Annotated in this window: 51 protein-coding genes and 4 pseudogenes (1 of these 55 only partly in view); 24 read left to right on the plus strand and 31 right to left on the minus strand. The window is 45.7% G+C overall.

The genetic code is table 11. The annotated features are described in order from the left end of the window. Positions 1-252 precede the first annotated feature (252 nt). Positions 253-646, minus strand: a pseudogene (locus XZ46_RS29280) (zinc ribbon domain-containing protein); the annotation flags it as partial. A 385-nt stretch (positions 647-1,031) separates the two neighbouring features. On the opposite strand from XZ46_RS29280, the pseudogene XZ46_RS38280 reads away from it, so the two are divergent. Next, positions 1,032-1,085 (plus strand): annotated as a pseudogene (locus XZ46_RS38280) (hypothetical protein); the annotation flags it as partial. Beyond that, on the plus strand, positions 1,084-2,685 hold the full coding sequence (locus tag XZ46_RS11715; protein WP_438829474.1) for an RNA-guided endonuclease InsQ/TnpB family protein: 1,602 nt from the start codon (positions 1,084-1,086) through the stop codon (positions 2,683-2,685). The pseudogene XZ46_RS38280 and the gene XZ46_RS11715, both read left to right, overlap by 2 nt. A gap of 35 nt (positions 2,686-2,720) precedes the next feature. Here the strand turns inward: XZ46_RS11715 and msrP are convergent. Beyond that, positions 2,721-3,697 (minus strand): annotated as a pseudogene (gene msrP / locus XZ46_RS11720) (protein-methionine-sulfoxide reductase catalytic subunit MsrP). A gap of 105 nt (positions 3,698-3,802) precedes the next feature. Between msrP and XZ46_RS37825 the strand changes: the two are divergent. The 4 genes from XZ46_RS37825 (at position 3,803) to XZ46_RS36600 (ending at position 5,881) form a co-directional block, all read left to right on the plus strand. Continuing rightward, positions 3,803-4,069 (plus strand): 4-Cys prefix domain-containing protein, encoded by a 267-nt coding sequence (locus tag XZ46_RS37825; protein ID WP_322786895.1) that lies wholly within the window; start codon positions 3,803-3,805, stop codon positions 4,067-4,069. A gap of 8 nt (positions 4,070-4,077) precedes the next feature. Beyond that, positions 4,078-4,449, plus strand: a complete 372-nt coding sequence (locus XZ46_RS36590; protein WP_228116537.1) for a protein kinase domain-containing protein — start codon at positions 4,078-4,080, stop codon at positions 4,447-4,449. Further along, positions 4,416-5,093, plus strand: coding sequence for a hypothetical protein (locus XZ46_RS36595; RefSeq protein ID WP_228116538.1), 678 nt, complete (start codon positions 4,416-4,418; stop codon positions 5,091-5,093). Before XZ46_RS36590 ends, XZ46_RS36595 begins: the two co-directional genes overlap by 34 nt. A gap of 65 nt (positions 5,094-5,158) precedes the next feature. Beyond that, complete coding sequence (locus XZ46_RS36600) at positions 5,159-5,881, plus strand: WD40 repeat domain-containing protein (RefSeq protein WP_230428082.1); 723 nt, start codon at positions 5,159-5,161, stop codon at positions 5,879-5,881. Between the two features lie 154 nt (positions 5,882-6,035). On the opposite strand, the gene XZ46_RS11730 is transcribed toward XZ46_RS36600, so the two are convergent. After that, positions 6,036-6,992, minus strand: a complete 957-nt coding sequence (locus XZ46_RS11730; protein ID WP_048895064.1) for a YheT family hydrolase — start codon at positions 6,990-6,992, stop codon at positions 6,036-6,038. Positions 6,993-7,315: 323 nt separating this feature from the next. On the opposite strand from XZ46_RS11730, the gene XZ46_RS36605 reads away from it, so the two are divergent. Next, positions 7,316-7,519: a hypothetical protein gene (locus XZ46_RS36605; protein ID WP_228116539.1), complete on the plus strand. Its 204-nt coding sequence runs from the start codon at positions 7,316-7,318 to the stop codon at positions 7,517-7,519. 426 nt (positions 7,520-7,945) lie between these two features. Here the strand turns inward: XZ46_RS36605 and XZ46_RS29290 are convergent, their stop codons facing one another. The 10 genes from XZ46_RS29290 to XZ46_RS11760 all read right to left on the minus strand — a co-directional run bounded on the left by XZ46_RS29290 (position 7,946) and on the right by XZ46_RS11760 (position 13,654). Then, the gene (locus XZ46_RS29290; RefSeq protein ID WP_006616470.1) at positions 7,946-8,062 is read right to left on the minus strand and encodes a photosystem II reaction center protein I; all 117 of its coding nucleotides are present in this window, start codon (positions 8,060-8,062) and stop codon (positions 7,946-7,948) included. A 38-nt stretch (positions 8,063-8,100) separates the two neighbouring features. After that, the gene (locus XZ46_RS37530; protein WP_257720192.1) at positions 8,101-8,223 is read right to left on the minus strand and encodes a hypothetical protein; all 123 of its coding nucleotides are present in this window, start codon (positions 8,221-8,223) and stop codon (positions 8,101-8,103) included. 235 nt (positions 8,224-8,458) lie between these two features. After that, positions 8,459-9,073: a hypothetical protein gene (locus XZ46_RS34215; RefSeq protein WP_157883440.1), complete on the minus strand. Its 615-nt coding sequence runs from the start codon at positions 9,071-9,073 to the stop codon at positions 8,459-8,461. A 276-nt stretch (positions 9,074-9,349) separates the two neighbouring features. Beyond that, positions 9,350-9,820 (minus strand): hypothetical protein, encoded by a 471-nt coding sequence (locus XZ46_RS34220; RefSeq protein ID WP_157883441.1) that lies wholly within the window; start codon positions 9,818-9,820, stop codon positions 9,350-9,352. Between the two features lie 81 nt (positions 9,821-9,901). Then, entirely contained in the window at positions 9,902-10,249 is a 348-nt protein-coding gene (locus tag XZ46_RS34225; RefSeq protein ID WP_157883442.1) for a hypothetical protein, read from the minus strand. A gap of 83 nt (positions 10,250-10,332) precedes the next feature. After that, positions 10,333-11,022, minus strand: a complete 690-nt coding sequence (locus XZ46_RS34230; RefSeq protein WP_157883443.1) for a hypothetical protein — start codon at positions 11,020-11,022, stop codon at positions 10,333-10,335. Positions 11,023-11,192: 170 nt separating this feature from the next. Further along, positions 11,193-12,149, minus strand: coding sequence for an NEL-type E3 ubiquitin ligase domain-containing protein (locus XZ46_RS34235; RefSeq protein ID WP_157883444.1), 957 nt, complete (start codon positions 12,147-12,149; stop codon positions 11,193-11,195). A gap of 82 nt (positions 12,150-12,231) precedes the next feature. Continuing rightward, positions 12,232-12,471: a hypothetical protein gene (locus XZ46_RS34240; protein ID WP_157883445.1), complete on the minus strand. Its 240-nt coding sequence runs from the start codon at positions 12,469-12,471 to the stop codon at positions 12,232-12,234. After that, the gene (locus XZ46_RS34245; protein ID WP_157883446.1) at positions 12,468-12,704 is read right to left on the minus strand and encodes a hypothetical protein; all 237 of its coding nucleotides are present in this window, start codon (positions 12,702-12,704) and stop codon (positions 12,468-12,470) included. Before XZ46_RS34245 ends, XZ46_RS34240 begins: the two co-directional genes overlap by 4 nt. Positions 12,705-12,757: 53 nt before the next feature. Then, positions 12,758-13,654: a hypothetical protein gene (locus tag XZ46_RS11760; RefSeq protein ID WP_008050668.1), complete on the minus strand. Its 897-nt coding sequence runs from the start codon at positions 13,652-13,654 to the stop codon at positions 12,758-12,760. Positions 13,655-13,795: 141 nt separating this feature from the next. On the opposite strand from XZ46_RS11760, the pseudogene XZ46_RS38285 reads away from it, so the two are divergent. Next, positions 13,796-17,065: pseudogene (locus tag XZ46_RS38285) on the plus strand (alpha-mannosidase). A gap of 92 nt (positions 17,066-17,157) precedes the next feature. Here XZ46_RS38285 and pgm read toward each other — a convergent pair. The 4 genes from pgm to XZ46_RS11785 form a co-directional block, all read right to left on the minus strand. Next, entirely contained in the window at positions 17,158-18,813 is a 1,656-nt protein-coding gene (gene pgm / locus XZ46_RS11770; RefSeq protein ID WP_006669141.1) for a phosphoglucomutase (alpha-D-glucose-1,6-bisphosphate-dependent), read from the minus strand. 429 nt (positions 18,814-19,242) lie between these two features. Continuing rightward, positions 19,243-21,444, minus strand: a complete 2,202-nt coding sequence (locus XZ46_RS11775) for an ATP-binding protein (protein WP_006625781.1) — start codon at positions 21,442-21,444, stop codon at positions 19,243-19,245. 119 nt (positions 21,445-21,563) lie between these two features. Next, positions 21,564-22,841 (minus strand): phosphoribosylamine--glycine ligase, encoded by a 1,278-nt coding sequence (gene purD / locus XZ46_RS11780; RefSeq protein ID WP_006625780.1) that lies wholly within the window; start codon positions 22,839-22,841, stop codon positions 21,564-21,566. An 86-nt stretch (positions 22,842-22,927) separates the two neighbouring features. Then, positions 22,928-23,605, minus strand: coding sequence for a peptidoglycan-binding domain-containing protein (locus XZ46_RS11785; RefSeq protein WP_008050676.1), 678 nt, complete (start codon positions 23,603-23,605; stop codon positions 22,928-22,930). A 220-nt stretch (positions 23,606-23,825) separates the two neighbouring features. Between XZ46_RS11785 and XZ46_RS11790 the strand changes: the two genes are divergently transcribed. The 5 genes from XZ46_RS11790 (at position 23,826) to XZ46_RS11810 (ending at position 29,690) form a co-directional block, all read left to right on the plus strand. Next, the gene (locus XZ46_RS11790; RefSeq protein ID WP_006625778.1) at positions 23,826-25,121 is read left to right on the plus strand and encodes an FGGY-family carbohydrate kinase; all 1,296 of its coding nucleotides are present in this window, start codon (positions 23,826-23,828) and stop codon (positions 25,119-25,121) included. An 899-nt stretch (positions 25,122-26,020) separates the two neighbouring features. Beyond that, entirely contained in the window at positions 26,021-27,103 is a 1,083-nt protein-coding gene (locus XZ46_RS11795; protein ID WP_006625776.1) for an ATP-dependent 6-phosphofructokinase, read from the plus strand. A gap of 27 nt (positions 27,104-27,130) precedes the next feature. After that, the gene (locus XZ46_RS11800; RefSeq protein ID WP_006625775.1) at positions 27,131-27,751 is read left to right on the plus strand and encodes a tetratricopeptide repeat protein; all 621 of its coding nucleotides are present in this window, start codon (positions 27,131-27,133) and stop codon (positions 27,749-27,751) included. Positions 27,752-27,775: 24 nt separating this feature from the next. Beyond that, entirely contained in the window at positions 27,776-28,156 is a 381-nt protein-coding gene (locus XZ46_RS11805) for a YccF domain-containing protein (protein WP_006625774.1), read from the plus strand. Positions 28,157-28,208: 52 nt separating this feature from the next. Next, on the plus strand, positions 28,209-29,690 hold the full coding sequence (locus tag XZ46_RS11810) for a DEAD/DEAH box helicase (RefSeq protein WP_008050679.1): 1,482 nt from the start codon (positions 28,209-28,211) through the stop codon (positions 29,688-29,690). A 511-nt stretch (positions 29,691-30,201) separates the two neighbouring features. Here XZ46_RS11810 and XZ46_RS11815 read toward each other — a convergent pair. The 10 genes from XZ46_RS11815 to XZ46_RS11860 all read right to left on the minus strand — a co-directional run bounded on the left by XZ46_RS11815 (position 30,202) and on the right by XZ46_RS11860 (position 41,602). Continuing rightward, positions 30,202-30,654 (minus strand): hypothetical protein, encoded by a 453-nt coding sequence (locus XZ46_RS11815; protein ID WP_174447140.1) that lies wholly within the window; start codon positions 30,652-30,654, stop codon positions 30,202-30,204. Positions 30,655-30,721: 67 nt separating this feature from the next. Next, on the minus strand, positions 30,722-31,885 hold the full coding sequence (locus XZ46_RS11820) for an anhydro-N-acetylmuramic acid kinase (RefSeq protein ID WP_008050682.1): 1,164 nt from the start codon (positions 31,883-31,885) through the stop codon (positions 30,722-30,724). 10 nt (positions 31,886-31,895) lie between these two features. Beyond that, positions 31,896-32,627, minus strand: coding sequence for a PP2C family protein-serine/threonine phosphatase (locus XZ46_RS11825; protein WP_006625769.1), 732 nt, complete (start codon positions 32,625-32,627; stop codon positions 31,896-31,898). 89 nt (positions 32,628-32,716) lie between these two features. Continuing rightward, positions 32,717-32,962, minus strand: a complete 246-nt coding sequence (locus tag XZ46_RS11830; protein WP_006625768.1) for a hypothetical protein — start codon at positions 32,960-32,962, stop codon at positions 32,717-32,719. A gap of 163 nt (positions 32,963-33,125) precedes the next feature. Next, the gene (locus XZ46_RS11835; RefSeq protein ID WP_006625767.1) at positions 33,126-34,892 is read right to left on the minus strand and encodes an ABC1 kinase family protein; all 1,767 of its coding nucleotides are present in this window, start codon (positions 34,890-34,892) and stop codon (positions 33,126-33,128) included. A gap of 82 nt (positions 34,893-34,974) precedes the next feature. Continuing rightward, positions 34,975-35,295 carry a DUF6825 family protein gene (locus XZ46_RS11840; protein ID WP_006617515.1) on the minus strand — a complete coding sequence of 107 codons (321 nt, stop codon included), beginning with the start codon at positions 35,293-35,295 and terminating at the stop codon, positions 34,975-34,977. A 685-nt stretch (positions 35,296-35,980) separates the two neighbouring features. Beyond that, the gene (locus XZ46_RS11845) at positions 35,981-37,096 is read right to left on the minus strand and encodes an acyltransferase family protein (RefSeq protein ID WP_006625765.1); all 1,116 of its coding nucleotides are present in this window, start codon (positions 37,094-37,096) and stop codon (positions 35,981-35,983) included. A gap of 225 nt (positions 37,097-37,321) precedes the next feature. Further along, positions 37,322-38,443 (minus strand): acyltransferase family protein, encoded by a 1,122-nt coding sequence (locus tag XZ46_RS11850; protein ID WP_006669147.1) that lies wholly within the window; start codon positions 38,441-38,443, stop codon positions 37,322-37,324. A gap of 251 nt (positions 38,444-38,694) precedes the next feature. After that, positions 38,695-40,479, minus strand: a complete 1,785-nt coding sequence (locus XZ46_RS11855; RefSeq protein ID WP_008050686.1) for a serine/threonine protein kinase — start codon at positions 40,477-40,479, stop codon at positions 38,695-38,697. Between the two features lie 172 nt (positions 40,480-40,651). Continuing rightward, a complete protein-coding gene (locus XZ46_RS11860; RefSeq protein ID WP_008050687.1) occupies positions 40,652-41,602 on the minus strand; it encodes a DMT family transporter in 951 nt (316 codons plus the stop codon). A gap of 56 nt (positions 41,603-41,658) precedes the next feature. Between XZ46_RS11860 and XZ46_RS11865 the strand changes: the two genes are divergently transcribed. Beyond that, complete coding sequence (locus XZ46_RS11865) at positions 41,659-42,447, plus strand: MOSC domain-containing protein (RefSeq protein WP_008050689.1); 789 nt, start codon at positions 41,659-41,661, stop codon at positions 42,445-42,447. A gap of 104 nt (positions 42,448-42,551) precedes the next feature. Here the strand turns inward: XZ46_RS11865 and XZ46_RS11870 are convergent, their stop codons facing one another. Beyond that, on the minus strand, positions 42,552-43,139 hold the full coding sequence (locus tag XZ46_RS11870) for a PAP/fibrillin family protein (RefSeq protein ID WP_008050691.1): 588 nt from the start codon (positions 43,137-43,139) through the stop codon (positions 42,552-42,554). 156 nt (positions 43,140-43,295) lie between these two features. On the opposite strand from XZ46_RS11870, the gene XZ46_RS11875 reads away from it, so the two are divergent. After that, the gene (locus XZ46_RS11875; RefSeq protein ID WP_008050693.1) at positions 43,296-45,668 is read left to right on the plus strand and encodes a serine/threonine-protein kinase; all 2,373 of its coding nucleotides are present in this window, start codon (positions 43,296-43,298) and stop codon (positions 45,666-45,668) included. Continuing rightward, a complete protein-coding gene (locus XZ46_RS36625; protein WP_071533606.1) occupies positions 45,646-45,828 on the plus strand; it encodes a hypothetical protein in 183 nt (60 codons plus the stop codon). The genes XZ46_RS11875 and XZ46_RS36625 overlap by 23 nt, the downstream gene beginning before the upstream one ends. Before the next feature lie 416 nt (positions 45,829-46,244). Here XZ46_RS36625 and XZ46_RS11880 read toward each other — a convergent pair whose 3' ends face one another. Then, on the minus strand, positions 46,245-46,769 hold the full coding sequence (locus tag XZ46_RS11880; RefSeq protein WP_006625757.1) for a peroxiredoxin: 525 nt from the start codon (positions 46,767-46,769) through the stop codon (positions 46,245-46,247). A gap of 177 nt (positions 46,770-46,946) precedes the next feature. On the opposite strand from XZ46_RS11880, the gene XZ46_RS11885 reads away from it, so the two are divergent. From XZ46_RS11885 to XZ46_RS11920, 8 genes are all read left to right on the plus strand, one after another. After that, complete coding sequence (locus tag XZ46_RS11885) at positions 46,947-47,399, plus strand: Fur family transcriptional regulator (protein WP_006625756.1); 453 nt, start codon at positions 46,947-46,949, stop codon at positions 47,397-47,399. Between the two features lie 285 nt (positions 47,400-47,684). Further along, complete coding sequence (accA, locus tag XZ46_RS11890; RefSeq protein ID WP_006625755.1) at positions 47,685-48,668, plus strand: acetyl-CoA carboxylase carboxyl transferase subunit alpha; 984 nt, start codon at positions 47,685-47,687, stop codon at positions 48,666-48,668. Between the two features lie 159 nt (positions 48,669-48,827). Continuing rightward, complete coding sequence (locus tag XZ46_RS11895) at positions 48,828-49,553, plus strand: SDR family oxidoreductase (RefSeq protein WP_006669154.1); 726 nt, start codon at positions 48,828-48,830, stop codon at positions 49,551-49,553. A gap of 60 nt (positions 49,554-49,613) precedes the next feature. Further along, positions 49,614-50,333 (plus strand): GTP cyclohydrolase I FolE, encoded by a 720-nt coding sequence (gene folE / locus XZ46_RS11900; RefSeq protein ID WP_006625752.1) that lies wholly within the window; start codon positions 49,614-49,616, stop codon positions 50,331-50,333. 155 nt (positions 50,334-50,488) lie between these two features. Beyond that, positions 50,489-51,007 (plus strand): hypothetical protein, encoded by a 519-nt coding sequence (locus XZ46_RS11905; RefSeq protein ID WP_157234391.1) that lies wholly within the window; start codon positions 50,489-50,491, stop codon positions 51,005-51,007. Between the two features lie 142 nt (positions 51,008-51,149). Then, positions 51,150-52,583, plus strand: coding sequence for a phosphoglucomutase/phosphomannomutase family protein (locus XZ46_RS11910; RefSeq protein WP_006625750.1), 1,434 nt, complete (start codon positions 51,150-51,152; stop codon positions 52,581-52,583). 283 nt (positions 52,584-52,866) lie between these two features. Next, entirely contained in the window at positions 52,867-54,591 is a 1,725-nt protein-coding gene (locus XZ46_RS11915; RefSeq protein WP_006625748.1) for a DMT family transporter, read from the plus strand. An 87-nt stretch (positions 54,592-54,678) separates the two neighbouring features. Next, positions 54,679-55,734 carry an AI-2E family transporter gene (locus XZ46_RS11920; RefSeq protein ID WP_006625747.1) on the plus strand — a complete coding sequence of 352 codons (1,056 nt, stop codon included), beginning with the start codon at positions 54,679-54,681 and terminating at the stop codon, positions 55,732-55,734. Between the two features lie 9 nt (positions 55,735-55,743). Here the strand turns inward: XZ46_RS11920 and XZ46_RS11925 are convergent, their stop codons facing one another. Then, a complete protein-coding gene (locus tag XZ46_RS11925) occupies positions 55,744-56,283 on the minus strand; it encodes a GAF domain-containing protein (protein WP_006625746.1) in 540 nt (179 codons plus the stop codon). A 909-nt stretch (positions 56,284-57,192) separates the two neighbouring features. After that, a protein-coding gene (locus XZ46_RS11930) for an NCS2 family permease (RefSeq protein ID WP_048895066.1) crosses the window boundary here: on the minus strand, positions 57,193-57,671 show its final stretch. 883 nt of this gene lie beyond the right edge of the window; 479 of the gene's 1,362 nt are visible here — the last part of the coding sequence; its start codon lies off the right edge, out of view; the stop codon is at positions 57,193-57,195.

A 57,671-nucleotide genomic window follows, 5' to 3' on the forward strand; every position in this document is an offset into this window, starting at 1 on the left:
AAGAATAGAGGTTGACAGGGACGGCGAGGAATGCTATGATAGATGTATAGTTAGATAATGGTAATATGTCTATCCCAGAACAAAAAGCATATATCTCAATTATCTAAAATATACCATGAAGCCCAGGCAAAAGTCAAGTCCCCTGCCTCGAATCGGGCGAATTTTTAACATTAATTAAAATTTGTTACAAAACTTAACATAAATGGGAAGATCATGATTTCCCAGGAGGTTGAGCAATTGACGCTGATACATTTACGCGACATTTATCCGGCTATTGCCTGACAATGCGACGATAGCACTATTACCCGTTAAGGCAACAGAGGCGGTATCCCGCAAAGCTTTTAGAAAGATTCCAAAAGCACCGTTCAAGTCCCGTGGTAGAGTGAACCCGCACTCAGGACATCGGAACACTTTTGAGCCACCTAGCTGGGAATGAACATGACCACAGTGAGTACAGGTTTTGCTGGTGTATTCTTCGGTCACATCTACAACTGTTCAGTTATTTCCGCGCTTGATGTCTCAGGGTTAGTTTGAATCGATAATGCGCCCATGTCAGCATGGCGCGGGCAGTCTTAGACCTGATTAGACGCTTCACCTTGGCAACCATATTGGAAGTCTCGAAGGGGGGCCCAAAAATCAGGCTGTGTTATGGGATGGTCAGGGATGCGACCCAATCAACCAAGGGGTTGAAGTCCTCACCGGGTAGTTATTTCGCCCATTTCAGCTCTATTTCATACCCGAAGGTCTCGCACCCATACTTGGTATTGTAGCGCATCGCCCTAATTGGTTCAACTAATCTGCGATTAAATTAAGCTCCTTGATTTTTATGATTTTCGCCAAGCGTGAACTAGAGATCGAGATGGGTCTGACGACTGGCTCGGACTATTGAGAACCGTTACCTGCTATCCTTAGCATGGCAGAATGGGAGCATGATTTAATCTCAAATTAGGTTAATATTTTAGGGCAATATGGTATAAGAAGCGAGAAGAGTTGAGGATAAACCTATTGCCAGATATGTCAAACCCAAGGAAGTGGCTCAAATCCTTGGAGTCCATGAAAGAACACTCCGCAGATGGGACGAAAATGGCTCAATCGAGACCATCAGAACCCCCGCTGGGCAACGACGGTACAACGTTGAGTCATATACTGCTGCCAAATCAGGCAGTGACAAACGCAAAGTCGTTATCTATGCCAGAGTTAGTAGCCGCGCCCAGCAGTCCGACCTCAACCGACAGGTGGCCGCACTGTCCAACCTCTACCCCGAAGCAGAAGTCGTCTCAGAAATCGGAGGCGGGCTCAACTTCAAGGGAAAGAAAATGCTGGCCTGACTGGGACATCATTTGTCAGGAGATGTCGGCATGGTTGTCGTTGCCCACAAAGACTGATTGGCAATATGGGGATTTGACTTGTTTCGATGGCTCTGTGAGCAAAACAGTTGCTCACTCATGGTTCTCAACGAGACAAGTCTCAGTCCAGAACCAGAAATGGTTGAGGACATCCTCGCCCTCCTCCACTGCTTTAGCTCCAGATTATACGGACGGAGTAAATACAAAACTCAGGTCAAAGAAGATCCGGATTTACCCCAGCCCCGAGCTAAATCAAGTCTGGCGTAAATGGCTGGCTGCTTGTAGGTATTGCTACAACCAAGCAATTGCATTATCTAGGAGTGGTAAACGACTAAGCAAGTTAAAGTTACGCAATAAAGTGATGCAGAGTGACTTACCCGAATGGGTCAAAGAAACACCCTGCCACATTCGGCAAAATGCCATCTTTGATGCCTATCAGGCTTTGAGCGCCAGTCCTGATGCCAGGTTTAGAAGTTGTCGTGACAGCTCTCAAGGGATTAAGTTCAATAATACTAATTTCTCTTCAGGGAGTTGGTATCCAAGACTAACGAAAGGATTAACTTTCATGGTTTCCGAACCCATCCCTAAAACTTGCGGGCAAGGGACTCAATTAGTCTTTGCCAAGGGGCGGTGGTTTGCGGTGTTTCCTGAACCAGTTGCCGTTACCCCAACTGACGCTACTGGCGTGATTGCATTAGACCCGGGCGTCCGAACTTTTATGACCGGGTTTGATGGTTCACGATTTCTGGAATTGGGCTCCGGGGATATTGGAGGCATTACTAGGCTATGTCAACATTTGGATGATTTGATGAGCCGAATCGCCAAGGAACCCTGTCGTTCAAGAAGGCGACGGATGAGGCAAGCGGCTCAACGAATGAGAACTAAAATCCGGAATTTAGTGGATGAAGCCCACAAACAAATTGCTCACTACTTGACTCACAACTACAGCCTAATTTTTTTGCCCACCTTCGAGACTTCCGATATGGTTGCCAAGGTGAAGCGTCTAATCAGGTCTAAGACTGCCCGCGCCATGCTGACATGGGCGCATTATCGATTCAAACTAACCCTGAGACATCAAGCCGAGATAACTGGAACCACAGTTGTAGATGTGACGGAAGAATACACCAGCAAAACCTGTACTCACTGTGGTCATGTGCATTCCCAGATAGGTGGCTCAAAAGTGTTCCGATGTCCGGAGTGTGGGTTCACTCTACCACGGGACTGGAACGGTGCTTTTGGAATCTTTCTAAAAGCTTTGCGGGATACCGCCTCTGTTACCTTAACGGGTAATAGTGCTATCGTCGCATTGTCAGGCAATAGCCGGATAAATGTCGCGTAAATGTATCAGTGTGGGTTAGCTGGCTGGTGAACTTTTCAGGTGTACAAATGGGCTACATATTCTCCATAGCCGTTATAAATTAATGTGGGTTGAGTGTCCCAGGAGAAACTCGGACCATTACCAACAATGCGTTCGGTAGCTTGAGACCAACGGGGATGAGGTTTGTTAGGGTTAACATTAGCCACAAAGCCATATTCGTTAGGGACTAAGGTATTCCAAAATGTGGGAGGTTGGTGGTCTAAAAATTCGATTTTGACAATAGATTTAGCGCCTTTAAAGCCGTATTTCCAAGGTAGAACCATGCGTAGCGTAAAGGTGCGCCATTTTGTTTGGGGAGAGTTTTACCATAAATTCCGGTGGCAAAAAATGCCAATTCATTAGCCATTTCCTGAATGGTTAATCCCTCGGTATATGGCCAGGGATAATTAGTAGCCCAGAAACCAGGACCTTTGGTGATTTTGGGGTCATAAAAGGAAGTGAAGCGGACAAATTTGGCGGCGCTGGTGGGTTCAACGTCGGCCATGAGTAGACGCATGGGAAAACCGACCCAGGGAACTACCATCGCCCAGGCTTCGACACAGCGAAATCGATAGATTCTTTCTTGGAGGGGGAATTTTTGGTGTAAATCATCGATATCGTAGGTGCGGGGATTTTTGACGAGTCCTGAGACTTCTACTCGCCAGTTATCGGTAGGGAGGTTTTGGGCGGCTTCCCAAATAGATTTAGACCCGCCAAATTCGTAGTAGTTGTTATAACGGGTAGCAAGGTCTTCGGGGGTAGTTGCTGATGAGAGATTGAGAAAGTTAGGATTTGGGGCTAGGTTGGGATAGGGGGTTTGGGTAGTCTGGAAGGTGGCAGAAGTGCGATCGCATCCCTGTAGGGGTAAAATAGAGGCGGCCAGTCCGGCTCCGACTACTTGTTTGATAAATTTACGGCGGTTGACAAAGGCTGATTCTGAGGTAATCAGTTTTTCGGGTAGTTGCCAGTCGGGAGATATGCGAATTAGCGACATATATATAGAGTGTTGCGTTTTATTACATGGTTTTTCTGCTAGTGTGGCTACCCAGGTGTGAAAAGCATATCATATAATTGGAATACACCGAAACAATGCCTGGTTATGAGTTACTGCATAAATCCCCAGTGTCAGCACCCGCAGAATTCTCCTGGTCAAAAGACTTGTAAGAGTTGTGGAGCTAGTTTGCGCCTGAAAGACCGCTACCGGATCGTGAGGATTTTAGGAGAAAGTGCTAACAGTCGGACTTTTTTGGCTGTCGATGAGGATAAGCCGTCTAAGCCTCAGTGTACGATTAAGCAATTTATGGGTTCGCCAGAAAATGTTGATTCTGGAACTGGTGAAATCGATTGCTATAAGCATATAATATAGAAGTGGATTTGAGGTTGCGTGCGCGGGAGTTGGAGAGAATTGGTCAGAATACTTTGATTCCAGAACTTTGGGCGAGTTTTGAAGAGGATGGATCTAAGTATTTTGTTCATGAGTATATTCGCGGACGCAATTTGGCTGATGAGTTGGCTAGTGATGGGGTATTTGGAGAAATCCAGATTTGGGATCTACTTACGTCTGTACTTCCGGTGCTAGAGGTTGTCCATGAAAATGGTATTGTTCATGGGGATATTAAGCCGGAGAATATTGTCCGTTCCCCTCAATATAATGGTTATGGGGGTAATCGAATCGTTTGTCTCTGGTGGATTTTGGGTCGGCTATTCCTCTGGTGGAAGTTGAACAATACCCTGGTGAACGGATGATGGGAGCGGCGGAATATGTGGCCCCAGAACAAACTCAAGGACATTTTGATGGGAGAAATGATCTGTACAGTTTGGGGGTGACTTGTCTGCACTTAATGACAGATGTTTCGCCTTTTGAGTTGTTTGATGTCAAATCAAATACTTGGGTGTGGCGAGACTACCTTAAACGCCCTGTTAGCCGTCGATTAGGCAGGATTTTAGATAGGTTGGTAGAGCGAAATCCGGCCCGTCGTTATCAGTCAGCATCGGAGGCGATCGCTTCTTTGAAAGGAGGACCGACGGCTGGGGCGTTGGCGGAAAGTTCTGACCAGCAGTGGATTATGACGGCTTGGGGTGGAATTGCGCTCACAATACTGTCTCTAATTTTGGCTTCGCGATTGCCGACTCCGGTTCCCGAAACCCCCAGAAGCCCAGAAATTCCGGTGAGAAGAATGCCGGAGGTTCGCCCTAACTATAACAGAAACAGACCTGATAATTATCGCCGCCGTTATCAGAACAGACAATCTTCTGGGGTGCGGACCTTGCGATCGGGTGATGGGCCGATTTGGTCGATCGCTATTACTCCCGATGGTCAATTGGTAGCTAGTGGTCAGACTGATGGCTCGATTAACTTGGTGGATATTGATACGGGGACTGTAGTGTAGTTAATACTTTATCTGGTCATAACCAACCGGTTGGTACAATAGCGATCGCTCCTGAAGGTCGATTTTTGGCTAGTGCTGGGGGTGATGGCACTATTCGGATTTGGGACTTGTGGAATAGTCGTCTGGTGCGGGTGTTACCTGGTCATCGGGGTTGGGTTCATGCTTTGGCTTTTAGTCCTGATGGTGCTAGTTTGGCTAGTGCGGGAGGTGATGGGTCGATTCGCTTGTGGAATGTTGACACCGGCTTTGAGGAAAGAACTTTACGGGGTTACGAGGAACAGATACAGGCGATCGCTTTTAGTGCTAATGGTCAAATGTTAATCAGTGGTAGCAGTAATGGTTTGCTGGAATTATGGGATCGGGAAACTGGTGAATTGCGGCGGAGTTTAGCGGCTCATCCTCAAGCTATCTGGTCTTTGGCTGTTAGTCCTGATGGTCAAACTCTGGCTACGGGAAGTTGGGATCGGACTGTCCGCCTCTGGGACTTAAATCGCCTGGAGTTGGAATATTTTACCAGTCTCCCCCTGCAAACTTTGACCGGTCATGATGAGAAAATTCAATCTCTGTCTTTTAGTCCTGATGGTCAAACTCTGGCTAGTGGGGATTTTGACGGTACTGTTAAGTTATGGCAAATCAGGCCAGGGGGCTTAACGGGGACGATTAAAGGTCATCAACACTGGGTGAATGTGGTTTTTAACCCGGTTCAGCCAACTTTAGTTAGTGGCAGTTTTGATAATAGTATTAAGGTGTGGCCAATGGGTTGGTCTCGCGTGGGTCGCCATCCCTAGGGGCTAGTTCTCCAGTCCATCCTCTATTCTACCAGAGTCTTGATAACCCCTCGCCAAGTCTGGTTTGACTGGCGGCGGCGAGAAGGCGACGCACCCTAAGATGATTGTGATTTGACGGTTACAATAATCACGCCGCCTGGCTATGGGTGCATAATCATCGCCGGCTTCCAAACCAGTTTAAAATGCGATTCCATGCCCACCAAGGGTCACGATCGCCCCATTGTTTTTGACAGGATTTACTGCTAATATGGCAGACGTGCCCTCCTGATGGGGTTAGCCATAGGTCAATGGCTTTATTCTGTCTCGCTAACGCTTTTAAATCGGGGATAATACTGGGGTCGAATAGAGGGTCATCTTCGGCATATAAAATTAGGGTGGGTTTGTATAATTGCGGTAAAATCTGCAAGCCACTGGTGGCGGTAAAATAGTCTTCTACTGTGGCAAATCCTAGTTTTTCAATTACTAATTCGTGGTCAAAACTACGAATTGAATTGACTCTGGCGATCGCTTCTGGATTGAAGATATTGGGGTGGTTTGGATTTAGTTGATGGGCGAGTATTTGCAGTTGGCGGGTAATGGCTTTTTCTAAATACTTCCCGACCGGATGATTTTCTAAATAGGCTAGGGATCTATTGGAGTCTAAACTAGGGCAAACTACAGCCGCACCAGCTATGTCTAAATTGCTGGAACTTTGGGCGGCTTTTAACCCCCACAAGGCTAATTGTCCCCCCAAGGAAAAACCTAATAAACTTATGGGGGCTGGACAGCCTAGGGCGAGTGACTGGTTAGCAATTTCTACAAAGTCTTGTCCTTCATATAAGCCGTCAGATTGCAGTGTGGGGGAGAGTTTACCCGTTTGACCGTGGGCGCGCCAGTCGAATAATACTACCGCATAACCATGGGCAAAGGCTTTGCGACCTAGTATTTTTAAAAACCACTGATTTTCTAAGTCTCCTACAATGCCATAAGTGCCAATTATTGTGCCTTGGGGGTTGGGGGGAATTGCATAAATACCAAAGATGGGGACACCCCCCGCCCCGGTGAATATTTTTTGTTGATAGGGGGGGGCGGGTTCGTGGGTGTGATTTTGCCAGGTTTTGCTAATTTGCATTGCAGGGCTGTATAAAGGGTCATTATTAACCCGTTTTTAAGGAAAAATGGGGGGCGATAACTGGGAGATGACGACATGATTTGATGGGATGATGATTCTTTATGGTAGGGCTTTTTGATGGATAATTAATTCTACTAAATTATCGATTAGGCGATCGGCTGTCATGGGTAGGGAATCTTGGCTTGGCAAAATCTCTTGGACTGGACTACCATATAATGAATCAGGGAGCCTACGAAGATTCGGGCTGTGGCTTCCGGGTCGGTAATAGTCAATTCTTGACAGGTTTTTAAATACTCTTTCAGGGTTTCTATGGCGGGCTTGACTTGACTAGGGTTGTTAAAAATACTTGGGCTAGGTCTGGGCGTTTTCCTGACTCGGAGACTATTAACCGGAGCAAGCTAAGATATTCGCGATCGCTTATATTTTCCATTAGTATTCCCTTGGCTAAGTCTCGTAAGACTAACTCTGGTTTCCCTGATAGGGGAGGCGACCTCTCGGAGTTTTTCCGGGGCTATCCTTTTGACTAGGGCGGTAAACAACCCATCTTTGTCGGAAAAATGACTATATATAGGGTTGGTTTGGACACCCCGGCTGCTTGGGCGACTCTATCCATCTGATATATGGGCTTATACCTTGATAGAATCTGCCTTTTAAATCATATATCGGAGTAGAGTAGGTGCGATCGCATAGTTATTAACTTCTCCCTAGCTAATTAAAAGGAGTTAATCATAGCGGATTTTAGCGAGTTATATTGGCAGTTTAGTTAGGGAAAGATGCCAATCTATAGGGTAATTATAGGCAGTTTTTTAGATAACAATTAACCACATATTATGGCTAGTAAAACTTATCCCAAATCGGTGATACTGGGGTAAATGGAGTTATGGGTTATACATGATAACTGATCACCCCATTTACCCCCCTAGATCAGGTTTTGGCTTGGGAATTCCGCCGGATTACTCTAAGTCCCGACGCTTGGGGTTTCGTGAGGGGTCATTGGATAAGAATCCAAAGATAAATAAGCCTACGAAGAAGAGGACAACGATGTTAACGATGATTTTCAGAGTTACCATTGTTTTATTACTCCCTGGGGAATCTGTTTTTGATTGGGTTATGCAATTTGCACTGTTTTCCCATCATATCTTAATTTGGGCTTTGGTTTAAGGATTTTATGGCTTTCTGGGGCGATCGCTTTCTGAACCAGTGTTGAATAAATAATCAAGCGTACAGCCATGTTTCCCCCACGGTTAAATCATAGCAGATGTGGCGGTGGATGTCAAGGGGATTCGGGGAGAGGTGGCGATCGCTTTCTGAACCGTTGAATAAATAATCAAGCGTATAGCCATGTTTCCCCCACGTTTAAATCATAGCAGATGTGGCGGTGGATGTCATGTCAAGGGGATTCGGGGAGAGGTGGCGATCAGAGTGTTGAATAAATAATCAAGTGTATAGCCATGTTTACCCCATGCTTAAATGATAGCAGATGTGGCGGTGGATGTCAAGGGGAGCTGGGGGAAGTTGGGAAGTTGGAGAGTTGACAGGACAGGTGGGAAGTCCGAGAGTTGGAGAGTTTCAAAGCTGGGAAGTCCGAGAGTTGACAGGTCTTCAAGTTGACGGGTGGGAGTTGGGGGAAGTCCGAGAGTTGACGGGTGGGAGTTGACAGGTCTGAGAGTTGACAGGTCCGAGAGTTGACAGGTGGGAGTTGACAGGTCTGAGGTGGGGTAAGTCCGAGAGTTGACAGGTCCGAGAGTTGACAGGTCTGAGAGTTGGAGAGTTTCAAAGTTGGAAAGCTGGGAAGTTGGGAAGCTGGGAAGTTGGGAAGTTGGGAAGTTGGGAAGTTGGGAAGTTGGGAAGTTGGGAAGTTGGGAAGTCCGAGAGTTGACAGGTCGGAGGTGGGAGTTGAGGGAAGTCCGAGAGTTGGGAAGTTGGGAAGTCCGAGAGTTGACAGGTCCGAGAGTTGACAGGTGGGAAGTCCGAGAGTTGACGAGTGAGAGTTGGGGGGAAGTCCGAGAGTTGGAGAGTTGACAAGTCCGAGGTGGGGGAAATTGGAAAGTCCGACAGTTGGAAAGTTGGGAAGTCCTCAAGTTGACAAGTCTTCAAGTTGACAGGTCGGAGTTGGGGGAAGTCGGAGAGTGGGGAAGTTGACAGGTCCTCAAGTTGGAGAGTTGAGTTGACAGGTCGGAGGTGGGAGTTGGGGGAAAGTCCGACAGTTGGAAAGTTGACAGGTGAGAGGTGGGGTAAGTCCTAGAGTTGACGGGTGGGAGTTGACAGGTCTTCAAGTTGACAGGTCGGAGGTGGGAGTTGAGGGAAGTCCGAGAGTTGGGAAGTTGGGAAGTCCGAGAGTTGACAGGTCCGAGAGTTTACAGGTGGGAAGTCCGAGAGTTGACGAGTGAGAGTTGGGGGAAGTCCGAGAGTTGGAGAGTTGACAAGTCCGAGGTGGGGGAAATTGGAAAGTCCGACAGTTGGAAAGTTGGGAAGTCCTCAAGTTGACAGGTCTTCAAGTTGACAGGTCGGAGTTGGGGGAAGTCGGAGAGTGGGGAAGTTGACAGGTCCTCAAGTTGGAGAGTTGACAGGTCGGAGGTGGGAGTTGGGGGAAAGTCCGAGAGTTGGGAAGTTGGAAAGTTGGGAAGTTGGAAAGTCCGAGAGTTGACAGGTCGGAGGTGGGAGTTGGGGGAAGTCCGAGAGTGGGGAAGTTGACAGGTCCTCAAGTTGGAGAGTTGACAGGTCGGAGGTGGGAGTTGGGGGAAAGTCCGACAGTTGGGAAGTTGACAGGTGAGAGGTGGGGTAAGTCCTAGAGTAGAGTTGACGGGTGGGAGTTGACAGGTCTTCAAGTTGACAGGTCGGAGGTGGGAGTTGAGGGAAGTCCGAGAGTTGGGAAGTTGGGAAGTCCGAGAGTTGACAGGTCCGAGAGTTTACAGGTGGGAAGTCCGAGAGTTGACGAGTGAGAGTTGGGGGAAGTCCGAGAGTTGGAGAGTTGACAAGTCCGAGGTGGGGGAAATTGGAAAGTCCGACAGTTGGAAAGTTGGGAAGTCCTCAAGTTGACAAGTCTTCAAGTTGACAGGTCGGAGTTGGGGGAAGTCGGAGAGTGGGGAAGTTGACAGGTCCTCAAGTTGGAGAGTTGACAGGTCGGAGGTGGGAGTTGGGGGAAAGTCCGAGAGTTGGGAAGTTGGAAAGTTGGGAAGTTGGAAAGTCCGAGAGTTGACAGGTCGGAGGTGGGAGTTGGGGGAAGTCCGAGAGTGGGGAAGTTGACAGGTCCTCAAGTTGGAGAGTTGACAGGTCGGAGGTGGGAGTTGGGGGAAAGTCCGACAGTTGGGAAGTTGACAGGTGAGAGGTGGGGTAAGTCCTAGAGTTGACGGGTGGGAGTTGACAGGTCTTCAAGTTGACAGGTCGGAGGTGGGAGTTGGGGGAAGTCCGAGAGTTGGGAAGTTGGGAAGTCCGAGAGTTGACAGGTCGGAGGTGGGAGTTGGGGGAAGTCCGAGAGTTGGAAAGTTTCCAAGCTGGGAAGTCCGAGAGTTGGAAAGTTGGGAAGTTGGGAAGTTGGGAAGTTGGGAAGTTGGGAAGTTGGAAAGTCCGAGAGTTGACAGGTCGGAGGTGGGAGTTGGGGGAAGTCCGAGAGTGGGGAAGTTGACAGGTCCTCAAGTTGGAGAGTTGACAGGTCGGAGGTCGGAGGTGGGAGTTGGGGGAAGTCCGAGAGTTGGAAAGTTGACAGGTGAGAGGTGGGGTAAGTCCTAGAGTTGACGGGTGGGAGTTGACAGGTCTTCAAGTTGACAGGTCGGAGGTGGGAGTTGAGGGAAGTCCGAGAGTTGGGAAGTTGGGAAGTCCGAGAGTTGACAGGTCCGAGAGTTGACAGGTGGGAAGTCCGAGAGTTGACGAGTGAGGGTTGGGGGAAGTCCTCAAGTTGGAGAGTTGACAAGTCCGAGGTGGGGGAAATTGGAAAGTCCGACAGTTGGAAAGTTGGGAAGTCCTCAAGTTGACAAGTCTTCAAGTTGACAGGTCGGAGTTGGGGGAAGTCGGAGAGTGGGGAAGTTGACAAGTCCTCAAGTTGGAGAGTTGACAGGTCGGAGGTGGGAGTTGGGGGAAAGTCCGACAGTTGGGAAGTTGGAAAGTTGGGAAGTTGGAAAGTCCGAGAGTTGACAGGTCGGAGGTGGGAGTTGGGGGAAGTCCGAGAGTTGGAAAGTTGACAGGTGAGAGGTGGGGTAAGTCCTAGAGTTGACGGGTGGGAGTTGACAGGTCTTCAAGTTGACAGGTCGGAGGTGGGAGTTGGGGGAAGTCCGAGAGTTGGAAAGTTTCCAAGCTGGGAAGTCCGAGAGTTGGAAAGTTGGGAAGTTGGAAAGTTGGGAAGTTGGGAAGTTGGGAAGTTGGGAAGTCCGAGAGTTGACAGGTCCGAGGTGGGAGGTGGGGTAAGTCCGAGAGTTGACAGGTCCGAGAGTTGACGGGTGAGAGTTGGGGGAAGTCCGAGAGTTGACGGGTGAGAGTTGGGGGAAGTCCGAGAGTTGACGGGTGAGAGTTGGGGGAAGTCCGAGAGGAGAGTTGACAGGTCCGAGGTGGGAGTTGGGGGAAGTCCGAGAGTTGGAGAGTTTCCAAGCTGGGAAGTTGGAAAGTTGGGAAGTTGGGAAGTTGGAAAGTTGGAAAGTTGGGAAGTTGGGAAGTTGGGAAGTTGGGAAGTCCGAGAGTTGACGAGTCCGAGGTGGGAGTTGGGGGAAGTCCGAGAGTTGGGAAGTTGGGAAGTCCGAGAGTTGACGGGTGGGAGTTGGGGGAAGTCCGAGAGTTGGAGAGTTGACAGGTCCGAGGTGGGGTAAGTCCGAGAGTTGACAAGTCCTCAAGTTGACAAGTCTTCAAGTTGACAGGTCGGAGGTGGGAGTTGAGGGAAGTCCGAGAGTTGGGAAGTTGGGAAGTCCGAGAGTTGACAGGTCCGAGAGTTGACAGGTGGGAAGTCCGAGAGTTGACGAGTGAGAGTTGGGGGAAGTCCGAGAGTTGACAGGTCCGAGGTGAGAGGTGGGGTAAGTCCGAGAGTTGACAGGTCGGAGGTCGGAGTTGGGGGAAAGTCCGACAGTTGGGAAGTTGGAAAGTTGGGAAGTTGGAAAGTCCGAGAGTTGACAGGTCGGAGGTGGGAGTTGGGGGAAGTCCGAGAGTGGGGAAGTTGACAGGACAGGTCCTCAAGTTGGAGAGTTGACAGGTCGGAGGTGGGAGTTGGGGGAAGTCCGAGAGTTGGAAAGTTGACAGGTGAGAGGTGGGGTAAGTCCTAGAGTTGACGGGTGGGAGTTGACAGGTCTGAGAGTTGACAGGTCGGAGGTGGGAGTTGAGGGAAGTCCGAGAGTTGGGAAGTTGGGAAGTCCGAGAGTTGACAGGTCCGAGAGTTGACAGGTGGGAAGTCCGAGAGTTGACGAGTGAGAGTTGGGGGAAGTCCGAGAGTTGACGGGTGAGAGTTGGGGGAAGTCCGAGAGTTGACAGGTCCGAGGTGGGAGTTGGGGGAAGTCCTCAAGTTGGAGAGTTGGAAAGCTGGGAAGTCCGAGAGTTGGAAAGTTGGAAAGTTGGGAAGTTGGGAAGTCCGAGAGTTGACAGGTCGGAGGTGGGAGTTGGGGGAAAGTCCGAGAGTTGGGAAGTTGGGAAGTCCGAGAGTTGACGGGTGAGAGTTGGGGGAAGTCCGAGAGTTGACAGGTCGAAGGTGGGAGTTGGGAGGTAATGTGTTGAATAAAGAATCAAGCGTATAGCCATGTCTGAACTATCGTTAATATAATAGCAGATGTGGAGGCAGGTGTCAAGGGTGATTAGGAGCGAGGTGGGGCTAATTTTTGGAGAATTGAAAGGTGTGGGGATGATTTTAACCAGTTAACTATTTTGATGATAATTTGTTCAGCGATCGCTATCACCCTATCCAACCATTCAATTAAAGATTGTAGGGGATGTTTAACATATCCGATCGCTTCTGCTGGTGTTTCTAACCATAATGGTTTATCTTCTACCTCTCGTTTTTGAGAATAGGCTATGCTACCGCCTTCTGTGAGGGGGGTGTTAGGGGAAGTCGCTAGTTGTAGTTGTGATCCTTGATGGTGGTTTAATTGTTCCAGTATTTGTGATTCTAACTTGGGAAAATTAGGGAGAGTTTGACTGGGGGGAAGTTGAGGAGTCCGAGTCTTGGGGGAAGTCGAGTTTAATCTAAATTGAGGTTGAGAATTGGTTAAAGGTAAAGGTGGCTTTGAGGTTTTCCAAGGATCTGGAAGTGGTACCGATACCCTTAGAGAGGGGTTGAGATTATCGGTGGGTTCTTTGAGTAAATAATTGAGGGTCGAAAATATCCATAGGTGGAAGTTATGGAAAAGCGTCGTGGCGACCGGTTTGATTTGAGGTTCAATTTCTGCGATCGTGTTGTCGATCGCTAAAAGTAGAGTAGGGTGAGATGATGGTTGTGGTTGGGGGTTCTCCTTCGCCGTGGTTTCTGCGGAGGATAATGATGGTGAGACTTTGGGGGTGGGAAGTGTAAAGTTGCTCAGAGGAGTATTTTGGAGAATTAGATAAATCGGATAAAGTAAAATTTGGGTGGTGGCGCTGGTCGCGTAGCGAATATTCCGCCAAGTGCGATCGCAAGCATCACTAAATTGCTGATAGTTGCTCAGGAGGAAGTTAAACAGGCGGCTTTTATAGGGACCGGAGTGGGCTGAGGACATATAGGCTCAAGTTATGCTAAGAGATGGTTTTGGTGGTTATTAATAGCTCGTGCCTCCCATTGTACAGCAACTTACAGGGAATAGGCAAGAGCCAATAGGATAAGTCATGATGTTTGTTAGTTGAGTGGTTGATGGCTGAACATGAGTTTATCTAGTTCTGATGATAGTCGTGTTGTGATTAATCAGGCGATCGCCAGATTGCGGGAGATGACCAGATCCGATCTTCAGAGACGGTGGCGGTTTCATGAGGGAGATATTTCCCCACAAATGAACCAGGGGTGGCGTGATTGGTCCTTCGTGGATTTGAATGATCGGGGTCATGTAGCTTGGTCTGAGGGGGGGAAAGTTTTGTGGTTAGCCCAGGAGGTTAATATTCCCGCTAATTTAGGGGGGTATAGGTTGGAGGGTTTATGCTTGAAATTGAGTTTGGTTTGGTGGGCACAGTTGGCTGAAGTTTATGTTAATGGTAGTTTGGTACAGTCGGGAGATTTATTTGATTGTAGGACAGCGATCGTTTTGTCCGAGTCCGTCTTACCTTCCACCAAGTTTAGGATCTTTTTAAGGTTGGTAAGTCCCCCTCATGATCGAGGTGCTTTGGTAGCCTCTACTCTAGTTGTGTCTACCAAGCCGGAAAAGTTGGAGATATTGATCCGGGTTTTATTGGCGACGAGTTGGCGGTTTACTCTAGTTATCTGCTGAAGGGAAATATTGATGAGTTGGAGTTGACAAGTCGCGCACAAGTTTTCCCCCTCCTCTCTCCCCAAAGGTGGCAGGAGTTAGGGGAAGCCGTTAGTAGGATAAATTGGGATATTGTAGGCGATCGCCATTTATTTATGTCCGAGTTATTCCGTCTGCGAGAGTGTTGGGATACCTGTGCGGATTTAAAGTTAGTTAAGTTTAGGTTTTTAGGTCATGCTCATTTAGACTTGGCTTGGCTATGGTCAGTCGCCGAAACTTGGTCGGTCGCCATTAAAACCTTTGAGTCCGTCCTCGCTTTACAGGATGATTTTCCTGAGTTGATTTTTACTCATTCTACCCCCGCGCTATATGCTTGGCTTGAGGAAAATAGACCCGATTTGTTTAAGTTAATCCAAAATCGGATTTCCCAGAAGCGTTGGGAGGTCGCCGCTGGTTTATGGGTTGAACCCGAATTAAATACCGTTTCTGGGGAGTCAATTGTTCGCCAAATTCTCTATGGTCAATATTATGTCGCTGATCAGTTTGGGGAAGTCTCCCGTATAGCTTGGCTACCCGATAGTTTTGGTTTTTCTTGGCAACTTCCCCAGTTGCTGACTCTGGGAAGGATTGATTTTTTTGCGACTCAAAAGTTGCGGTGGAATGATACAACAGTCTTTCCCTATGGTTGTTTTCGTTGGCGAGGTTTGAACGGTACCGAAATTGTCAGTTTGATGTCTGCACCAATTGGGGAAAATGTCGAACCCCTCAAGTTAGTAAACTATGGCATTGAGTGGGAGTCTCAAACTGGCTTAAATGAGTGTTTATGGTTGCCAGGAGTTGGCGATCATGGCGGCGGTCCGACGCGGGAAATGCTGGAGGTCATCCGTCGTTGGCGATCGTCTCCTCTGTTTCCTGATTTGCGTTTTATGTCCGCCGTCGATTATTTGGATGGGCTGGGTGATTTACCCAATCTTCCAGTGTGGAATGATGAGTTATATCTCGAGTTTCATCGAGGTTGCTATACTATACTACCCACGCTGACCAAAAGCGTTGGAATCGTTTGTGCGAAGGGTTGCTCTATCGGGCTGAGTTGTGGTCCGCTGTCGCTTCTATCGTGACCGGGTTTGAAGTTCCCCAGGCGACCTTAGAAGAGAAGAGGCATGGAAGGGGGTTTTGTTTAATCAGTTTCATGATATCCTCCCAGGGTCCGCTATTGCTGAGGTCTATGAGGATGCTAACCGGGGTTGGCAGGCAGCCGCGACAACCGCTGGAGATGCTGAAAATAGAGCATTAGATGCGATCGCTTCTTCCATTTCTCTCCCTTACCCCCCACAACCTCAAGCTATACCCATTGTCGTCTTTAACCCCCTCAATTGGACTCGTTCCGAAATTGTCCAAGTCCCATTACCCCCCCAGGGAAGTTGGGATGTTTGCGAAAGCACTGGAAATGCCTTAAATTCCCAACTGGTGCGGGTTTCAGGTCGGTCTGAATTGCTGTTTTTTGCAACTGATGTGCCGTCAGTCGGTTATCGCTGTTTCTGGTTAGTGCCTAAATCCCCTGAAACACCCATGAATCAAGGGTTTGAGCCGAAAAATGACCTTATATGCGCGCACCTTTTCCGACTTTACTACACTATATCAGGTTCCCGTTTAGATGTCAATACTAATCGTAAAAATTCCGAAAATTGGGAATTTGAGAATCAGTATTTACGGGTAAAAGTGTCGGGAGAAACAGGAGACTTAATCGAGATTTTTGATAAAGTCAATAGTCGGGAAGTCTTGACATATCCCGGACATCAATGGCGACTGTTTCGAGACCAGGGACAATATTGGGATGCTTGGAATATTGACCCCAATTATCATAAGTATCCCTTAGATAGTCCGCAACTAGAGTCAATTGAGTTTGTCGAAAAAGGTTATCTACGCGGGAGGTTGCGAGTTTTCAAGAGATTTAATAACTCTCGGTTTTGTCAAGATTATGTTTTATCGATAGGGTCGCCAATTTTACGGGTTGAGTGTCGAGTAGAGTGGCGAGAGAATCATGTGTTAATGAAGGGTTATTTTCCATTGTCTATAAATGCAGATTTACTGAGTTATGAAATCCCTTGTGGTGTAATGGAGAGAAAGACCGAACCCCAGACAAATTTTGACAAATCCAAATGGGAAGTTCCTGCTTTAAATTGGGGGAGTCTGAGTGATGGTAATTATGGTGTATCATTGCTAAATGATTGTAAGTATGGATATGATTTTAAGCCAGATGAAATTGGTTTAAGTTTGCTACGGGGTTCTTTATGGCCCGACCCGAAAGCTGATGTAGGTGTTCATGAGTTTAGTTATGGTATTTACCCCCATTTAGGTGATTGGCGACAGGGGGAAACTGTGCGACGAGGTTATGAGTTTAATCAGCCGCTACAGGTGAGGGTTTTAGAGTTATCTAATGTGGGGATAACTGGTGGTGAGTCCTGTCGGAGTTTTTTAGGTTTTAGTGCTAGTAATTTTGTGTTAATGGCTGTGAAGCGATCGCACTTAGACCACCAGACTTGGATTATACGAGGTTATGAGTGTCAAGGAAGTGGGGGAGTATTGGAATTCGAGAATAGTTTAGGAGTCCAGGTCAACTATGCCGTCAACTTATTGGAGGAAAGGGTTGGGGTTTTTGACCGAAAGATGCAACCTTGGCAGGTGTTAGGGTTAGCCATTTCTGGGAAGACTGGGAGTGACGAAGTAACTTGAGATAATCATCAGACTACCAGGACTTGAGAAGCCGGGTAGAATTGGGAAAAAAGTTTTTAAAAACCCAGCTTCTCAGGAAAATTGATTAATTATTAAAAGGTGTCACTCACAATTTTTTGTGCTTCCGAAATAATCTGATTCAAATGTTCTTCCCCCTTAAAACTTTCCGCATAGATTTTATAGACATCTTCTGTACCCGATGGACGTGCAGCAAACCAACCTTGTTCCGTCGTAACTTTTAAACCACCTATAGCCGCATTATTTCCCGGTGCATTAGTCATTTTAGCCACGATTGGATCACCCGCCAAAGTTGATACTTTCACATCTTCTGGAGATAACTTACTGAGGCGTGCTTTTTGTTCAGAATTAGCAGCAGAATCAATACGGGAATAGTAGGCGCGACCCAAACGTTCAGTCATGTCTTTATAGTGCATACCAGGGTCTTTACCAGTTTTAGCCGTAATTTCCGCCGCCAGTAAATCCATAATAATCCCATCTTTATCAGTAGTCCAAACTGTGCCATCCATTCGCAGGAAAGATGCGCCAGCGCTTTCTTCACCGCCAAAACCCAAAGAACCGTCTAGCAAGCCATCTACAAACCATTTAAAGCCTACAGGAACCTCACAAAGTTGGCGATTAATATCCTTAGCTACCCGGTCAATCAAACTACTGCTAACTAAAGTTTTCCCGATCGCACTTTCAGGACTCCAGCCTTGTCGATTAGTGAATAAATACCAAATAGCCACAGACAGGAAATGATTAGGGTTCATTAATCCCATGCTAGGGGTAACAATACCATGTCGGTCTGAGTCCGTATCATTCCCAAAAGCGATATCATAATCATCTTTGAGTTTAACCAAATTCGCCATAGCATAAGGAGAGGAACAGTCCATGCGAATTTTCCCATCCCAGTCTACAGTCATAAACCCAAAAGTCGGGTCAACTGTAGGATTGACTATAGTCAAATTTAACCCATAACGTTCTGCAATAGGTTCCCAATAACCAATATTAGAACCCCCCAATGGGTCAACACCTATTTTAATTCCTGATTCCCGAATTGCTGCCATATCAATAATATTTTCCAGGTCAGCAATATATGGGGTAATGAAGTCAAAACTGTGAGTAGTGCTGGCGTATAATGCCTGATTGTAAGGGCTGCGACTTACCGCGCGATTACCATCAGCCAGGATTTGATTAGCCCGTTGTTGAATCCATTTGGTGATTTCCGGACCTGCCGGACCGCCAGAGGGGGGATTGTATTTAAAGCCACCGTCCGAGGGGGGATTATGGGAGGGGGTGACGATAATACCGTCCGCTAAACCTTCTGTACGTTGGCGGTTGTAGGTGAGAATGGCATGGGAAACCGCCGGGGTGGGGGTAAATTTGCCATTTCCTTCCTCTGTGGCTATGTAGGTTTCTACTTGGTTGGCTGCTAAAACTTCTAGGGCGGTTTTTTGCGCCGGTTCAGATAAAGCGTGGGAGTCGTGACCCATATACAGGGGACCCGTAATGCCTTGGTGGCGGCGATATTCTACCGTCGCTTGAGTAACCGCTAGGATATGGTCTTCGTTAAAAGTGCCGTTAGCCGAACATCCCCGGTGTCCAGATGTACCGAAACTTACTTGCTGTTGAGGATTGTTGGGATCTGGACGCACTGAATAATATTGCTCAATAAGGCGATCGATATTTTCCAAGATATCACCTGGGGCGATTTTTCCGGCCAAGGGGCTAATGTTTTTGGCTACCATTATTATCTTGATGATTCTATACTCTGGGTAATGGTTGAGATTATACCAGTCAGTGTCCTGTGTATTTATCGTCGCAATTTGGGCTAATTTAAGTTAAGTTTTACTAATGTGTCGCTGCCAATAGTTTTAATTTTACCAAGTTTGTTAAGAATTAATACATTTTTATTGATAATTTATCTCAAAATATTGACGAGATTATAGGGGTTATGGTAGGCTAGAGTAAATCGCACCCAAGGTTTTGCTGTGTCTATTTGTAAAAATAGGGGCTATAACCCCTATTCTATCGCCCAAATAATTATTCTCTGAGCAATTTTAAAAAATCCCGATGCACCAATTTTAGGCTACGGAGAGGAAGCCCAAAATCGACATCTTGACAAAATCGACATTTTGTGCATATTGGATGATTGCGTAGACAGGGGGGATAATAGTTCATGATAGGAACTCCATAGCTGGTGCGACCACATCAGGAATCAAATTTTGTTGGTCTTCCTGGTAGACAGCCAAATCAAACCAGAAGGTAGTTCCCACTCCCAACTCACTAACCAAATGTACCTGAGAATTGTGCTTTTCAATAATATTCCTAACAATAGATAAACCCAAGCCCGTCCCTTCCAAGGTATGCACTCGATTTTCGACTCTAAAGAATCGAGTAAAAACAGCTTCTTGGTCTTCCGAAGCAATACCGCTTCCGGTATCAGAAACCTCGATGCGTACCACTCTCTGATATAGTTGTGAATTGTGGGAAATATGCCTATCTAAAGGTCGAGGTGGTGGTGGAGACATAATCCAACCTCCCCGTTCAATTTCGGCTGCTTCTCGACTCTCAGCCAGGGAGATATGATGGCTATCATCTAATAAATAGGCACGAATTATTACTCTTCCGCCAGCTTCGGTAAATTTGAGGGAATTTCCGACCAAGTTAGTGAGGACTTGTAACAACAAATCAAAGTGACCTCTAACGGCTGGTAGTAATGGTTCTACCTCTTTACTCAATTCAATTCCCTTATCTCGCGCATTGAGTTGATAAGTCCGTAGGGTTTGTTCAATAGGATGAGCAATATCAACAGGTTCCAGGTGATAAATACGACAGGACTCAAGGCGAGATAAATCTAAAACGTCATTAACTAGACGGGTAAGGCGGTCAGTTTCATGGTTAGCGGTTTCTAAAAATTCTCGACGTTCTTCTTCGCTTAAATCATCGCCATAGTCGTGGAGAGTTTCGATAAAGGATTTAATGTTAAATAAAGGTGTTCTCAACTCATGGGAAACGTTACTGATAAACTGGCTTTTAGCGTCATTTAGTTCGACTTCTCGGGTGATATCCTGAATAGTCATAGCAATGCCTTTTAAACTTTCCCGATAGTTTTCCTGATTTTTGACGGTGGCATCTTGATTGTAGAATGTACATTCATTAGCTTGGGGTCTTTGGGGGGAGGTGCAACTATTATCGTGGTCATAGATACAACTAGCGCAGAGGGGTTCTACACCGGGGGATTTATGTAGTAAAACTGTGGTGAGAAGAATGCGGAGAGTGCGATTATTTGGTTCAGTGAGAGAACAGCGAAATTCTCCTCCTTCTAGGTTTCCAGAGGCAATTTTTTGTAATGGTTGAGATAGTTCTTGTAATACTGGTGCGGGAAGATAGGTTAAAACGTTTTCAGAAATGACGCTTTGACGTTCCCACCCAAAGAGGCGACGCGCGGTCGGGTTGACGAGAATTAGATTAAGTTCAGCATCTATTAAAACTGCACCATCTGCAATAGTTGAAACCAGAGTTTCTAGCTTGGCTTTTTCGGCGGTCAACTCTTCGATATTTTGTTCGTCGTAGCTTTCCAGGCGTTCTGCCATTTCATTAAAACTCAATATGAGTTCTCCCAATTCACCGCCAAAGGGTAAATCAATGCGTTGTCTAAAGTTACCAGCAGCTATATTTTTGACTCCCATTAGTAGTTCTTTAATCGGCTGAGTAATGGTTAGGGCATTAAAAACCGCCCCTAAAATTACCATAACCCAGATAGAGACGAAAACTGCTAAGGTAACGTCACGAGTTAAGTTAGAGGAGACGACAACGGTGGGATTAGGATTAATACCGATCGCCAAAATTCCCAGATATTTGTCATCGTGCATTAGGGGAACAAATACATCTGTTATTTGACCCCCAGGGGTAAGATGCTGGCGCACCATAGGTAAAGCGGAATAATCCCTCGCTTCGACACTGGCGAGAAAATTTTCCGGCAGTTGCATCCGTCGTCGCAGGGTGAGGGAGTTCTGGACTGCGGAATCAGAAAAGGGGAGACCGAGGAAAATCTCGCCGTCGGGGTCAGCATAGAGCATATATCGCACACTAGAGGTGCTGGTGTAGAACTGACGGGAGAAACGGGCTACCTCTTCCCGATTATTTTCAGCAATCATGGGGGCGACATTAGCGGCTAAAAGTAAGCCCAAATCTCGACCATAGCGGGTATCATTAAGACGAGCGTCTTGCTGAATGGTATTAACGGCCCAAAAGGTTAAACCGCTCATCAATAGGGACACCACCAGGGTAGCTCCCGCCATGAGTCGGGTTTGTAGGGTAAACTCAGACCACCAATTTCTGAGAATTTCTGGAAGTTTGGTGAGAATTGCCAGCATCTTGTACGGTTCTGGGTTGGGGAACTGCTTATCAGTATCTAGCGTAGACGATCGCCAGATTCTCTACCACAGTTTAGCAAAAATTGGAGTTAAGTTTTGTTAAGGCTGTACATAATTGATTAATTTTGGCTTTGTCGGAGTCTAAAACCAATATCTCGGCGACAGTACATTCCGTCAAAGTTAATGCAGTCCACAGCCTGATAAGCATTGGTGATAGCAGTTTCTACAGTGTCACCGATAGCGGTTACACCCAAAACTCTGCCCCCGTCGGTGATTATTTGTCCATCGACCAGGCGAGTTCCGGCATGAAATACTTTAGCACCCAAGGCTGATGCTGCGTCAATACCAGTAATCAGCTTACCTTTTGGATAAGTTCCCGGATAACCACAGGAAGCCAAAACCACACATAGGGAAACTCCGGGTTTCCAACGAATAGGGGGAAGTTCTGCCAGACGGCGATCGCAACAAGCTGTTAAAATCTGGTCTAGGGGAGTATCTAACATGAGGAGTACAGCCTGAGTTTCCGGGTCTCCAAATCTACAGTTAAACTCCAGAACCATTAAATCACCGTCAGGGGTAATCATCAATCCCGCATAGATAATACCACAATAATCAATTCCCCGGTTTTGAAGTTCCTGTAAAGTAGGTTCAAGAACCTCCCGTTGTATTTTCACCATTAACGTATCAGAGACCAGGGGGGTAGGCGCATAAGCACCCATACCGCCAGTATTAGGTCCCGTGTCACCTTCTCCAATAGGTTTATGATCTTGAGCCGGAATTAGGGGGCGAATAGTTTTACCATCAGTAATAGCTAAAACCGAGACCTCTTGACCCTGTAGAAACTCCTCGATCACAATTTGGCAATTATCTTGACCAAATTCTCCCTGAGAAATGGAGGTAATAGCCGAATCAGCCATTTCCAGGCTAGTAGCAACAATAACCCCTTTTCCCGCCGCGAGTCCATCAGCTTTAATAACAATGGGAACTTGAGTAATATAGTCTTTAGCAGCTTGGGGGTCAGTAAATACAGCCCCCGTGGCGGTAGGGACTCCTGCTGCTAACATCAAATCTTTAGCCCAGGACTTACTCGCTTCTAATTTTGCGCCTTCACGTCCGGGTCCAAATACTTTAACATGATTTTTAGTAAGTTCATCTGCAATACCCAAAGCCAGGGGCACTTCTGGACCGACGACCACCAAATCAATAGCTTCATCTTTAGCCAAAGCAACAATAGCCGGGATATCCTCAACCGGGATATTTCGATTTTGACATTTGGTTAGGGTAGCAGTCCCGCCATTTCCGGGAGTACAGATAACCTGTTGGACTGTTTCTGACTGAGTGAGTGTCCAAGCTAAGGCGTGTTCTCTACCACCGTTTCCAACAACTAATATTTTCACAAGAACCTCGCACCTTCAACAAATAAAACCTACACCAAAACGATGTAGGCTTGTCGATAATAATTAAACCAAATTTTGAGGAAATCCTAAATTCCCAAAGCCGCCAAGGTAGCCGGACCCGCCACACCATCAACTCTCAAGCCGTAGTCACGCTGGAAGGCTTTAACTGCTTTGGTGGTAATTGGACCAAAATATCCGGTGGCGCGCGCGTGGAAATAACCGTAGTAAGCTAGTTTATGTTGCAAGTTAGTAACTCGGGAACAACTGTCACCGTGGGACAGGGATTTATGGTAGCCACGACCACGACGGGGGCGGTGACTGGCTGCATGATAGCCATAATGGCGTTTGGGAGGAGATTTAACATAGCAGGAGGTGTAGCAATGGAGTCCCAAAGCGGAAGCTGTGGCGGGACCAACAATGCCATCTGCTACCAACCCATAGTCACGCTGAAAGGCTTTAACGGAGTGCTTGGTAATTGAACCAAAATAGCCGGTAGACCGCGCGCGGAAGTAGCCATGATTAGCTAAGGCGTTCTGCAATTGTACCACATGGTTGCCAGAGGAACCATAGTAGATGGAGGCTTGGGCGGCGCTGGTGGAACCCAAAATTGACAAACCAATGGCTGCACCGATAATTGGCATTAAGCAGGTAGTAGAAACTTTACTCCAGTTAACACCCCGAAACAGAATCAAGTTGTCGCTGAGGTTGAACTGCTGGGGAGACTCATAGCTAGAGACTAGATGATTGTAGGCAATTGTATCCATTTCATCTCCTAATTCAGTATTTGAAAAAAAAGTTGACCAATGGTTGATCTAATTCGAGATGCTACCACGGGTTATTAATTTATAGCTGTTTGACCCGCAAAAGTCTAGGGTTAACTATGAAAATCAAGATTTTTTTGCAAAACTTAATATAATTGTGAAGACACAAATATATAATTGTACCACTTTGCGAGTTGCTTATTGTTAATCACTGACATTTATTATGAATCTATTTTTAGGTATAGATTTTGGTACTTCTGGGGCTCGTTCAGTAGTGATTGATACCCTGGGAGGGGTTCATGCAGAGGGGGTTTGTACCTGGAAGGAATCATTGGTGACTATGGAATCACCGAAACTCTGGAAAAATGGGTTATTTGAGTTACTCAATCAAATTCCTAAAGATTTATGTTCTCAGATTAGATCGATCGCCATTAATGGTACTTCTGCTACAGTGTTATTATGTGATGAGATGGGGAATCCGGTCACCGCACCGCTCGCTTATAATCACAGTTGTGATCAGGCTATTGTGGAGAGACTAAAAGCGATCGCACCCCCAGACAATCCGGTTTTGAGTAGTACCTCTAGCTTGGTCAAACTACTCTGGTGGCAAGAAAATCTTACCCCGCCGCCACCCGGAAAGTTATATTTTTTGCATCAAGCAGACTGGCTAGGATTTTTATTACATGATAAGTTGGGTATTAGTGACCATCATAATAGTCTCAAACTCGGCTATGATGTGGTGAATCTTTGCTATCAGTCGTGGTTGTTAGAGGCTATTAAATGGGGGGGTAAATTTACGCCGATTTTGCCAAAAGTCCTGACCCCAGGAACCTGTATTAGCCCTATTAATCGACAATTAAGCGATCGCTTTCGATTGCGCCCAGATTGTATAATTAGAGCCGGAACTACAGATAGCATCGCCGCTTTCATAGCCTCCGGTGCTAGTTCCCCTGGGGAGGCTGTCACTTCCCTAGGTTCAACCCTGGTGTTAAAGCTGTTAAGTCCTACCGCTATCAATGTTGCTAAATATGGCATTTACAGCCACAGGTTTGGTGATTTGTGGCTGACTGGCGGCGCTTCTAATACGGGGGGTGCCATATTGCGACACTTTTTTAGCGATCGCCAATTGGAAAGCCTCAGCCGCCAGATTAATCCTAACACTCCCACTCTCCTAGATTATTATCCCCTATTGCAACCGGGCGATCGCTTTCCTATCAATGACCCCAATTTGTTACCCCGTCTTGAACCTCGCCCCAGTAATGATGTAGAATTTCTCCATGGCTTACTAAATGCGATCGCCCGTATTGAGTCTCAAGGTTATCAACTTTTACAAAACCTAGGCGCAAGTCCTCTCCAGCGCGTCTATACTGCTGGCGGTGGGGCCAAAAATTCCACCTGGACTACTATTCGCCACCATCATCTCCGAGTCCCTGTACTCCCTTCTCCACACACCCAAGCCGCCTACGGAACAGCCTGTTTAGCTATGCGGGGGGAGTTGATTAAAAAATCAAGTTGTTAAGAAATGTTAAAAAAATCGACCTTTTTTTGGGGGTGGGTTGACTTTCGGGGAGGTTGACGCTATACTTTTAGATAATGGAGATAGTGACATTTTTCGGTTAAAAGGTAATATTTCCATTATCTAGCATTACTATAGTAATTATAAACAATTTCCGCAGCCCTGTCAACCCCTGAGCCGGGGGCGATCGCAACTTGATTAAAAAATCAAACTTTCAGGGTTAAAAAAATCGACCTTTTTTTGGGGGTGGGTTGACTTTCGGGGAGGTTGACGCTATACTTTTAGATAATGGAGATAGTGACATTTTTCGGTTAAAAGGTAATATTTCCATTATCTAGCATTACTATAGTAATTATAAACAATTTCCGCAGCCCTGTCAACCCCTGAGCCGGGGGCGATCGCAACTTGATTAAAAAATCAAACTTTCAGGGTTAAAAAAATCGACCTTTTTTTGGGGGTGGGTTGACTTTCGGGGAGGTTGACGCTATACTTTTAGATAATGGAGATAGTGACATTTTTCGGTTAAAAGGTAATATTTCCATTATTTAGCATTACTATAGTAATTATAAACAATTTCCGCAGCCCTGTCAACCCCTGAGCCGGGGGCGATCGCAACTTGATTAAAAAATCAAACTTTCAGGGTTAAAAAAATCGACCTTTTTTTGGGGGGTGGGTTGACTTTCGGGGAGGTTGACGCTATACTTTTAAATAATGGAGATAGTGACATTTTTCGGTTAAAAGGTAATATTTCCATTATTTAGCATTACTATAGTAATTGTAAACAATTTCCGCAGCCCTGTCAACCCCTGAACCGGGGGCGATCGCAACTTGATTAAAAAATCAAATTGGGAAAGCAAATAACTGATAAACTGTTTTGAGGCTATATCAGAATAATCAGAAGTATGGCAAAACCTAAGCGCATCGGGATTCTGACCAGCGGTGGTGACTGTGCTGGATTAAATGCAGTAATTAGGGCGGCGGTATATCGAGCCCAGGGGACTTATGGCTGGGAAGTAATGGGGATACGCCAAGCCACCCACGGGTTAATGCTGCGTCCGCCATCAGCGACACCGTTAACCATAGAAAAAGTAGATCCAATTCTGACAGCAGGGGGGACAATTCTAGGGACAACGAATAAAGGAGATCCCTTTGCTTTTCCGATGGCCGATGGTAGTGTGCAAGATCGCTCCCAAGAAATCATTGACGGTTATCATGAATTAGGATTAGATGCGCTGATTGGCATTGGTGGGGATGGCAGTCTCGCAATTTTAAGGCGTTTAGCAGTTCAGGGAAATCTGAACCTAGTTGGTGTACCGAAAACCATAGATAATGATGTAGGTAGCACCGATCTATCAATCGGATTTGATACCGCTGTGAATATCGCGACCGAAGCCTTAGATAGATTGCACTTCACCGCCGCCAGCCATAGCCGGGTAATGATTTTAGAGGTTATGGGAAGGGATGCGGGACATATTGCTCTCCATGCGGGAATTGCGGGGGGTGCGGATGTAATTCTGATTCCCGAAATTCCCTACAGTCTGGATAGTATTTGTCAAAAAATTGAGGATTTGCAGCATCAGGGGAAAAACTACTGTCTGGTGATTGTAGCTGAGGCGGTTAGGACTGGTGCGGGAGAAACCGTGATGACCACTAATCAATTAGGTCAATCTAGGCTGGGTGGTATTGGTCATTATTTAGCCGATCGCATTTCCGAGGCTAGTGGTGCAGAAACGAGAGTGACAGTTTTAGGTCATATTCAAAGGGGGGGAACTCCTTCTTCTGTGGAACGTTTAATCGGATCAGCTTTTGGGGTAGCAGCAGTAGACTTAATTGCAGATGGCAAGTTTGACCAGATGGTAACTTGGCGTAACCGTCATGTGGAAAGTGTACCCATTGCGGAGGCGATCGCTCAGTATAAGGGTGTTGATACTAATGATATTCTAGTGAAGACAGCTCGGAGTATGGGAATCTGTTTAGGGGATTAACCATAAAAGTGGTGCTTTAGGGTAGGAATGAATCGTCAAATTTTACTGGAAAATCAACTCAAGCATTGGCACGAGGTAATCAGCGATCGCTCTGGTGATCCGGATGCTTACATTCGCCGGGGGATGGTTTACTTCAAACTGGGTCAAATTGCCGAATCAATTAAGGACTTCGACCAAGCCGAAGCCTTAGACCCCCGGATTAAACCATACCTGTGGCAGCGTGGTTTATCCTATTATTATGGGGAACAGTTCCAAGCCGGTGCGGATCAGTTTGAGATTGATCTGACTGTGAATTCCCAGGATGTTGAGGAGACAGTATGGCGATATCTTTGTCAGGCCAAATTACAGGGGGTAGAATCAGCTAGAATATCTTTATTGCCTGTCTCAGGTGATTCTCGGACAATCATGGGACAAGTTTACAGCCTATATCAGGGAAATTGTAGCCCGGATGAAGTGCTCAATAGGGGAACCTGGTTAGGACAACAGGGTAGATTTTACGCCCATCTTTATGTGGGATTATATTATGAGGCGGCGGGTGATCAGGAGCGATCGCGTTATTTTATCACCCAAGCAGCTACTCAGTATAAACTCAATGATTATATGTGGGATCTGTCTCTAGTTCACTGTCAACTGAGAGGATGGCAATAAAATGGAAATTAGGAATCTGAAACTATGACTTTGTTAGGAAACATCATCTGGTTAATTTTCGGAGGTTTTTTATCTGGATTAGGTTACATTATTGGTGGTATCACTATTTGCTTAACCATTATCGGCATTCCCTTTGGTATCCAAGCCATTAAACTAGGGTTTGCTACCATGACCCCTTTTGGTAAAGAAAGCGTAGTTTCCCCGGATTCATCTAATCTGTTAACCATGATTTTTAACGTGGTTTGGGTAATATTTTTTGGCTGGGAAATCGCCTTATCCCATTTATTGCATGGTTTAATTTTGGCAATTACCATCATTGGGATTCCTTTTGCGAAACAACACTTTAAACTCATCCCTATGGCTTTATTACCCTTTGGTCGTGAATTTCGCGATATTCAAAGATAACCCGAATCAGGTTAATGGTAATCAACCAAAGCAGCTACTTCCTATATAATTCATGCCTCGCCTACCTAAATTAACCTTTGAACGCGGCACATTAACCCTGCATCCTCCCCCCAGAGGTAGAGGGTGGATTGATTACGCAGTTTGGGATGATCGGGTAGAGAAGTTTCGTGTACCTGCGATTTCTTACCCTTTTCTGATCAAGTGTTTACAAGAGGAAAAAGTAGATTTTCTTGACGAAGCCAAAATCTTCCATCCCTTAAAGTTAGTTTCCCGCCTAGAAATGTCGCCTTATGTGCATCAACAAGAGGCTTTAAGCGCCTGGGAAAATGGCGGGAATAGGGGAGTTGTGGTATTACCGACAGCTTCGGGAAAAACCTACCTGGCGCAATTGGCTATAGAAGCGATCGCCTGTAGTACCCTAGTGGTGGTGCCGACCCTAGATTTAATGCACCAGTGGTATGCCCACCTAGTAGCTGCTTTCCCAGAGGCGGATATTGGGCTGTTGGGGGGCGGTTCACGGGATAAAACATCAATTTTGGTCGCCACATACGACTCAGCCACCTTGCAGGCGGAAACCCTGGGAAATCGCTATGGTTTATTGGTGTTTGATGAATGTCACCACCTCCCCACAGACTTCTATCGAGTCATTGCAGAATATGCGATCGCCCCCTATCGTCTAGGACTAACCGCGACCCCAGATAGGTCTGACGGTCGTCACAGTGATTTAAACCATTTAATCGGTCCTACGGTTTATCATCGCACACCGGAACAATTAGCGGGGGTGGCTTTAGCAGACCATGATATTGTGCAGATTAAAGTTAAACTGTCCGAACCTGAACGCGATCGCTATCAAGAGTTAATTAAAGTTAGAAACGATTTTCTCAAAAACCAAAATATCCGCCTAGGTAGTTTAGACGGTTGGAAACAATTTGTGATGGTCAGTGCGCGATCGGCTTCTGGTCGTCGGGCGATGTTAGCCCATCGTCAAGCTAAAGAAATCGCCCTTTGTACTGATGGAAAGTTAAGGATATTAGCCGACATTATCAGCAAAAATTATCCCGAAAGAACCCTAATTTTTACAGTAGATAATACTACAGTTTATCGAATTTCCCAAGATTTCTTAATCCCGGCTATCACCCATCAAACACCTGTGAAAGAACGTCATCAAATCCTGGATAAATTTCGCCAAGGAGAGTATCGAACCCTCGTGGCTTCCCATGTTCTGAATGAAGGGGTTGATGTTCCTGATGCCAAAATCGCAATTATTTTATCAGGTACTGGGTCGGAGCGGGAATATATCCAACGTCTAGGAAGGGTATTGCGTAAGGGAAGCCAAACCGGAAAACGGGCGGTTTTGTATGAGGTAATTACTGAAAATACCAGCGAAGAACAGACCTCCCAACGGCGGCGGGGTCACAAACAGCCCCCACCTCAAAAACCCAAGATTTCCCCACCTACTGGATTATATGATCTAGAGCGATCGTTATCTCCAAAAGCCGCCGAATCTTCAGAAAAATGGGATATTGATAATTAATAATTAATAATTAATAATTAATAATTAATAATTAATAATTGTAGGGGCGGGTTCTGCTGTCAATTCTGAATTATCGACGACAATATTAATAAACCCGCCCCCACCGACCGGGTAATTCTCAATTATCGACGACAATATTAATAAACCCGCCCCCACCGACCGTGTAATTCTCAATTATCGACGACAATATTAATAAACCCGCCGTCACCGACCGGGTAATTAATAGATGAAAACAATACCGATTTAAGTTATAATTGTAGGGGCGCGTTCTGCTGTCAATTCTGAATTATCGACGACAATATTAATAAACCCGCCCCCACCGACCGGGTAATTCTCAATTATCGACGACAATATTAATAAACCCGCCCCCACCGACCGGGTAATTCTCAATTATCGACGACAATATTAATAAACCCGCCGTCACCGACCGGGTAATTCTCAATTATCGACGACAATATTAATAAACCCGCCCCCACCGACCCGGTAATTAATACATGAAAACAATACCGATTTAAGTTTTTCGTTCTAAGGTAGCTTCCATGATGCTGGAGAGATTGAGATGATGACCAGCCATAATGGCACTAGAATAATAATATCGATTATTGTCAAAGCGGCGGAAACTTTCCAAACCACTGCGTCGCTGACGTTCATCCCCAAGTACCCAAAATCGTTGGACAATTAGGGAGGGACTGATTAAGCCTTCCCCTTCGACTTTACCGAAGGCGCTATGCTGCATTAAAAAGGTGTACTGACGTTCGTTGTTGTCGAGTCGTCCTCGATACTGCAAAATGATGTCATCACGATCGCTTCGTGGAAACACCAACTTAGTCACCAGACTGAACCACTCACTCTGATGCCATGCAACTAATGTTTTACCACGAACGCTGATAGGCGCTTGATTACGATCTAGCCAGGTTCCTTCCACCAGCCACTGACCAGGTTCCATTAAAAAAGTGTGAGCCACAGCACTAATTTGTTACTCAGTGGTCGGGAAACTGTTGAGCAGATGCCATTTTGCACAACTGGGGTTATTATAGCCCAATGGTGCGATGAGGGTGAAAAATATTCCCTAACAGCACAGACTGACTAGCGCCTGTAACTTCAGGTAAATTACCAGGAATGCTCCGGGTGCGCCAATAGGCGAGGACAGCAAAAGCGATCGCTTCTTTAAAATCGGGATCAACTCCGGCATCGGCGGTGGTCATAATAGGGATAGGGTGTAAAAGCTGTTCTAGGCGAGTTCGGAGATAGCGATTATGGCATCCGCCGCCACATAGGAGGACTTGATCTGGTAATTGGGGCAAAAAATGGCGATAGCTGTGGGTAATGGAAACAGCAGTAACTTCGGTTAAGGTGGCGAGGATATCGGCTGGGGAAAGATTATAGACTTGAGTTTGTTGTAAGTATTTTTGGAGATATTCAACTCCGAACAATTCCCGTCCGGTGGACTTAGGCGGCGGAGTCTGAAAAAAGGGGTCTGCCATCAGCTTTTGGACTAATGGAGTGCAGGGAGTACCACGACTGGACCATGCGCCATCTAAATCATAACTTTGACGACCATCAGATAGATATGCGACGGCTAAATCGATTAAAGCATTACCAGGTCCAGTATCCCATCCCCGCACAGGATGTGATTCGGGTATATTTGCGGGAGGTAAAACGGTAACATTGCCAATACCACCGATATTTTGAATACAGCGATAGAGGTGAGGGTGACGGAGGAGGTAGGCATCGACAGCCGGAACTAGGGGCGCGCCTTCTCCTTGGGCGGCGATATCAGCGAGGCGAAAATTACCAACGGTAGTGATACCGGTTTGATGAGCGATCGCCTCTGGTCGCCCTAGTTGTACACTATAGCCCAAAGGGATAGTGGCATCGGGGTGTGGTGGTCGGTGATAAACGGTTTGACCGTGGGAACCAATTAACTCAGCTGGTGGTGATTGTTGTTGGATATTCACAGCCGCCCGGGAAAATTCCCCTGCGATCGCATCATCCAAAGTGGCTAAATCAGCCACAGAAATGGATCCACCCCCACAGATGGCTAAAATTTGCGATCGCAGTTGAGGCGGATAGGGATAAGTAGCCTTAGCTAGACATTGCACCTGTAGATCTGTAGTTGATCCTTTCAGACGAACTGAAACTGCATCAATACCATCCACAGAAGTACCGCTGATCAGACCAATAACAACAGTCATGGAAGCCTAATTAATCGTCCTGATTGATCATCACCACAATGACGGTGATATTATCTTTCCCTTCCCTATCAATAGCCGCATCAACCAAAGCCTGAGTCGCCGCCTCACAGGCGCGAATGGATTTAAGCTGATTAGCAATGACAGAATCTGGTAACTCCTCCGTCAAGCCATCGCTGCATAATAATAGGCGATCGCCTGCTTGAATTTCCATGGGAAAAATATCAATTTGAGATAAATCTTCCCGTCCCAAACACTGAGACAAAACGTGCCGCCAGGGATGCACCCGCGCATCATCAGGGGATATAGCCTTACGTTTAACAGCTTGCGCCACCCAAGTTTGGTCTTCCGAAATTTGAGTTAACGTATGTCCCCGTAGGCGATAGAGGCGGGAGTCTCCCACATTAGCGCACCAGGACTCCCCGTCACGAAACAAAGCCACCACTGCTGTCGTCCCCATATCAGAACGTTCAGGATGGGAGATTTGGTCATCAAGGATAGCACGGTTAGCCGCTATAAAGGCTTCCTTGAGTAATACCGGGGAAGGAGCAGAAGAATCCCAATGAGCATTAAGATGTTCTGTGATAGTTTTAGTGGCAATTTGACTAGCCTCTTGACCGCCAGCATGACCACCCATACCATCAGCCACGATAAAAAACCGTCCTTCCTGGTCGATGTAATAGGCATCTTGGTTGACAGTGCGGACTTTTCCCGTATCAGTCAAACCTGCGAAATAGCGTTTCATAAATCTTCCTCCGTGCAGAGTACCACTAAATCGTTACTCCGATTAGTGACGGGAAGAAACTGAGAGTGATTTCTATGTTGCATAGGATATCAGCAAGTTGAGTTAACAGCAGTAGCATCTTGGGCGGGACGCTTGGCACCAGCTAAAATTTCTTTGATAATATCAGTTTTTTTGAGCTGGAAAAATTTTAAGATATTGAGTCCCCTTTGGCGGATAACATTGTTATTATAAGATTTCCGGGTAGTTTTTGGCATCAATAACCCAGGTGTAAGTTTACCTGGTGAACGGGTCAAGTTAGCTGAGAGGTACTTTCCTACCAGCACTTTTTTAGCCATCTCCACCTGTTTAATTGTTGAGTTGGACGGCTTATGACACAGCGATCGCATTGTTTAAGTGATGGCCGATTTGCGGATGACAGGATACCATGGGTGAGGTGGGGCTTGGGTGTCATCCCCAGGAAGCCACATCGCCCATTCCACCACCCCTGATATCTGATACCTACAGCATTCTATCAAAGCGATTGATTTGTCTGATCAGCCGTATCAAAACAACTGCCATGAGCAAAGCCAAAAAGGCAATCACAAGAGCTAACCACACTTTATCACTAATAAACAGTAGTGTTGCCGATAAAGTAAATGCCCCCACCAACAAAGCGTAGTTAGTCCCCATTTGCACGTTACTGACCCGGCGCAGGAGGCGATCGGTTTCCGTCGCCCGCACCCGCATTCGCAAATCTCCTTGTTCCAATTTATCAAGGGTTTGTTCAATGCGACTGGGTAAACCCAAAGCCGTGGAACTCACCTGAACCGCTTGACGACTGATTTCATTTATGATACTATTGGTAGTTTGGGAGCCGTTTCCATTAGACATAAGCTGTATGGCAAAAGGTTGTGCCACCTCCATAAAATTAAATTCCGGGTCTAAGCCTTTACCGACCCCTTCGAGGGTAGAAAAGGCACGCATCACAAAAGTAAATGTAGCCGGGAAGCGGAAGGGTTGGTCATAGGCGATCTCATAGAGATCATCACTAATAGCTGCAATGGATTGCTCCTCAAAGGGTTGATCCATGAAATTATCTAGCATATACTGGATGGAGCGTCGCACGGGGCTCATATCTCCGGTAGGAGCCAAAGCGCCCACTTCAATGAGGGATTTCACGACGCGATCGGCATCCTTATTAGCAATGCCAAATAGTGTTTCCATCAGCTTTTCCCGCAGATTAGAAGTAATCCGCCCCATCATACCGAAATCATAAAAGATTAGCTGTCCCTGGGGACTAACGGCAATATTACCCGGATGAGGGTCAGCATGGAAAAAGCCATCATTAAGGAGTTGTTGTAAATAGGCTTTAGCCCCCATTTGAGCCAGTTGTTTCCGGTCCAAACCCGATGCTTCCAAGGCTTCATAGTTACTAATTTTAATTCCCGGAAGATACTCCAAAGTCAAGACCCGTGGGGATGAAAATTGCCAGCAAACCCGGGGAACCTGAACCCAATCACAATGGCGGAAATTACGCCGGAAGGTATCCGCATTGCGGCCCTCATTAAGATAGTCTATTTCCTCCCAGAGAATTCGGCAACATTCGTCATAAATTCCCAGCCAGTCGCGACCTCGACCCCATTTAGGATGATTTTGGAAATAGCGAGCAATACCTTTAAGAATAGCTAGATCGACCTCAAATAGCTGTTTAAGTCCAGGTCGTTGGACTTTGACCACCACATCAGCACCGGAGTAGAGTTGAGCCTTGTGGACTTGGCCTAAACTAGCGGCGGCTAGGGGAACCGGGTCAAAGTTGCGAAATAGTTGCTCAACGGATTTACCAAAATCTTGGTCGATGATTTCCCGACATTGTTCATAGGGAAAAGCGGGGACGCGATCCTGTAGTTTAGAAAGTTCCTCGACATATTCACCGGGGAATAGGTCAGCACGGGTGGAGAACAGTTGACCTAATTTGATAAAGGTTGGTCCTAGGTCTAGGAGGCTTTCCCTGACCCAGATAGCCTGCTGTCTCTTTCTGACCAGTTTTTTTTCTTCGGTGTAACCACCTATGTAACTCCATTGTTTACCATCTCTCCACAGCCACCCTAGCCATAGGAGAACAAAGGTCCAAATGTCAATAAATCGCCGTTGACGGGAATAATGTTTACGGTTCCAACGGTAGGATTTTTGACCATAGGGTTTGGGAGTGGCTGAAGCCACTGGGTTAGGTGGGATATTTTCATGGTTCCGGTAGGGATGATTTGACTCATCAAGGGGAACAGACACTCGCGTTTCCAAAATTGCGTTTCCAGCTAATCAATGGGTTTAATTAAGGATGTATGACAGGATGTATGGCAGTGGTCTGCACTTAGGCTTGGTTACGGTAACGCTGTAGTTCCGATCGCATTTGGGCAATTTCCGCCCGGAGGTCGTCGATAGTTTCCTGTAAATCAACTGATTCGGAACCAAAGCCACTATTGTCTGCCATTTGATTGATACCCTGTTTTTCCGCCTCAGAATCAGCCTTCTGGATGACCTGATTGGTAAAATCACGGAGTTTCTCCCGTTGTTCGGCATCAAATTTGCCTAATTCACTCAGGCCATTGGACAAGATGTTTTCAATTTGTTCATAGAGTCCTTCTGCTAAGGCCCGGCCCACAAAGAAAGAATGAACAGATGGCTTACTCATATAAAAGTTTTGCTAAGTTCCGTAACAAATTATAGCGCGGTATATGAATCTAGCAAAGGATGGGATGTATATCTACCATAGTTCTGGGAACTAAGAGGGTCTGGCTGGTCTTCCCGTCAACCTGTGGGTTGGCTTTGCGGGCCGGGCTGAGGAGATTTCCCTAACCATGATTTAATTGTGAGGTGCTTCCTAGTAATAAAAAATTTACTCAAACTTACACAAAAACCAAAAACCTGTATAATAGCAACAAGCACAATAACAGGAGTTAAAGTGCCCAAATTATGTTACACCCAAAGAAGCCGGGAGAAATATTCTCCGTCAGTGCTGCCACCTTAGAAAGAAAGGTGTTTTAGCGGCTGTAACGAAAGTTATATCTTTACCCCGTGATTGGGTAGGCGCACGAAACATTATGCTTCGTGCTTTGCGGGCTACTGCCGTTGTCTTTCAAGAGTTGTCTTCCCAGATAATGCGATACTTTTTCAATCTGCGTAAAGCTTTCATAAGTTTTGTAAAGGTTTGAACAAGTTAAATGTAGCACAGTGGCAGCCATGGTTGTTAATTGAACTCATATAGCCATTTGTCAGCTAATAGATTAGTTCAATCCGGTCAATTTTTCTGGGGGTCGGTATCTGCGGGCAGTTTCAGGACTATGGTGGCTGCCACTGTTTATAGGAGCGCAAAAGTTTCAAAGAACTAATCGAGAAGTGATCTGATTACGACTGCATAAATTGACGATCGCCCAACTGGTGACAAATCCAAATATGGCGGTTATGAGAATGGTAGTGGCTGAAATGGGTTCCAGGAGGCCGGGAGATATTTTTTTCACGATAAATTCAAAAATTTCTATTGATAAGTGGTGGGCTAAATAAATGCCAAATGAACAAGCGCCTAGGTTCTGAATTATGGGGTTGTCTTTCATTAAATATGATAGGGCGATCGCTAAGATTAGGGAACTGTAACCTTGCAGAATTTCGGTGATGCTTGTACCTCCCGGTATCATGGAGTTAATGGGTAAAAATCCAAATGTACTCACGCAAAATATGAGGAAACTACAGCCAGCAATTAGGGGAATTTTTCGGGAAATTATGTTTTGATAATAGTCATATTTAGCCACTATTGCCGCTATAAAAACGTAGGGTAAACAGCGAATAATCCAAGCTATTATTACGAAAAATATTCGCAAAATTACTTGGTCATTTGACAGCCATGATATCTGTTCGGTTAAGCCGGAAAACGCAACATTAGCACCGAGCCTAAAACTATTGTTGGTAAATCTCAAGGTCATGTCAAGTATTAGGGAGATGATGACTCCCAACACTAAAAACCTATTTTTCTGGGAAGGCTGATTTTTCTGATTTTCTAAAAATTCGATCAATTTGATTGATAAACTACCAAAAAATAGTAAGGGGACAAAGTAAAGATGCACTGCGGATGCTCCCATAAAAATAATGGCGATCGGGTCGGCAATTACCCCGATCGCTTCCTGGGGATTACCTAAAACTAAACTTTTGACAATTCTACTGAGCACATAAATTAAACTCCAGAAGCCATAAGGAATAATTAAACGCTGGAAGCGATCGCCAAGATTCAGTAATTTTCCTCGACTATAAAAACGATTGAAACTCAAATAAAATGAAGTCGCTAAAAAAAAGGGTACAGCAAAACTGGCTGAGATAATTAACCAGCTAGAAACCAGATCCGGAGCCCCAGTGGTACCACCACGGGAGTGCAAAACTGTGACACCAAAGGCTGCTAGACCCCGAAACAAATCAACACCAGTCAATCTTGTGGGTTTGTTCATGTGTATAGTTACGATATATTGATTTGGTCTCTTTAACGAGGAATATTTGGACAGGAATTCAATATTTGACCGATGATAACATAACTTAATCACTAGGAAGATTGACGAGTTACCACATAAATCTTAACAATCAGTGGTCAGGAAGCAGGCTTTCGTCTAAGTCCGGTCTAAGTCCCCCCACATCATTGATGGTAAGTGGGTGCGATCGCTGTCAATAAATCAGATTCAACTGGTAGATTTATTACGTTTGAACTGATTTCGGAAAAACCTAAGAGCGGGTTTTTCTATGGCGATCGTCACAATATAAGCCACCAATATAGCAAATATAGTTCTGACAATTACTGACAACTCTGGTGGTATATCCAGGGATTGTAAACTCCAGTTAAATAACCAACTACTCTGTATATGGGTTAAATATAATGAGTAAGAAATGCCTCCTAAAAACACTAAAATTCTAGTAGACACAAATCTCAATTTTTCTCGATGAGCCAGATATAAAATCACTACAAATATAGCAAAAAATATAAAAGCATACTTAGGAGTACCGGGAGAATAATCTAAGGCTCTGGCTAACACACAGGCGACAATTAAGAACACACGATAGATAGTTACACTATTGACTTGACATTGATACAGAATTAAGCCAGCAATAAATAAGGGGGCTCTGCCTCTTAAAAGAATGAAATTAAATTTGATATAATTCCTAATAAAGGATATAAATTCAGATAAATTATCCCATTTAAATAAACCGACAATATCAGGATATACTAATGCTTGATTGCTGGGCAAATTTCCGATAATGGTTAATGATAATTCAGGAGATTGGTAGGCTCTGAAGATATCAAAAACAATTAATATTAGCCAAATCCCACAGATGATATCAATATATTTCAAAAGTCGAGATTGGTAGAGAATAAGGATAATAGTATAGAATGCTAATTCTAGGGTCATAGTCCAGTAGACAATATTAATATTTCGTGAACCGACCATTTCTTGAAACATGGAAAAATTTATTAATATATCATAGAGATTATCACTTCTTAATGGCCTTTGACTAATATAGGCAATAACTATGGTAGTAATTACAGAAAACCAATAGGCGGGATAGAGTCTAAACACACGACCCATGATAAAATCTATACTATTGTTGATTCTTTGAAAACTTATTAAAATTACAAAACCACTAATTATAAAAAACAACTGTACGAATTCTTCAAGATAGGAAAAATAATAATATAAGTTATGGGGAGACCATTGATAGGAACCAGCATAGTGAAACAGAACAATAGCTAAGGCGGCTAAACCTCTAATTCCATCAAGTTCTAAAAAACGCTTGGACTGGTTCATGGTTGGCGGATGATAGTATTTATCAGTTAGCTAAGTTACCACAAATACTCAGGTTTGAGGGAATAGTAGAGCAAAGGCGAGGATATTGAGGAAAGGAAGCCTTTAGTAAATGCAGAATAACGGGGCATTTTTGTGGTTCTTGTTGTTGTCTGTTGTCTGTTAATAAGTTGTCTCCTATAAAATCTAATATTTGGGAAACCAATATAATTAGATTAGGGTCAAATCAAGAGTTGGATGGAGACACCAAATTTTTATCCCTGGGGTCTGGAAGTGAAAAACTGGGATAATTCCCAATCGGGTTGGCTTGTTCTTGGGGGTAAAAACTCATCCCAACGTTTTGGGTTCTCGTCCTCAAGTATACGATCGCTCGATCGCCGTTGATTATTTAACCACTGATCATAATCATCCTCAATCTCCCGTTGAGGTAACGTGGTAGGTAAATCCTGATCGAGAGGTGAGTTGTTGAGAATGTTAGGGTTAACTGGTGCTAACTCTGGTAACTCTAGGGGATAAGAGGGTCGAAAGTCCTCAATAGTCGTCTCGTGGGAACCTCTAGCAGGTATGCGATCGCCATAATGTTCTGTCGGCTCGTTGTGGGTATGATCATCGCGAGAGTTTTGAGTTGGTGAAGGTTCCAGGGCTGGGTAATTCTGCCAATAGGATGAAGTCGGGGACTCAGGAAAGGCTTGATCAGCATAATCATCCGTACTGGTAATGGCTCCAGAACTATTATAGAGGTCTTGGTGATTATCCTGAGTTTCTGAAAAAGCCACATCTTTGAGCAATTCTGCCAGATTGGTACTACCATCGCCTAATATTTCCAGGTCATTAGCAGGACCAGGCAGGCCCTGATTTTCTCCCACTAGGGCGGGTGTTTCAAAGATAGGGGAATTGGGATCTATGACCAAGCCTAGCTCTTTTTCAGATTTCAAATCGCCGTTGCTGGGTGGGGTAGCTAATTTTTGACTATAGCTGCGGGTAATGGCAAACCCTAACCAACCGGATATCATAGAGGTGAGGAAAAATACTAGCAACAGCCCCCATTGGGGAACAGGCGATCGCCTAATCTGTTTGGTAGTAGATTGTTGCCGCTCATACTCTGCTGGGGTGGCAGAATTATCATTAGGGGTGTCGGTTTCTGTTTCTCGATTATGGTTGTGGTAGGGGATTTTGATCACAGTTTCCCTGATAATTAGGGCTTTTTCCGGGGTAGGGAGGATATTCAACCATTCCGAGATATTAGAGGGACGATTTGAGGCTTCTATCTCTAATCCCCAGCGCACAGCTTCTTCTACTTCTGGGTTTAAGTCTGGGTGCAATTTCCCCACCGATGGTTTTTCAACTCCGATTAATTGTCCTGTGAGTTGGTTCGCACATAGGGGCGCTTCTAGGGGTGTTTCCCCAGTTAACAGATAGTACAGTAGGGCAGAGAGTGCATAGATGTCTGTGGCTTGGCTAGGTTGTTCATTGGGAAGATATTGTTCAAGGGCTGCATATCCACCGGAGAGACGACGGTTATAAATATAACGGTTGAGTTGATCAGGTTTGAGATGATTACCGACTCCCAAACCACTAAGTATCACGGAATTAGCCCCCGTCGGCTTAATAATGTAAGCAGGTTGCAGGTTACAGTGAATGAGTCCTTGTTGATGAATTGCTTGTAGGGCTAATGCGATTTGGCGAATGTAGTGAATAGCCTGTGGGACGGGTAGGGGGGGCTGAGTTTTTAGGTAGTCTTGTAGAGATTGACCGGGAGTGTAGGTCATCACTAAAAATGGAAAGCCCTGTTCATCAAATAAGTCTATAACCCCGACTAAATTAGGATGCTGACAGCGACTCCAACGTTTAGCGATCGCTATCAATTGATGTCGCAGTTGTGGGATATTTTGATCATCGTCCAGGTTGGGGTCAAGGGTTTTAATGGCCACCATTTGACCTGTTACCTGATTAGTCCCCCTGTAGGTAATACAGAAATCTCCCTGACCTAAAATCCTATCAATTCGATATTTTCCATTCCCAACAGTGGTTAAGTTCATTTCCCGACCTTCCAATTTTAGCCCTAATCGTTGATCTGGTTCCGGCTATTATGCGATCGCCAATCACCATAGTTATACCAGTCCTAGGATAGTCTAATCCCTTTTCGCGATAGTAGTGTGTTCCTTAACCTTGATTTAGCCATAATTGCAGCCAGTCCCTTCTGACAAGGTGTTAGGGGGTTGCCGTTTCCTGTGGGTTAGATTCAGTTTTAGAGGCATTGTTGCCGCGCGTAGCGATCGCCACCCCCGTTAGAATGACTATGGCTCCTAATATTAATCGCCTTGAGGGAACTTCTGCAAATAGCAGATAGCCCAAAAAACTCGCCGCCACAGGTTCTAGTAAAATCGCCAGTGTGACTAAGGTGGGGGAAGTACGGTTAACCGCCCAATTAAAGCTGGTGTGGCCAATTAGTTGGGGGACTAATCCCATCAGGATTAGATAAAAATAGACTGTGGCAGAATGACCAGTATAGTTAACTCCCCATAGTAGGGGTAGGGGTAGCAAAATCATCGCTCCTACAGTATAGGCGATCGCTATATATGCACTGAGGGATAGTCCCCGCTGTTGTGCTTCTCTTCCTAACATCAGATAAAGGGCGGCGGTGATCGCACCCATTAGGGCTAAAATATTCCCGGCGATCGGATTACTAGCCACTGTGGATAATTTAGTATCTGCTAAACCGATGATCATACCTCCACTCAGAGCGATCGTCATTCCTAATATGGTCGCTTTCCCAGGTCTTTCGTGCCACCATAGCCAAGATAACACCGCTACCCAAATAGAACTGGTAGTCACAATAGTAGTTGATGCCGCAATCGATGTATAAGATAGGGAAGTTATCCAGACAGAAAAATGGGTGGCTAAACATATTCCAGCGCCAATGGCGTAGAATATCGCCTCTCGTTTATAGGTGCGCCAGGAAACTCTCCCCCAGGTAGGGGTCAGCAATAAAGCCGCAATAGATAGCCTGGAGGCGGATATTAGCAAGCTAAACCCTACCCCCCGCAGCCCCGCTGCATCAATGGCTAAACGCACGAAAATTGACCCCGTAGAGATGGCTACCACACCAAGAAAGACGATCGCTATAACTAGCCAATGGGGGGATTTATTTAAGGTTTTCATGGGGTGGGTATCTGATATGGTTTCATATATTATGGTCTGATGGAGTCAGGTAGCCGATGAAGATTAACACAATATTTGTACATCCTGTTAAGGGTTTGACCGCGCAAGTATGCGATCGCGTCCAATTGGTGGAAAACTTTGGCATTCTTGGCGATCGCGCATTTGCTTTGATGTTTACAGATATGGGAGACCCGCAACCCCTGACTCCCTGGCTATCAAAAAAGCATTTTGCTGTTCAAAATGATTGGGGACAGTTAGCTAGTCTCAATTGTGCTTATGATACTACCAGTCAGACCTTAGAAATTACCAAAAATGGCGAATTGTTGGCTGCGGCTAATTTAGGGACTGAAACCGGACGCGATCGCATTAGTGCTTTTTTCAGTGAATATCTACACTCTCTCACCCCTAGTACCTCTGCTAGACATCCCCAATATAGTCCTGTGCGTTTGGTGGGAACCACTACCGGGGACACTCGCTATCAAGACCGTCACCAAGGACAGATTTCTATTATTTCTCAGGCTACCCTCGATGATATTGCTGAAAAAGTCGGGGTTAATTACATTGATCCGCGCCGTTTTAGAGCGAATTTTATAGTTGATAATATTCCCGCTTGGTCGGAATTTAACTGGGTACGAAATCGCCTAAAATTGGGATCAGCTTTGGTGGAAGTCACCGCGCCTATTGGTCGCTGTCTGAATATTGATGTTAACCCAGATACAGGCGATCGTGATATCTCTCTCCTCTCTCAACTCTCCGCCAAATTCGGACACGCTCAAACTGGAGTCATTGCTAAAGTTATCACTGGTGCAGTTGTCACCACGGGCGAAACCCTAGCTATTAAATAATCTCAATAATTGATTATTACAACCTCCTATAAATAAATTTAATTTCTCATAAAATAACCACCCAACCATCAATTATAATATATACCAGAGTCTGGCAATGGGTATCATTTAACTTTGGTGAGGACAAACACACTGCCAACATTGCCTCTGCCAATCCGCATATCTTCGTCTAAATAAGTAATATCTAACCATCCTTGTTGTTGCTGTTCTTGGAGGGTAAAATCTACAGCCAAGAACTTTTTATCAGATTCAATTTCATCAATAAACTGATTAGGGTATTGATAGGAGATGAGGCGCTGTAAGCCGATGACAAAACGGTTGAATTTGACCTGAACTCGCTTTTGAGAAACCGCTTCAAATCGGGCAGCCACACTAACCATGCCTTCCAAATAGGGGATACCGACAATTTCAGCAATGTTGTAAATTTTGCCATTGCGGGCGCGAATACATTGATAAATCTGCCCCAAATTATAAAACGGAAAGCGGTCAATCCCCAAGAGTTCTTGGCTGTTGGTGTAAAGTAGTCGCCAATTGCCATCTAATAACTCAAGTGCTTCTACAGGTCGAGGGGTGGGATTATAATCTTCCAATTGAGCGATCGCAGAGAGAATAGCAGTTTTGTCGCTCTCTGTAGCCAGTAAACCTCGATTTTTCCCGGCAATGGCTTCTAATAAAGTCGCTTTTTTGAGCATATCACAATGTTTTGGGGATAAATTTAGGGAACCCAGGTGGTTTTCAGGGCTAGTTTAACCTGCTATAATAGCTACCAATCCCATAGTATAGCGATCAAAGTACCGACCTGCCCCTAAAATGTGCCAAAATCTGAAATTTTCTTGAGGCTAAACTGAATGCTTCCTAAAGTTATTGGTGGGCGCTACAAATTACTACAAAGGATTGGAGGAGGATCATTTGGCCAGACCTATCTGGCCGAGGATAGTCAGTTGCCTGGAAACCCTGAATGTATCGTTAAGCAACTCAAACCTCAAATTACTGATCCAGGAACCCTACAAACAGCTAGAAGGCTATTCAACAGCGAGGCTCAAGTGTTGCATAGCTTAGGTTCTCGCCATCCTCAAATCCCGACATTGTATGCTTACTTTGAAGAAGACCAGGAATTCTATCTGGTACAGGAGTTAGTAAGGGGGGAACCCCTAACAGAAGAACTACCCCATGGCAGCCATTGGACAGAAGCCCAGGTAATTGACTTTTTGGAGGATATTCTGTCAATTTTGGATTATGTCCATCAGCAAAACGTGATCCATCGGGATATTAAGCCCTCTAATATTATGCGACGCCATGCCGATCAAAAGTTGATGCTGATTGACTTTGGGGCGGTTAAACAAATTCAGAAAGCAGCCGGGGGTAGTGATTCTAATTTGACCGTTGCTATTAGTACATACGGCTATTCGCCACCAGAGCAACTTCAGGGGAAACCCCATTTTAGCAGTGATTTGTATGCGGTGGGAATGACGGCAATTAGGGCTTTAACAGGTATTCACCCTCACCAATTAGAACGAGATCAGGCGGGAGAATCAATCTGGAAGCCGAAAGCCTGTGTTAGTGACGGACTGTGTGCTATTTTAGACCGGATGGTGGCATCTCATCTGGTCGATCGCTATCAGTCCGCCGCAGAGGTTTTGGCTGACGTGAAACGACTTAAACAGGTGGTAAATGACCCAACTATCCTCACCAATGCAGGGGGAGTAGTCGCCGCGACTCAAGTGCGCCCCTCGGCTACTGGGGGAAATATTTATGGGGAAGAAACCAGACAACAAACGGTGACGGGAACTGGAGGGGCAAATAATTTACCTCCAACTATTGCACCCTCACCTGGTCAGGGTGTGGCGCAGTTGCCAACTCTGGTTAACCCCAATCCGACAAAGGTTTCCAAAGGGTCATCGGTCAAAGGATTGTATGTCGGGGCGGCTTTGGCTGGGTTGCTGGTATTTTTGGGATTGTTTGAGCTAGTAGTGCCGACTTTTAGACCTGCTTACTATGTGCGACGGGGTAATCAACTGTTAAACGATGGTAACACCGAAGATGCTCGCAATATGTTTGTTCGCGCTACTGAAATTCAACCTAATCATGCGGCTGCTTGGGCGGGTCAAGCCGATGCTTTGGCGGAATTGGGAAGGCACGATCGCGCTTTGGTCGATTATCAAAAAGCTCTGGAACTAGACCCGGATAACTCTGATGTGCTGACCAGTAAGGGAACATTACTTTACCAAATGGGAGAACCCCAGAAGGCTTTAGATGCTCATGAACAGGCGATCGCTATTGATCCTAATAATGCCAGGGCTTGGCATGGTAAGGGTATTGCTTTAATTGGTTTGCAGCGATACGATGAGGCGGTGTCGGCTTTTGAGCAGGCGAAGACTATTAGACCATCTGCTCCTAGTGTTTGGCAAAGTAAGGCGCTCGCTCTCGAATATCAGGGGAAAATGGCTGAGGCGGCGCAGGTGTATTCCGAAGCACTGGCTACCTATGATGATATTTTGAGAGAACAACCTCGACGAGCCGAAATTTGGGTGGAACGCGGTTCTGTACTGAGTAAGTTGGGCCGCCATGAACAGGCTTTAGAGTCCTATCAGAAGGCTTTGGAAATTAACCCACAGCACTTTCAAGCCCTACTACAAAAGGGCAATGTCTTGTTTTCTCCCCTCGGACGTACTGAAGAGGCGGTGAGGATATCAGATCGCGCTATTGAAGTTCAGCCAGAGTCTCATCTAGCTTGGCATAATCGAGGCTCTATCCTGGCTGGTGGTCGGGGAGATTTTGAAGGGGCGATCGCCGCCTATGACCGAGCGATTGAGTTGCGGCCTTCCTTTGTCCCGGCTCTACGAGATCGGGGGTTTGCTCTCAGCCAGTGGAGTCAGGCGCTAAGGGCTGAAGGAAATACGTCAATGGCTAATGCCAAGATTAATGAGGCTCTGGAGTCTTTCGACCGGGCTTTGAATATTAATCCTAATGACCATCAATCATTAGTGGGTAGGGCGATCGCTTTTAGTCATCAAGGGCGCTATGACGAGTCGCTCAATGCCTTCGATAAAGCCCAGGAAATTCAACCCCAAGATCCCTTGATTTTGGTGAATAGGGGTTTAGTTTTGGAAAGAATGGGCCGATATAACGAGGCGATCGATGCTTATGATGAAGCTCTGAAAATTCAACCCGGTTTCCCCCCGGCGGTGCGATCGAAAAATCAATTGCAACAGCGCCTATAATTCACGTAAAACTCCTGGGAGGGTTGGAAGCTCCGTGATTTATCGCGGAGAGGAAAACCGACTCAAGCGGCTGACCGCCGCCAGCACCCCCTTGCGGGGTGGAGGGGTATGGTTGCCCCTCCATGGAGCTATGGTTGGCTCCGACTCCCTTGCGGGGTAATGTTTGCGCTTGCGCTAACGCGCACGCTGCGCGAACGCCAATGTTCAGAGTCGGTACTATCCAAATCGCACGTCCTTAACCCCTTAGAGATGTTTAACGATTCGGTTCTAGGGCCTGGAACTAGCACGCATTCCAGGGTAGGAACTTTAACTCTTGCTCTGAACGTAGCCAGTTAAGGCTATAGCTGGTCAGCTACCTGAAAGGGGGGCACGAAGCCCCTGTGCTTCAGCCGGGGGTGCTGACTGATAGAAACTTCGGGAGTTTTCTCCCCAGACTGCCAAGGACTGGGGGGGATTAATATAGACGTTATATATGCGCCCACATTTTCCCACGCTACTATATTAGCTAAAATCCCCAAAAATGTCAAGGGGAAATATCGAGAAACCCCCCTGATAATGAGGGGGGCGTTGGAGGGATTAACCTTTCAGATAAGCCAACATGGTATCAGCATCAGAGACTTCAAAGGGGTCTGTGGGGCAGTTATCGCCGAAGTCTGGTTCCACAAAGATTTTCTCAATTTTGCCATCGTTAACGACCATAGAATAGCGCCAAGAACGCATCCCAAAACCGAGGTTAGACTTATCAACCAACATCCCCATTTTGCGGGTAAATTCGCCATTACCATCAGGGAGTAAGAAGACTTTTTCAGCGCCTTGTTGTTTACCCCATTGGAACATTACAAAAGCGTCATTAACAGAAACGCAGACAATCTCATCAATTCCTTGACCTTTGATTTCATCGTAGAGTTCCTCATAGCGGGGTAGGTGTGTGGAGGAACAAGTAGGGGTAAAAGCACCAGGTAGGGAAAAGACGACAACTCGCTTACCGCCAAAAATTTCTTGGGTGGTTCTGTCTTGCCAACGGAAGGGGTTAGGGCCACCTACGGACTCGTCACGAACGCGGGTTTTGAATACAACGTCGGGTACTTTTTCGATAACCATAGTTTGTCGATGGAGTTTACTAAAAATGTTCTTAATTCAGAATAATTCTGATTTGTCTATTTGTAAATGAGTATTTATAACTATTTTAAGAATGAGTCTGATTTCAAGTTGACTCTGGACTAGAAACAGATATAATGGGGCATGAGTAGAAAAAACTGAGACCAATAGCGATCTGAGATGGAGAGTGGACTAGAGCAAACAGAAATTGTCAAACGGCTGAAGGGGAAAGGTTTAAAGGTAACTCCTCAGCGTTTTGCGATCTATGCTAATCTGTTGTCTCGTGCTGACCATCCCACGGCGGAACAACTACTGACAGATTTAAATAAGGATTTTCCGGTATCTTCTCAGGCGACGGTTTATACTTCTGTGCAGCTACTAAAGGAAGTGGGGTTAGTGCGGGAAGTGTTGCTGGAGCAGGGGGTAGCCAGGTATGATGGAAATGTCGCGCCACATCACCATTTTCAGTGTCGCCAGTGTAAAGCGATCGCAGATATTGCTTGGGAAAAACTCTCGCAAGTAGATCTGAGCCAATTGGGGTCAGGTTTAGTGGCGGAAAGTTACGAAGTGACAGTGCATGGTTTATGTGAGAATTGCGCCGGAGAAAATGCCCAGAAACCGGATGCAGAATAGCAATTCCGAGGCGAGAGCGCCCAAAACAGATGATCGAGGGGGGTCTGATACCAATTGATGGTATAATCAGGGGCAACCGGAGCAAAATAGTAGCCGTGGTGGGCGAACTTTTGTAGAAAAGCTAGACGCTGTGATTGACCAAAAATTGGCTGTTCCAAGGTTGACAACGGCGGCTGAAACAGGAAGCCTGGGCTGTAGGGGGAAGTGGGAAACTCACGCCCACCTAGCGCACCGGGTACGTCACCAAAAGATTGTAATTACTCGCTACTAAAGGTTAATTGAGGCGTGGCCACACCCAACCGCAAACCAATTTTACTAGATTTTGAAAAGCCCCTAGCCGAACTGGAGGCTCGTATTGATCAAATTCGCCAACTGGCGGAGGAAAATGGGGTTGATGTTTCTGATAAAATTCGGCAGTTAGAAAGCAGGGCGACCCAACTGAGACAGGAAATATTTAGTAGCCTGTCACCGTCGCAGCGTCTGCAACTAGCGAGGCATCCACGTCGCCCCAGCACCTTAGATTATATCCAAGCGATGAGTGATGAGTGGATGGAAGTGCATGGCGATCGCCGAGGGTATGATGATCCGGCGTTAGTGGGGGGAGTAGGGCGTTTAGCGAATCAACCGGTAGTAATGCTAGGCCATCAAAAGGGTAGGGACACTAAAGATAATGTGGCTCGTAATTTTGGCATGGCAGCCCCCGGAGGTTACCGGAAGGCGATGCGACTAATGGAACACGCCAACCGCTTTGGTATGCCGATTTTAACCTTTATCGATACTCCCGGAGCCTGGGCTGGGGTAGATGCGGAAAAATTAGGTCAAGGGGAGGCGATCGCCTATAATTTAAGAGAAATGTTTAGCCTAGATGTTCCGATTATTTGCACAGTAATCGGTGAAGGAGGGTCAGGGGGAGCTTTAGGTATAGGAGTAGGGGAACAGCTATTAATGCTCGAGCATTCTGTGTATACAGTAGCCACCCCAGAGGCTTGTGCTGCCATTCTTTGGAAAGATGCAGGCCAAGCGCCCCAAGCCGCTCAGGCTCTCAAAATTACTGCCCCAGATCTCAAAGAATTAGGGATTATCGATCAGATTGTACCAGAACCCGATGGGGGAGCGCACAGCAACCCCCTAAAGGCTGCTGAAAAGCTCAAGCAATGTCTGGTAAGGACTTTGGGTGAATTAATGTCTTTAACCCCAGAGCAGCGCCGAGAAATGCGCTATCAGAAATTCCGCCAGATCGGGGTATTTTCGGAGATAGTTCCGGCATAAGTCAGGGAGGCATTTCAGGTATTTTGGGTCAAAATTTTGCGCGATTGTATTGATAGAGATATAATGTCTGAGTAACAAATTTTAACAATTATCTCACAATCAGCAATTGCAGCAGTTGTTAAATCAGTTAAAACCAAGCAAACCTCATCCAAACCGTAAATGAGTTCACCCCCAGAACGACGAGCGCTAATCACAGGGGCCAGTAGTGGCATGGGCAAGGAAATTGCCCTAGCCTTTGCAGATATTGGCATTCATGTCGCGTTAGTGAGTCGATCGCTAGAAGCATTGGAAGCGGTAGCTGAGTCGGCCAGAAAAGCGGGAGTAGAAGCGAAAGCCTACGCCTTAGACTTATCGAAAACCGACCAAGTTCACGCGCAAATTGACACGATTTCCGCCGCCTTTGGCCCCTTCAATATTCTAGTGAATAATGCAGGCATGGGCTATACAGAATCCTTGGCGAATACCCCCTTAGAAGACTGGCAAAAGATTATAGATTTAAATTTGACCAGTGTTTTTGAATGTATTAAAGGCGTATTACCAGGAATGCGAGAAAAAGGTGGGGGAACCATAGTCAATATTGTTTCCATTGGTGGTAAGCAAGTTTTCCCAAATTGGGGCGCTTATTGTGTGAGCAAATTCGGATTAATGGCGCTATCAAAAGCCCTAGCGATCGAAGAGCGCCCCTATGGAATCAGAGTAACGGCATTATGTCCTGGGTCCGTAAATACTGGTTTATGGGATACAGAGACTGTGGACGCTGATTTCGATCGCAGTTTGATGTTAAGCCCGTCAACTGTTGCCCAATCAGTTGTACACACAGTGCAACTGCCGCCAGAAGCTACCATTGACGAACTGATTTTAATGCCAAATATCGGTACGTTCTAAATGTGTAATTCTGTTATCTGTTAACCATTTCACTTTGTTCTGAATTGTTTTCAATTTATTATGACCATCGCATCGTCAAACAGTTTTAATTCTGCCGATACATCTAATCCAAATGGCATGAAAAATGTAGATAACCAGAGTCGGATTGCCACCCGTCCGGATCGGAGTTCTTCTTGGCACGCCAGCCCTCAAAACCTGGGCAGGAGGGAAGTTACTCAGGAAGAAATGATGGGTGCTGTAGAAACAATTTTGTTAGGGGTAGGGGAAGACCCAGAAAGGGAAGGACTGCTAAAAACCCCGAAAAGAGTCGCTGAAGCCATGCGATTTCTGACCAACGGCTACAGTCAATCCCTGGAAGAACTGGTAAATGATGCCATCTTTGACGAAGGACATGAAGAGATGGTTTTAGTCAGGGATATTAATTTCTTTAGCTTGTGTGAACATCATATGCTACCCTTCATGGGTAAAGCCCATGTGGCTTATATTCCCAACCAAAAGGTAATTGGATTAAGCAAACTGGCTCGTGTGGTAGAGATGTATTCCCGTCGCCTTCAGGTGCAGGAACGTCTGACCCGACAAGTAGCCGAAGCTATCCAAAGCGTCCTAGAACCCCAAGGGGTAGCGGTGGTGATGGAAGCAAGCCATATGTGTATGGCAATGAGAGGGGTGCAGAAACCAGGTTCTTGGACAGTTACCAGTGCCATGATTGGTGTCTTCCAAGATGATCAGAAGACCAGGGAAGAATTTTTGAATCTCATCCGTCACCAACCTTCCTTTTAACTGATTTAATACCCCAGCCTGACCTCAAGTAGGGGAGGGTTCACGAGTAACGGGGGTGGAAATAGAGTCGCGCGTAGGAAAGGAACCCGCCCTCAGAGTCTGTCTGGGAATGGGGGGCGGTTTTCACAGACAAACCTCCCGAATCCAGAACAATAATGGTAGGGGCGCGCCTCCGCGGTCAATTCTCGGACCTCACCAGGATATTAATAAACCCGCCCTCCGGGTTCCGCGGTCAATTATCGGACCTCACCAGGATATTAATAAACCCGCCCTCCGGGTTCCGCGGTCAATTATCGGACCTCACCAGGATATTAATAAACCCGCCCTCCGGGTTCCGCGGTCAATTATCGGACCTCACCAGGATATTAATAAACCCGCCCTCCGGGTTCCGCGGTCAATTATCGGACCTCACCAGGATATTAATAAACCCGCCCTCCGGGTTCCGCAGTCAATTCTCGGACCTCACCAGGATATTAATAAACCCGCCCTCCGGGTTCCGCAGTCAATTCTCGGACCTCACCAGGATATTAATAAACCCGCCCTCCGGGTTCCGCAGTCAATTCTCGGACCTCACCAGGATATTAATAAACCCGCCCTCCGGGTTCCGCGGTCAATTATCGGACCTCACCAGGATATTAATAAACCCGCCCCGCTCGGCGTATTCCTCACTATAAGAGGCTCGAATCGGCTAAACAGAGGTAATACGCCGTGGGAGAAGCCCGCACCATAGTCTGGCATGGGTGGCGGGTGTACGTCACTTAATAGAATCACCCCCGATGGTGCATAGTTTGGCAGCTTTCTAGCTAGGATAACCCAATGACTCAACCCATTAAATTTGGTACTGATGGCTGGCGAGGCGTAATTGCTGATGATTTCACCTTTGAGCGAGTTAGGTTGGTGGCTCCGTTGGCCGCAATGGTGCTACAACAAACGTTTCCCGACACCGGCAATAAAACTATAATTGTTGGTTACGATCGCCGTTTTTTGGCGGAAGAGTTTGCTGGGGCAGCGGCCGCAGCCATTCAACAGGCGGGGTTTGATGTTAAACTTAGCAGCAGCTATGCACCAACTCCCGCTTTTAGTCTGGCAGCCTATCAACAGCAGGCTTTAGGGGCGATCGTGATTACCGCCAGCCATAATCCCGGTAAATATTTGGGACTCAAGGTGAAGGGCGGATTTGGTGGTTCAGTGAATCCTGATGTCACCCAAAAGATTGAAAGCCTTTTAGATAAGCCTCTTCCAGATGCCGAGATTCCTGGTAGTTTGGAATCCTTCGACCCTTGGCCGGGATATTGTGAAACTTTGAGATCCAAAGTCAATATGGCTGCTATTCATGAGGCGATCGCTTCTGGAAAGTTGACCGTGTTTGCTGATGTGATGCACGGTGCGGCAGCCGGAGGACTGGGGCGACTGATTGGCGATGGTGTACAGGAAATTAATAGCGATCGCGACCCGCTGTTTGGCGGCGGCGCACCGGAACCTTTACCCCGCTATTTGTCTGAACTGTTCCGACAGATTAAAAGCCATACCCCCAAAGCTAATGGAGTCACAGTCGGGCTAGTTTTTGATGGAGATAGCGATCGCATTGCAGCAGTAGACGGCCAGGGAAATTTCCTCAGTTCTCAGGTTCTAATTCCGATTCTGCTAGAACACCTATCAACCAGACGGGGATTTACTGGGGAAGTAATCAAAACCGTGAGTGGTTCTGACCTAATTCCTCGGATAGTAGAAATGTTTAACCTGCCATTGTACGAAACCCCCATTGGCTATAAATATATTGCTGATCGGATGTTATCCAATGCCGTACTAATTGGCGGTGAAGAGTCCGGAGGCATTGGTTATGGCAATCATATCCCCGAACGGGATGCACTCCTGTCAGCCCTTTATGTCCTAGAATCCGTCGTAGAGTCAGGGGAAGACCTGAGCCAAACTTATCACCGTCTACAGCAGCAGGTCAACTTCAGTTCAGCTTACGATCGCATTGATTTACCCTTAGCTAGTATGGATGTGCGTCAGAAGCTAGTCACTGAGTTAGAGAATAACCCTCTGACAGAAATCGCTGGCGTGAAAGTAGTCCATTGTCTGACTGTAGATGGTTACAAGTTCCGATTAGCCGATAATCGTTGGTTACTAATCCGCTTTAGTGGTACCGAACCAGTCTTGCGCCTTTACTGCGAGGCAGATAGTATGGAAACCGTAAAGCAAACCCTAAATTGGGCTAAGGATTGGGCGTTAAGCCATAATGCTTGACCTTGGACCTCATCTAATGATGCCAAGCTAGTTGGAACGTGCGTCAGTAGTTGATGGTTTCGGGTTTCCCGTTAATGACCTCAACCTGACGCACCCTAGTTAGATGCCAAATTGGCGATCGCGCCCCGTTATCTCTAATAACTGCCCAACAGTGCCTAATAGTCTGTCCTCTTGTCAAGTTAAGTGTACGATTGTGCCTTTCCTGTTTTAATGAATGAGTGGACAGTAAGCCTGAGAACAGAGTAAAGAGAAAAACATACATAATAGGGCCAGATTTGCTCTCATGCTTCAGATCGATTCAGAGGTTAATCGCGCTATGGGGAAACAAGACTATCAACCGAAACCCTCCGGTAATGATGACAGTAGACCACCAGAAGAGGTCTTAAATACAATCATTCAAGAGGTGGAGGCTTTCCACCGGAATTTTAGGGATCGGCTATCACAGGATGTCCTACGACTTCAGCAGGATAAAGATCGTCTGATCGCTGATATTGAAAGCCTCCAGCGAAAACATCAGCAGTTGCAATCACAACAATCAGAAACTTTATCCGAACGGGACCTAGCCAAACAACGGGTGTGGCTCAAGCAACTGGCGCAAATTTTAGCTAATAATTTGCAACGGGAACTGATTGCGCGTATTAATCAAATACGGGTTGAATCTGATCAACCTTTGCTGTCAGCGGAGACTGCTCCTATGCTGTCTGGGAGTTCAGAGGCTGCTGATTTAGCTCCCCAGGAGTTAGAAGCAGTTTTAGAAGGCAGTCTTAATCAGACTTTTCACGGTCTACAGCAGGAGTTAAATAGCTATCACAGCGATTTATCTCAGCGGTTGAGCAATATGCAAAGCCTGGAACAGCAGGTTGAGACCTTGCTAGAAACCGTCGTAAATCGGTTGCGACAGCAGTTGAATGCTACCGAAGATTTAACACCAGATTCACCCCGCGTTTTACCGCCAGGCTCCCGTGACAAGCGGGAACTTGAGATTACACATAAACCGCCTCAGACTCCTAGTCCCCCTTCTAGTGTGCAGGTGGGTTTGTTTTTGGCGCTCATGTCCGCCTTGGTACTGTCGCTGTTTAATGTCTGTTTGAGGATTCTTCTCAAAACCCCTGATACTCCCAAAGTCATGTTTGGGCTGTTTGAGATCGATGGGGTGATTACTCCGGGTTTGGGAAATTCTCTACTGATTCTGTTGCTGCGAATGGTCGTGGTAATGCTACTCATGCCCTTTTTGGCAACTTTTCTCTATCCGGCGGTTTGGACTGATATTCGCAGATTTCTGAACTCCGGAGACTCTAAACTTATTGTAACGGTTATCGGTAGCGGTTTCTTCCTGTTTTTGTCTCAGGTTTGTATCTATATTGCGATCGGTGAAATTCCCACAGGGATTGCCATTACCATCTTCTTTGTCTACCCGATTATCACCGTTTTGGCTTCCTGGGGACTTTTTGGCGATCGGCCTACTTTAATTAGAATAGGAGCAATGTTCACCATTTTAATTGGTGGTATTTTATCTCTACCTAACTTTTTTGGAGGAGCCGCAGGTAATACCGAAATTGGAGTTTTAGCAGCCTTGGGGGCGGGAATTGCCTTTGCTGGTTATGTACTACTCACCCAAATTGCTGCCGGAAAATTGCACCCAATTCCATTTAGTTTGGTCAATTTTGCTTCCATTTTTGTCTTTTGTTCTTTAAGTTTGATGTTCTTACCAGATAATCTCGGATTGGAAGTTAACCCCGATTTATGGAATCCCATTATCATCGGTGGGGCGATTTTAGGGGTACTAACCCTATTGAGTTATTTACTTAATAACTTCGCTATTCGTTCCGCCGGGGCTGCACTGGCTTCCATTATCGGCACTTCTGGACCTGCATTAACAGCTTTGCTGGCTTTTCTGATTATTGGTGAGGCTTTGAGCTTAAAGCAAATTTCAGGAATGGGTTTGGTAATTATCGGAGTGGGAAGTATGAGTGTCGAAAGGATGTTAGTTGCTAAACGCAAGGCTTAGTTATGAGTTACGGAACTGTCTTTGGCAGTTCCGATCCTCTATTTTTATTGAGATTTATAGATATCAACTTTTGAGTCCTATTTACACATGAGCAAACAGACCAGTAAGCCCTTTGAGAATTTTTTGAGTAATTCTCGTTTAGTTCGTTATTTGCTCCTGTTTGCTTTTGGTTGGGCGTTTATTCAATTTATTGCTTATTTTCAAACCATCATAATTGTTTTTGTCTTTGCCGCTATTTTTGCCTTTTTGCTCAATTATCCCGTGCAATGGCTACAGAAATATACCAGCCATACTGTCGCCGTTGTAGTCGTGTTTTTAACTAGCTTATTATTGCTCATAGGTTTAGTAGCAACTTTGGGCTTGGCTATAGTTTCCGAGTTGCAACAATTTGTCAGCCAAGCACCAGATTTATTGGATTCTTTTGTCAATCTTGTTGACCAAATAGAAACCTTGCTAAAAAATGCTAATATTCAGGTTGATTTAGATTTTTTACAAGAGGATTTAAAGCAGGAAGTCTCCAATTTATTTAGTTTTGGGACGGCGGCTGTTGGCAAAATTTTATCTGGTTTGGTGGAATTTATTATTATCTTAGTAGTCACATTTTTTATGCTACTTAATGGCGAGGAACTTTGGGCATCTTTTCAAAGTTTTTTCCCATCTAATATCGAGGATTTGACCTTATCTTTGAGAAATAACTTCTTGGGCTTTTTTAGGGGGCGATTAATTTTATCTGTTTTTTTTGGATTCTCTGCTTTTTTTGTCTATTTAATTCTACAAGCGCCCTATCCCCTATTTTTGGCGACTTTAGTGGGAGTTTTTGATTTAATTCCGGGGGTCGGTGCGACCATTGGAATTATTCTGTCAGCCATAATTGTTTTACCAAAGGGAATTTTAATTAGCTTACAAGTGATAGTTTATTGCGTTTTATTACAGCAGATTGAGGAAAATATTTTGATGCCTCGAATTATGCAAAATTCTGTTAATCTCAATCCGGTTATTATCTTTTTTGCTTTATTACTCGGTGCCAGAATAGCCGGATTTTTGGGCTTGTTTTTATCCATTCCTATTGCTGCTGTAATTGTGGGTTTTGTGAACATAAAAAATGCCGGGGTTAAGCAAATACCAGGCAAAAATGAACAGTAATTAATGGCATTAGTCCAAAAATGGTGATTCTGATAATAATTTAGCCGCCTGTTTCATGGTTTCAATTTCGGCATTAACCCAAGAGTGGGAGGTTTGACAATAGTGGGCAATTAGTAATCCCCATAATTGTTGATTTTTAACCACTGGAACCGCTAAATTTGCCTTAACTCTGATGCTTTTCAGAAAATCGCGGTGACAGGAGTCAATGTCAGCTTCATCAATATCTGAAATTGCCGATATTCTCCCTTCTAAATAGAGTCTAGCATATTGATCATTGAAACAATCATCAGCCCCAGTTGAGCCATAAATCGAATAGTCGATATAACGCAGTGATTCAAAGGTAACTTGTCCGCGCCACTGCTTATAAAAGTAGTATAAGACTATCCGATCGCTTTTCAGGTGTTTTCGTAACCCATTCAGGGTTTCCTGAATTAGGCGATCGCGATCTTCCACCTGTTGTAAACGTTCAACAAATTGTTGAAAGCGTGGATCACTGTTAGGATTAGGGTTGCTATTGGTTGAATCACCGAATATATTAGGGAAGTTCATCTCTTGTAATTAAGTTCAGAATACAAGGTAGGGGTCGAGAGGGAAGTCGCCTTCCCCCACTCCCATTCAAAACCGTGCTTGATACTTTCGCATCACACGGCTCCTGATGTAGATACCCCTTGGCAACGGGAACAGGGTTACCAACCCCTGCTTTTGTACTTCAACTTTTGGAGCTAAATACAACATCGTAGTGTTTAAACTCGCTTTCGCCGTTAAACTCCTGTTGATTGCAGTAACTATATCTACACCGTGACTAGTGGGCATATCCTAACCATTACAATTAGGCATTGGCTTTCAGTCACATCCCTTCCCCTTAAAGGCATACGATTACACTTTCACTACTCAACAAGATGTACCTGCCGAGAGCCTAAAAAAAGGGGTTTAAACGTTCCGTTTATATGGGCATTCCATCTTTAGACTTGTCCTTTCCACCGGGGTACTTAAAAAGGTCTGTGTAGGTGTTGTATGGAAAACCCTACTTTTCCCCTTGCTCTTTTGAGCGCAGCGTGGCAACCTATTACGCTACTCAATAATGACGATGGTTCAAGCCAGACATTCGGTTTCCCTAGTCATGGATGGTTGGCAGTGGTCGCATTTGGTAGTAGGTTCTACTTCACGCCTTCCGTTCCCCGCTTCAATCCCAAGGTTGTGTATCCTGAAACTGGGGGTGGCTATCGCCTTTACTCTCTACTCCCTGATTTCTCAGTTTGTTTATGACCTTGAGTCCCCTGCCTTGCTCAGATTTCTCCAAGCGTCGGGACATATAAACAGTTATGGGATGGTCAGGGATGTGAATCCCTTATATTCCACAAAGGGGTGGAAGTCCCACTAGGAGGCTATTTCGGGCATTGCATCCCTATTTCACTCCTAAACGTCTCGCACCCATTGTCTCATTATAACACGGCAATACTAGCCACCAACCAACACAAATTTTAATACAAAAATGGCAGCTAAGACCCACATGGCAATAGTAGTTTCCGACCATTTACCCTGGAGAGTTTTCAGAATTGGATAAGCAATTAATCCAGCCGCAAAACCATCAGCAATAGAGTAGCTAAGAGGCATAATAAATAGGGTTAAAAATGCCGATATAGACTCAGCCGGGTCGTCCCAAGCAATTGACCGGACACTAGCCATCATCAACACTCCTACTATAATTAACGTGGGGGCGGTAGCAAAAGATGGAATCCCCGCCAGTAGGGGTATAAATAGCATCGAAAGTAAAAATAAAACCGCCACGGTAATGGCATTAAATCCACTGCGTCCCCCTTCGGAAATACCTGATGCTGATTCAATATAAGTTGTGACCGTTGAAGTGCCTAAAATTCCCCCTATTGTCGTGCCAACAGCATCCGCAATAAATGCCCTATTTGCCCTGGGAAGTTCGC

The sequence above is a fragment of the Limnospira indica PCC 8005 genome (genome assembly GCF_000973065.1).
Classification (GTDB): Bacteria; Cyanobacteriota; Cyanobacteriia; order Cyanobacteriales; family Microcoleaceae; genus Limnospira; species Limnospira fusiformis.

Excerpts from the sequence above, each read along its gene's own strand:
- XZ46_RS11870 (WP_008050691.1), bottom strand. The coding sequence starts at position 43,139 with ATGCTCAAAAAAGCGACTTTATTAGAAGCCATTGCCGGGAAAAATCGA.
- XZ46_RS11775 (WP_006625781.1), bottom strand. The coding sequence starts at position 21,444 with ATGCTGGCAATTCTCACCAAACTTCCAGAAATTCTCAGAAATTGGTGG.
- XZ46_RS11850 (WP_006669147.1), bottom strand. The coding sequence starts at position 38,443 with ATGAACCAGTCCAAGCGTTTTTTAGAACTTGATGGAATTAGAGGTTTA.
- XZ46_RS11915 (WP_006625748.1), top strand. The coding sequence starts at position 52,867 with ATGCTTCAGATCGATTCAGAGGTTAATCGCGCTATGGGGAAACAAGAC.
- folE (WP_006625752.1), top strand. The coding sequence starts at position 49,614 with ATGACCATCGCATCGTCAAACAGTTTTAATTCTGCCGATACATCTAAT.
- XZ46_RS11790 (WP_006625778.1), top strand. The coding sequence starts at position 23,826 with ATGAATCTATTTTTAGGTATAGATTTTGGTACTTCTGGGGCTCGTTCA.
- XZ46_RS11865 (WP_008050689.1), top strand. The coding sequence starts at position 41,659 with ATGAAGATTAACACAATATTTGTACATCCTGTTAAGGGTTTGACCGCG.
- XZ46_RS11830 (WP_006625768.1), bottom strand. The coding sequence starts at position 32,962 with ATGGCTAAAAAAGTGCTGGTAGGAAAGTACCTCTCAGCTAACTTGACC.
- XZ46_RS11785 (WP_008050676.1), bottom strand. The coding sequence starts at position 23,605 with ATGGATACAATTGCCTACAATCATCTAGTCTCTAGCTATGAGTCTCCC.
- XZ46_RS34245 (WP_157883446.1), bottom strand. The coding sequence starts at position 12,704 with ATGGCTATACGCTTGATTCTTTATTCAACACATTACCTCCCAACTCCC.
- XZ46_RS11925 (WP_006625746.1), bottom strand. The coding sequence starts at position 56,283 with ATGAACTTCCCTAATATATTCGGTGATTCAACCAATAGCAACCCTAAT.
- XZ46_RS37825 (WP_322786895.1), top strand. The coding sequence starts at position 3,803 with ATGAGTTACTGCATAAATCCCCAGTGTCAGCACCCGCAGAATTCTCCT.
- XZ46_RS11880 (WP_006625757.1), bottom strand. The coding sequence starts at position 46,769 with ATGGTTATCGAAAAAGTACCCGACGTTGTATTCAAAACCCGCGTTCGT.
- XZ46_RS29290 (WP_006616470.1), bottom strand. The coding sequence starts at position 8,062 with ATGGTAACTCTGAAAATCATCGTTAACATCGTTGTCCTCTTCTTCGTA.
- XZ46_RS11800 (WP_006625775.1), top strand. The coding sequence starts at position 27,131 with ATGAATCGTCAAATTTTACTGGAAAATCAACTCAAGCATTGGCACGAG.
- XZ46_RS11855 (WP_008050686.1), bottom strand. The coding sequence starts at position 40,479 with ATGAACTTAACCACTGTTGGGAATGGAAAATATCGAATTGATAGGATT.
- XZ46_RS11760 (WP_008050668.1), bottom strand. The coding sequence starts at position 13,654 with ATGTCCTCAGCCCACTCCGGTCCCTATAAAAGCCGCCTGTTTAACTTC.
- XZ46_RS11885 (WP_006625756.1), top strand. The coding sequence starts at position 46,947 with ATGGAGAGTGGACTAGAGCAAACAGAAATTGTCAAACGGCTGAAGGGG.
- XZ46_RS11845 (WP_006625765.1), bottom strand. The coding sequence starts at position 37,096 with ATGAACAAACCCACAAGATTGACTGGTGTTGATTTGTTTCGGGGTCTA.
- XZ46_RS11820 (WP_008050682.1), bottom strand. The coding sequence starts at position 31,885 with ATGACTGTTGTTATTGGTCTGATCAGCGGTACTTCTGTGGATGGTATT.
- pgm (WP_006669141.1), bottom strand. The coding sequence starts at position 18,813 with ATGGTAGCCAAAAACATTAGCCCCTTGGCCGGAAAAATCGCCCCAGGT.
- XZ46_RS11715 (WP_438829474.1), top strand. The coding sequence starts at position 1,084 with ATGGCTCAATCGAGACCATCAGAACCCCCGCTGGGCAACGACGGTACA.
- XZ46_RS11860 (WP_008050687.1), bottom strand. The coding sequence starts at position 41,602 with ATGAAAACCTTAAATAAATCCCCCCATTGGCTAGTTATAGCGATCGTC.
- XZ46_RS11905 (WP_157234391.1), top strand. The coding sequence starts at position 50,489 with ATGGTAGGGGCGCGCCTCCGCGGTCAATTCTCGGACCTCACCAGGATA.
- XZ46_RS11730 (WP_048895064.1), bottom strand. The coding sequence starts at position 6,992 with ATGCAAATTAGCAAAACCTGGCAAAATCACACCCACGAACCCGCCCCC.
- XZ46_RS11825 (WP_006625769.1), bottom strand. The coding sequence starts at position 32,627 with ATGAAACGCTATTTCGCAGGTTTGACTGATACGGGAAAAGTCCGCACT.
- XZ46_RS11920 (WP_006625747.1), top strand. The coding sequence starts at position 54,679 with ATGAGCAAACAGACCAGTAAGCCCTTTGAGAATTTTTTGAGTAATTCT.
- XZ46_RS37530 (WP_257720192.1), bottom strand. The coding sequence starts at position 8,223 with ATGGCTGTACGCTTGATTATTTATTCAACACTGGTTCAGAAAGCGATC.
- XZ46_RS11910 (WP_006625750.1), top strand. The coding sequence starts at position 51,150 with ATGACTCAACCCATTAAATTTGGTACTGATGGCTGGCGAGGCGTAATT.
- XZ46_RS11875 (WP_008050693.1), top strand. The coding sequence starts at position 43,296 with ATGCTTCCTAAAGTTATTGGTGGGCGCTACAAATTACTACAAAGGATT.
- XZ46_RS11810 (WP_008050679.1), top strand. The coding sequence starts at position 28,209 with ATGCCTCGCCTACCTAAATTAACCTTTGAACGCGGCACATTAACCCTG.
- XZ46_RS11840 (WP_006617515.1), bottom strand. The coding sequence starts at position 35,295 with ATGAGTAAGCCATCTGTTCATTCTTTCTTTGTGGGCCGGGCCTTAGCA.
- XZ46_RS11805 (WP_006625774.1), top strand. The coding sequence starts at position 27,776 with ATGACTTTGTTAGGAAACATCATCTGGTTAATTTTCGGAGGTTTTTTA.
- XZ46_RS11895 (WP_006669154.1), top strand. The coding sequence starts at position 48,828 with ATGAGTTCACCCCCAGAACGACGAGCGCTAATCACAGGGGCCAGTAGT.
- XZ46_RS11795 (WP_006625776.1), top strand. The coding sequence starts at position 26,021 with ATGGCAAAACCTAAGCGCATCGGGATTCTGACCAGCGGTGGTGACTGT.